This window comes from Streptomyces sp. NPDC003456 (genome assembly GCF_042878735.1).
In the GTDB taxonomy this organism is placed as follows: domain Bacteria; phylum Actinomycetota; class Actinomycetes; order Streptomycetales; family Streptomycetaceae; genus Streptomyces.
The window spans coordinates 856192-912492 of record NZ_JBIAOK010000003.1 but is presented as its reverse complement, the minus strand read 5'-3'; the positions used below and the strand labels follow the sequence as shown (position 1 = coordinate 912492).

Here is a 56301-nt window from a genome sequence, read left to right as displayed (position 1 = left end):
GAGCCGCCGTCCTCGGCGCCCGGGCCGCGCGAGGTGAAGGTGGACGGCTACCGGGCCGAGGGCGCGGAGCTGACGGTGAGCTTCACGGGCGGCGTGTGCGCCGACTACGACGTGAAGGCGGTGGAGAAGGGCGACGAGGTGACGGTCACGGTGACCTCCACCCCGTGGCAGGGCAAGGTCTGCATCATGATCGCCAAGCAGTTCCAGAAGACCGTGCAGCTTCAGGAGCCGCTGGGTGCCCGCGCGGTCGTGGACGCGGACGGCAAGGCGGTGCCGCTGGCCAAGGAGGGCGCGCGGCTGCCCGCCCCGCCCACGCGCTAGCCGGAGAACCGCGAAGGCGGCGGCCCCTCGCAGGGGCCGCCGCCTTCGTCGCGTCCGCGTGCCGCCGGGGCGGCCGGCCGGCTCAGCTGAAGGAGTCGCCGCAGGCGCAGGAACCCGTCGCGTTCGGGTTGTCGATCGTGAAGCCCTGCTTCTCGATGGTGTCCACGAAGTCGATCGTGGCACCACCCAGGTACGGGGCGCTCATGCGGTCGGTGACGACCTTCACACCGCCGAAGTCCTTCTCCACGTCGCCGTCGAGGGAGCGCTCGTCGAAGAAGAGCTGGTAGCGCAGGCCGGAGCAGCCGCCGGGCTGGACGGCGACGCGCAGCGCGAGGTCGTCGCGGCCTTCCTGGTCGAGCAGCGCCTTGACCTTGGACGCGGCGGCGTCGGTCAGGATGATGCCGTCGGTGACGGTGCTGGTCTCGTCCGATACGGACATCTACATCTCTCCCGGGTTGTACGGAGACTGCTTGCCGACGGTTGCAACCGGCGGGGCCTCGGATTCATTCCGGGGCCGGGCGCTCGATCTCGGCTCCTTGCCATGCTCGCACACCCGCCCGGGAGCGGAAAATGGCTCTTTCCGGGCTCTCCCGGGAATGAACGGCGGCCCGCCGGGATTCACGTCACACCGACGCTATGGCCATCGTCAAAGTGACGTGAAGCGGTTATGATAGATAGCGTCAAATCGACGAAAAGTCGCAGAAACAGAAAGGGTGCGTGTCGTGACCACCGCCCAGACCCAGGACCTCGACGTACAGCCGACGCCCCTCGCCCTGCTGCTCCTCGGCCGTGAGGCCGACCCGCGGAGCGAGCGCGGCGTGGAGTGTCCCGGTGACCTGCCCTCGCCGTCCGACCCGGACCTGGTGGAGCGCGCCCGCAAGGCGAAGGAGAAGCTCGGGGACAAGGTCTTCGTGCTCGGCCACCACTACCAGCGCGACGAGGTCATCCAGTTCGCCGACGTGACGGGTGACTCCTTCAAGCTGGCCCGGGACGCGGCGGCGCGTCCGGAGGCCGAGTACATCGTCTTCTGCGGTGTGCACTTCATGGCGGAGTCCGCGGACATCCTCACCTCCGACGACCAGAAGGTCGTGCTGCCCGACCTCGCCGCCGGCTGCTCGATGGCCGACATGGCGACGGCCGAGCAGGTCGCCGAGTGCTGGGACGTGCTGACCGAGGCCGGTGTCGCCGAGCAGGTCGTGCCCGTCTCGTACATGAACTCCTCGGCCGACATCAAGGCGTTCACCGGCAAGCACGGCGGCACGATCTGCACCTCGTCCAACGCCAAGCGGGCCCTGGACTGGGCGTTCGAGCAGGGCGAGAAGGTGCTCTTCCTGCCGGACCAGCACCTCGGCCGCAACACCGCGGTCCGCGACATGGGCATGTCCCTGGAGGACTGCGTCGTCTACAACCCGCACAAGCCGAACGGCGGTCTGACCGCCGAGGAGCTGCGCGGCGCGAAGATGATCCTGTGGCGCGGCCACTGCTCGGTGCACGGCCGCTTCAGCCTGGACTCGGTGAACGACGTGCGCGCGCGCATCCCGGGCGTGAACGTCCTGGTGCACCCCGAGTGCAGGCACGAGGTCGTGGCCGCGGCGGACTACGTCGGTTCGACCGAGTACATCATCAAGGCCCTGGAGGCGGCGCCGGCCGGGTCCAAGTGGGCCATCGGCACGGAGCTGAACCTGGTCCGCCGCCTGGCGAACCGTTTCGCTCCGGAGGGCAAGGAGATCGTCTTCCTCGACAAGACGGTCTGCTTCTGCTCGACCATGAACCGCATCGACCTCCCCCACCTGGTCTGGGCCCTGGAGTCGCTGGCCGAGGGCAACCTCGTCAACCGCATCGAGGTGGACAAGGAGACCGAGGCGTTCGCGAAGCTGGCCCTGGAGCGGATGCTGGCGCTGCCGTAGCCGCCGTCCGGCCCCGCCCTCACCCCGAGCGGGTCTGCGCACGGGGTGGGCGGGGCCGGGTCCGTCAACCGGACTGCGGCGTCCGCCCGGGGCGGGCGGGGTCGAGGCTGAACACGGTCCCGTCGGGCGTGGCGGCGACCAGGGCGCCGTCCAGGGTCCGCACCTCGGTCGCGCCCCAGTCGCTGTCGTCGCGCGCGGCCCTCGGCGGCGTCTCCCAGAGCAGGGTGCCCTTCTTCGCGTCGAGCGCCCCGACCCGGCCGGTCGCGCTGGCCAGGTAGACCGCCCGGGTCCGCGGGTCGTACGTCGCCTCGCTCGGCCGCTCCAGGCTGGTCGAGGTCTGCCACAGCGGCCTGCCCGTCCGGGCGGAGACCGCGGTGACCCGGCCGTTCGACGTGGCGAACCACAGGGTGCCGCCCGTCAGCGACACCTGCCCCTCGTACTCCTCGGCCAGCTCGGTGGTGCGCTGGGCGCCGGTGCGGGGGTCCACCGTCCGGATCGCCGCGTAGGGGGCGTCCTGGCCCAGGAGCAGGTTGCCGTCCTCGTCCTGGGTGAGGTCCAGGAAGAGGAGCCGGCCGTCGTAGGCGCCGACGAGCCCGGCCTTCGCCGGCACGGACAGCCGCCGGCCGGGGCCCTTGTCCCGGCCGGCTTCGACGATCAGGGTGGGGCCGTCCTCCTCGGGGCTGCACTCCAGGTACAGCTGCCCGCCGGGTTCCGCGGCGCCGCAGAAGTGCCGCGCGGGCAGCCGCTGCGCCCACTGCTCCTCACCGCCGCGGGGCGAGCGGGCGGTCACGGAGGTACCGTCGCCCTCGGGCAGCACGACGAGGCCGCCGGACAGCATCGGATCGATCCACTCGGCGTTCACGGCCCGCTGCCACAGCAGGTCACCGGTACCGGCGTCGTAGGCGAAGACCCGATTCGGCCCCTCGCCCTGCGGTTCCCGCTGCACCACCACCGCGCCGTCGCGGACGCCGAGGATCTTGAACCTGGAGAAGTCGTCCCCCGCGACGGACGCCGCCGAGCCGGCCCGCCAGACCGTCTCGCCCGTCCTCCCGTCCAGCCGGACGGGCAGGACGCCGTCGCCCGCGCAGAAGACGGCGCGCTCGTGGACGTGGCACTGCGGCCCGCCGCGCGTTCCGCCCGCCTGCCGCGCGGGCACCGTGCGCACGCCGTGCCCGGCCCTCTCGTACACCGTCGTCTGCCAGGGCCGCCACCCGGGCGGCGGCGCGGCCCAGCGGGACTGCGCCGACGGGGCCTCACCGGACCGGTCGCCGCCGAACGCCCAGCCGGGCCCCAGGGTCAGATAGGCCGTCAGACCGAGGACGACGGCGCCCACCACGCCCGTGGCGACCGGCAGCGGCCGGGCCCACCGGCGGAGGCGCCTGCTTCCCTGCGGGGCGCCTCCACCCGGGGGCAGGGCGCCCTGCGGGGAGTCGGCGACGGTCACCGGACGGGTGGCCTGCGCGGTGTCGGCCGCGGGGTCGGCCGCGGCCGTCAGGCCGGTGTCGGCGGTGGCCCGCCGGCCCGGCCGGAGGATCACGGTCGCCGCGGCTGCGTCCGCGGCGCCGGACGCGAGGGCCTCGAACCCGGCTGCCAGTTCGCCCAGTCCGGGCCGGTCCGCGGCGTCCTTGGCCAGGCAGCGCTCCAGCAGCGCGCGCAGCGCCGGTTCCACCCCGTCGAGCACGGGAGCGTCGTGGACCACCCGGTACGCCGTCAGATACGGGCTGTCCGCGTCGAAGGGGCCGCGTCCGGTGACGGCGTACACCAGCAGGGACCCGAGGGAGAAGACGTCCGAGGCGGGGCCGACCGCGCGGGCGTCGACGAGCTGCTCCGGGGACATGAAGGGCGGTGTGCCGATCATCTGGCCGGTCTCGGTGAGCGTCTGGTGGTTCTCCGCCGCGCGGGAGATGCCGAAGTCGATCACGCGCGGGCCGTCCTCGGCCAGCAGCACGTTGGCGGGCTTCAGGTCCCGGTGCACCACACCGGCCCGGTGGATGTCGCGCAACGCCTCCACCAGCCCCAGGGCCAGGCCGCGCAGTTCGGCGTCCGCGAGGGCGCCCCGCTCGCGGATGCGCCGCGCCAGCGAGGGCCCGGGGACGTACTGGGTCGCCATCCAGGGCCGGACCGCGTCCGGGTCGGCGTCCAGGACCGGGGCGGTGAAGGCGCCGCTGACCTTGCGGACGGCCGCGATCTCCTGCCGGAAGCGGGTGCGGAACACCCCGTCCGCGGCGTAGTGGGCGTGCACCACCTTCAGCGCCACCTCGCGGCCCGACCGCGCCCTGGCCCGGTAGACGACCCCCATGCCCCCGGCCCCGAGCCGGTCGAGCAGCGTGTGGCCGCCGACCGACTCCGGGTCGTCCCTGTGCAGCGGCACGCCCCGATCCCCTTCCCCCGTCGTGCGGTCCGAGGCCACAGGATACGGAAGGCCGCACGGCGGTGGCCGGGCACCGGACCTGAAGGGTCGGGTGCCCGGCCACCGCGGGAGCGGACCGTCAGGCGTTGGCGGGCTCGGGCTCCTCGGCGCTCCGGGTTCCGGAGTCCGCGTGGCCCTTCTTCGCCGCGCGCTTCTTCGCCCGGCGTTCCTTGCGGAGCTCGACCATCGCGTACAGCGTCGGGACGAGCAGCAGGGTGAGCAGCGTCGACGTCACCAGGCCGCCGATCACGACCACGGCCAGCGGCTGGGCGATGAAACCGCCCTCGCCGGTGATGCCGAGCGCCATGGGCAGCAGGGCGAAGATCGTCGCCAGGGCCGTCATGAGGATCGGGCGCAGCCGGTGCCGGCCGCCCTCGATCACGGCCTCGACGACACCGTGCCCCTGCTTGCGGTACTGGTTGATCAGGTCGATCAGCACGATCGCGTTGGTGACCACGATGCCGATCAGCATCAGCATGCCGATCATCGCCGGGACGCCCATCGGGGTGCCGGTGGCGACCAGCAGGCCGATCGCGCCGGTGGCCGCGAACGGGATGGAGACCAGCAGGATCAGCGGCTGGATCAGCGACCGGAAGGTGCCGACCAGCAGCATGAAGACGATCGCGATGGCCGCGAGCATCGCCAGGCCCAGGTTGGCGAACGCCTCGTCCTGGTCCTCGGAGACACCGCCGATGGAGGCGGTGGCGCCGTCGGGGAGCTTGAGCCCGTCGATCTCGGACTGGAGCTCGGCGCTGACCGCGCCGGTGTTGTCGCCGGTGGGCTTGGCGGTGATGGTGGCGGCGCGCTGGCCGTCGATGCGGGTCATGGAGACCGGCCCGTCGACCACCTTCACCGTCGCGACGTCACCGAGCTTCACCGAGGCGCCCAGCCGCAGGTCCTTCAGCTGCTGCAGGGTCCGCGCGGGCTCGGCCGAGCGGATGACGACGTCGCGCTCGGTGTCGTCCAGGACGGCCTTGGCGGCCGGGGTGCCGCGCACGGCCTGGGCGACGACGGCCCCGAGGCTCTGGTCGTCGAAGCCGGCCGCGGCCGCCTTGCCGTTGGCCTTCACGGAGATGCGCGGGACGCTCTGCGACAGGTCGCTGGTGACGTCCCTGACGTCGTCGAGCGAGGCGACCGCCTTGCGGACCTCCTCGGACGCCGTGCGCAGGACACCGGCGTCGGCGGCCTTGACGACCACGCTGAGGTCCTGGGCGCCGAAGCCGTCACCGGCGGAGACGGTGGTGGTGCCGATGCCCTTCAGCCCGGCCAGGCCCTTCTCGATGTCGTCCTGGACGTCCTCGGCGGACGCGGAGCCCTCCAGGCTCACCTGGTAGGACGCCTGGTTGCTGTCGGTGCCGCCGCCGAAGGCGGCCATGAAGCCGGACGAGCCGATGGTGACCTGGTAGTCCTTCACGCCGTCGGTGTCCGCGAGCAGCCGCTCGACCTTCCTGGCCTGGGCGTCGGTGGCGGCCAAGCTGGCGCCGGGCTTCAGCTCCTGCTTGACGGTGAGGACCTCGACCTCGCCCTGGTCGAAGAAGTTGGTCTTCAGCAGCGGCGCCATGCCGAAGGTGCCGACCAGGACCACGATCGCGATGGCCACGCTGGTGAGGCGGCGGCGGGTGGCGAAGCGCAGGACCGGCACGTAGAGGCGCTGCAGACGGCTCCTGGCCTCCTTCTCCTCGGCGAGCCGGCGGGCCTCGGCCGCGTCCTCGGGCGTGCCCTTGGGCGGGCGCAGGAACCAGTACGACAGGACCGGCACGACCGTCAGCGAGACGAGCAGGGAGGCCAGCAGGGCGGCCGTCACGGTGAGGCTGAACGAGCCGAACAGTTCGCCCACCATGCCGCCGACCAGGCCGATCGGCAGGAACACCGCGACCGTGGTGAGCGTCGAGGACGTCACCGCGCCCGCGACCTCGCGGACGGCGTTGAGGATGGCCGAATGACGCTCCTCGCCGTAGCCGAGGTGCCGCTTGATGTTCTCCAGGACCACGATCGAGTCGTCGACGACGCGGCCGATGGCGATGGTCAGGGCGCCCAGGGTCAGGACGTTGAGCGACAGGTCGCGCGTCCACAGCACGATCAGCGCCAGGACCACGGACAGCGGGATGGACACCGCGGTGACCAGGGTGGAGCGGACCGAGGCGAGGAAGACGAGGATCACCAGGACGGCGAAGAGCAGGCCGAGCGCGCCCTCGGTGGTCAGGCCCTCGATGGACTTGGACACGGCCGGGCCCTGGTCGCTGACGACCGTCAGGGTCGCGCCGGAGCCGAGGTCCTCGCGCAGGCCGGGCAGCTTGTCCTGGACGGCCTCGGAGATGGCGACCGCGCTGCCGTCGCGGTCCATGGTCACGGCGACGGCGAGGCTGGGCTTGCCGTCGGTGCGCGTGAGGGAGTCGGCCGGGGCCTCCTGCTGCTTCACCGCGGCCACGTCGCCCAGGCGCACCGGCTTGCCCTTGCCGGGTTCGCCCTTGACCATCAGGTCGCTGATCTGCCCGACGGAGGTGAAGCCGCCGCCGACCTGGACGGTGCGGTTGGCGCCGTCCTCGTCGAAGGAGCCGGCCGGGACGGTCGCGCCGCCCGCCCTCAGCGCCTCGCCGAGCGACGGGACGGTCAGACCGGCCTTCGCCAGCTTCGCGTCGTCGGGTGTGACGGTGACCTGGAGGTCCCGCACGCCGTCGACGGTGACCTGGCCGACGCCGTCGATGCCCTTCAGGGCCGGCACGACCGTCCGGTCGAGCTGGTCGGCCAGGGCCTGCTGGTCGCGGTCGGAGGTGACGGCCAGGACGACGGTCGGGATGTCGTCCGTGGAGCCGGCGACGACCTGCGGGTCGACGTCGTCCGGGAGCTGCACGCGGGCCCGGTTGACGGCCTGCTGGACGTCGGCGACGAGCTGCTCGGTGTCGTTGCCGTAGTCGAAGGACGCCATGATGACGGCGTTGCCCTCGCTGGCGGTGGAGGTGACGCCGCTGATGCCGTCGACGGCTTCGAGGTTGTCCTCGATGGGTTCGACGACCTGCTTCTCGACCACGTCCGGGGACGCGCCCTGATAGGGCGCCAGCACGGACACCACGGGCAGTTCGATGGTGGGCAGCAGCTGCTGCTTGAGCTGGGGTATCGCGATCGCCCCGAAGACGAGCGCGATGATCGACATCAGCCCGATCAAGGCCCGTTGCGCGAGGCTGAACCTGGACAGCCAGGACATGGGTGAGGATCTCTCTTCTGTTAACGGCAGAAGCGGCAGCGGGCGCGCAGACGAGCGCCCGTCCCTACACCCTGAGCCATCGGACACCGCCGTCCTGTAGCCCCCAGGTCCATTTCCTTATGCGGCGCCTACTCCGGCCGCAGTACGTCCGGGGGCGCTCAGTCCACCCTCGGGCGGACCAGACCGGACTCGTAGGCGATGACCACGAGCTGGGCGCGGTCGCGGGCGCCGAGCTTGGCCATGGCCCGGTTGACGTGGGTCTTCACGGTGAGCGGGCTCACCTCCAGCCGCTCGGCGATCTCGTCGTTGGAGTGGCCGCCGGCCACCTGCACCAGCACCTCGCGCTCGCGGACGGTGAGGGAGTCCAGGCGTTCGCCGCGGGCGGGGTCGCGGTCGCCGTCGGCCGGGCCCTCCTGGGCGAGGAAGCGGGAGATCAGGCCGGTGGTGGCCGCCGGGGAGAGCAGGGCCTGGCCGCCGGCGGCGATCCGGATGGCGTTGAGCAGCTCCTCGGGCTCGGAGCCCTTGCCGAGGAAGCCGGAGGCCCCGGCGCGCAGCGACTGCACGACGTAGTCGTCGACCTCGAACGTCGTCAGGATGACCACCCGGACACCGGCCAGCTCGGGGTCGGCGCTGATCAGGCGCGTCGCGGCGAGACCGTCGGTACCGGGCATCCGGATGTCCATGAGCACGACGTCCGGGCGGTGCTCCTCGGTCAGCCGCACCGCCTCCGCGCCGTCGGAGGCCTCTGCGACGACCTCCATGTCGGGCTCGGAGTCGACGAGCACGCGGAAGGCGCTGCGCAGCAGTGCCTGGTCGTCGGCGAGCAGGACGCGGACGGTCATGCGGGGCCCTCCCCGTCGGACGTGCGGTTCTTGACGGGCAGGATCGCATGGACGCGGAAACCGCCGCCGTAGCGGGGACCGGTGGTGAGGGTGCCGCGCAGGGCGGTGACGCGCTCGCGCATGCCGAGCAGCCCGTGGCCGCCGCCGCTGCCGGGGGTCTCGTTGTCGCCGGGGCCGTCGTCGAGGACGGTGATCTCGATGTTCGGCCCGACGCGGACCACGCTGACCTCGGCCTTGGCCCGTGTTCCGGCGTGCTTCTGCACGTTGGTCAGGGCCTCCTGGATGATCCGGTAGGCGGCGAGGTCGACGGCCGCGGGCAGGGCGGTGCCCTGGTCGGCGCGGGCGACCTCGACGTGCAGGCCCGCGTTGCGGAAGGTGCCGGCGAGCTCGTCGAGGCGGTCCAGGCCCGGGGCGGGCTCGGTGGGGGCCTCCGGATCCCCGGACTGGCGGAGCAGGCCGACGGTGGCGCGCAGCTCGTTGAGCGCGGAGCGGCTGGCCTCCCGGACGTGGGAGAGGGCCTCCTTGGCCTGGTCGGGGCGCTTGTCCATGACGTGGGCGGCGACCCCGGCCTGCACGTTGACCAGGGCGATGTGGTGGGCGACGACGTCGTGCAGGTCGCGGGCGATGCGCAGGCGTTCCTCGGCGACCCGGCGGCGGGCCTCCTCCTCCCGGGTGCGCTCGGCGCGTTCGGCGCGCTCCCGGATGGCCTGGACGAAGGCGCGGCGGCTGCGGACGGCGTCGCCGGCGGTCGCGCCGATGCCGGTCCAGGCGAAGATCGCGAAGTTCTCCTGGGCGTACCAGGGCAGGCTGCCGGCCGCCATGGCGGTGCCGGTCAGGACGGTCATGGTGAGCAGGCCGACCCGCCAGGTGGTGGGCCGGTCGGTGGTGGAGGCGACGGTGTACAGGGCGATGACGGCGGACATCGCGACGGGCGCGCGGGGGTCGGCCGTGACGGACTCGACGACGGAGGCAGCGCCGGTGACGGCGAGGACCCGCATCGGGGCGCGGCGGCGGAAGACCAGGGCGGCGGCGGCCAGGGTCATCAGCACCAGGCTGAGGGTGTCCGGGGTGCGCAGGACGCCCCAGCTGACGTCGTCGCGGTGCCGGGGCTCCACGAAGGACCCGGCGACCATGCAGACCAGGACGGCGGCGGCCAGGGCCGCGTCCACGGCCAGAGGGTGTGCCTTGGCCCGGCACCTGGCCCGCGCGAATGTGCTCACGAGCGCTCACGGTATCCGGGCCGGGGGCCGCGCCCCCAGCCCTCCGCCGGCCGGAGGGGGCGGGGTGGCGGCCGTCGTGCGGCCGGGTGGGCGGCCGGTGCCGGGTGCAGCGCTCAGCCCGGGATCAGGCCGTCGTCGCTGAGGAGCTCGCGGACGTCCTCCAGCGTGGCGTCCGGGGACGGCAGGATCAGCTCGGACGGCTCCAGGGAGTCGTCCGGCAGCGGCTCGCCGAGGTCGCGGACCCTGGCGAGCAGGGCGTGGAGGGTGCGGCGGAAGCCGGGGCCGTCGCCGTTCTCCATTTCCGCGAGCAGCTCGTCGTCCAGCTTGTTCAGCTCGGCGAGGTGGCCGTCGGCCAGGCGCACCTGGCCCTCCCCCATGATCCGTACGATCATGTCGCCCTCCTAGGCGTGGACCCCTACTGCTTGTCGAAGCGCGGGGTGTCCTGCGGCTGCTGCTGCGACTGCTGCCCGTTCGTGCCGCCCTCGATGGCCTGCTGCCCCGCGCTCGGGCCGCCGGCCAGCTCGGCCTTCATGCGCTGCAGTTCCAGCTCCACATCCGTACCACCGGAGAGCCGATCCAGCTCGGCCTGGATGTCGTCCTTGTGCATGCCGGAGGGGTCGTCGAGGGCGCCGGAGGCGAGCAGTTCGTCGATCGCGCCGGCGCGCGCCTGGAGCTGGGCCGTCTTGTCCTCGGCGCGCTGGATGGCCAGGCCCACGTCGCCCATCTCCTCGGAGATGCCGGAGAAGGCCTCGCCGATGCGGGTCTGCGCCTGGGCCGCGGTGTACGTCGCCTTGATCGTCTCCTTCTTCGTGCGGAAGGCGTCGACCTTGGCCTGGAGCCGCTGGGCCGCGAGGGTGAGCTTCTCCTCCTCGCCCTGGAGCGTCGCGTGCTGGGTCTCCAGGTCGGTCACCTGCTGCTGGAGCGCGGCCCGGCGGGAGAGCGCCTCGCGGGCGAGGTCCTCGCGGCCCAGCGCGAGGGCCTTGCGCCCCTGGTCCTCCAGCTTCCCCGACTGCGACTGAAGCTGGTTCAGCTGGAGCTCCAGGCGCTTGCGGCTGGTCGCCACGTCGGCGACACCGCGCCGCACCTTCTGGAGCAGCTCCAGCTGCTTCTGGTACGAGTAATCCAGGGTCTCGCGCGGGTCCTCGGCCCGGTCAAGGGCCTTGTTCGCCTTCGCGCGGAAGATCATCCCCATACGCTTCATGACACCGCTCATGGGCTTCGCGCGCCCCCTTCTGACCGACTCCGGCTCGAGCTCCTGCGACAGGACCCACAGTACGGGCCCTGCATCCATTACCGCACTGTTCGGGGACGGATGCGCTCATCCCCAAGGACGACTGCGCGCGCTGGCGATCCGGCGTAGGGAGTAGGTGGTCCCCGGGGTCACCGGAGGCGGACCTCCGGGGGAACGACCGGGTGCGTGCGCAACGTCCCGTCTGTCCCCTTACAGACGACTGGTGTTGCCGGATCGTTCCCCGTGGGACTGGGGTCCATGCCCGTCAAGCCCTTACCCTTGGGTTTTGTGTTCCGTAGCCGTGCCAAGGAAGAGAAGGCCCAGGCCGCCGACAAGGCGCCGGTGAACTTCTCCAAGCAGCCCCGCGACCCGCAGGCCCCCAAGGGCCGCCCCACGCCCAAGCGCAGCCAGGCCCAGAGCCAGCGCCGCAGCGTGGCCAACACGTCGATGACGCGCAAGGAGGCCGCCAAGCGCCAGCGCGAGGAGCGCCGGGCCGCGCTCGAGCGCCAGCGCCAGGCCCTGGCGAGCGGCGACGAGCGGTACCTGCCGGCGCGGGACAAGGGGCCGGTCCGCCGGTTCGCGCGCGACTTCATCGACTCGCGGTTCAACATCGCGGAGTTCTTCCTGCCGATGGCCGTGGTCATCCTCGTGCTGAGCATGGTGCGGGTGGCGTCGCTGCAGAACATCGCGCTGCTGCTGTGGCTCGTGGTGATCGTGCTGATCGTGCTCGACTCGTTCGTCACGGCCTTCCGCCTGAAGAAGCAGCTGAACGAGCGCTTCGCCGGCGAGAACAAGCGCGGCGCTGTCGCCTACGCCCTGATGCGCTCCCTGCAGATGCGTCGGCTCCGGCTGCCCAAGCCGCAGGTCAAGCGCGGAGAGCGGCCCTGACCACGACGCCGTTCTCCGGGGGCGCGGCGGACGCCTGGCTCGACAGGCTGGGCGGGCTGCGCGATGTCGTCCGCCAGGAGCTGGTGGCCCGCCAGCTGGACGAGCAGATCGTGGCGCGGTTCCCGGTCGGGCAGCGGCTGCGGGTGCTCGACGTCGGGATGGGGCAGGGCACGCAGGCGCTGCGGCTGGCCCGGGCCGGGCACCAGGTGACCGGCCTGGAGCAGGACGCGAAGATGATCTCCGTGGCGCGGGAGGCCCTCGCCGGGGAACCGGAGGGCATCCGGGCGCGGATGCGGATCGTCGAGGGCGACGGCCGGGAGACCGGCGTGCACTTCCTGCCGGGCAGCTTCGACGTGGTGCTCTGCCACGGCGTCCTGATGTACGTGGAGGAGCCCGACCCGCTGCTGGCGGGGCTGGCCCGGATGCTCGCGCCCGGCGGACTGCTGTCCCTGCTGGTGCGCAACGGCGACGCCCTGGCGCTGCGCCCGGGGCTGTCAGGCGACTGGGCGGGGGCGCTGGCCGCGTTCGACACGGTGGCCTACCGCAACCGCCTCGGGCTGGACGTGCGGGCGGACCGGCTGAAGGACCTGACGGCGACGCTCGCCGGGATCGGGGCGCCGCTGCGCGCCTGGTACGGCGTGCGGGTGTTCACGGACACGGCCGCGGACGACGCCTCGGTCCCCGCCGACGCGGAGACCCTGCTCGCGGTGGAGGAGAAGGCCGGGCGGACGGATCCGTACCGCGGGGTGGCGGCGCTGCTGCACCTGTGCGGCGTGCGGGGCTGACCCCGCACGCCGGCCCGCGCGCGGAGGGGCGGGGGCCCGGGCCCCCGCCCCCGGGATCACGCCTCGGCCGCGTGCAGGCTCATCGGCCCGTAGATCTCCGTGGCGTCCTCGAACAGCCGCACCTGGTCGGCGCCGCCCTCCTGGAGTTCCTTCCAGTGCTCCCCGATCCAGGACTCGGCGTCCCCCTGGGTCGTGAAGTCCTCCGGCGCCACCGCGGGCTGGACCTCCGTCCCGTCGGTCTTCTCGAACCGCCACGTCCATGCCGCCATGTACGCCTCCCATGTGTGTGAGCACATTGCACAGCGAGAAGCCGGAACAGGGTCCGGCTCCTGACCAGAGCCTATGCGCTCCGCCGGGTGGGGCGGGACAGGTTGCCGGGTGCGCGGGCGGGGGGCGCACGCGGGTGGCCGCGGGGTGCCGCGCGGCTGAGTGCGGGTCGCCGTCGGTCCGTCCGGTGGGGTGCCGGGGGTGGCCGGGCGGTGGGGCGGAGCCGGAGGCGAGGGAGCCCGCGCCCCCCGAGGGCGTCTCCGTCACGCGAGTCCCGGGCGGGCGGGTGAGAATCGGGGCGTGGAACTGACTCTGCTCGGCACCGGCGCCCCCGCGGGACTCCCCCGCCCCGACTGTCCCTGCGCGGCCTGTGCGGTCGCCCTCGGTCCCGACGCGCGGGCGGCGACCGCGCTGCTGCTGGACGGAGTGCTGCTGCTCGACCTGACGCCCGGGGCGGCGTTCGCGGCGGCCCGGGCGGGCCGTTCCCTGACCGGGGTGCGGCAGGTGCTGCTGTCCCACCCGCACGACGGTCCCGCGGTGGAGGTGCCGGCCGGACTCCCCCAGCCCGGACGGGTGCCGGACGGGCGGGAGTTGACACTGCTGACGGGGCATCGGGTGCGGGCGGTGGCGCTCGACGCGCCGGGCACGGGCTACGCGGTGACGGGGCCGGACGGGCAGCGGCTGCTGTACCTGCCGCCGGGCGGGGCGCCGGCCGGGATCGAGGGGCCGGCCGAGCCGTACGACATGGTCCTGGCGGACGTCGTGGGGCGGCCGGACGCGCTGGCGAAGCTGCGGGCGGTGGGGGCCGTGGGGCCGACGACCGACGTGGTCGCCGTCCATCTGGACCACGACGTGCCGCCGGGGCCGGAGCTGGGGCGGCGGCTCGCCGCGGCCGGGGCCCGGGCCGTGCCGGACGGGGCGACGCTGACGGTGGGGGTGTACGAGGACGTGCCGGACGTGCCGCGGCGGACGCTGGTGCTGGGCGGGGCCCGTTCGGGCAAGTCGGTGGAGGCCGAGCGGCGGCTGGAGGCCTTCCCCGACGTGCTGTACGTGGCCACGGGCGGGTCGCGCAACGGGGACACCGAGTGGTCCTCGCGGGTGGCCGCGCACCGGGACCGGCGGCCCGGGTCGTGGCAGACGGCGGAGACCTGCGACCTGGTGCCGCTGCTGGCCGGGGAGGGTCCGCCGCTGCTGATCGACTGCCTGTCGCTGTGGCTGACCGACGCGATGGACTCCGTCGGGGCGTGGGACGACGCGGTCTGGGCGGAGAGCGGCGAGAAGGCGCTGCGGGAGCGGGTGCGGGAGCTGACGGAGGCGGTGCGGGGCACCCGCCGGACGGTGGTGGCCGTGTCGAACGAGGTGGGGTCCGGGATCGTGCCGGCGACCGCGTCGGGGCGCCGGTACCGGGACGAACTGGGCCGCCTGAACGCGGGCTTCGCGGACGAGTGCGAGCACGTGCTGCTGGTGGTGGCGGGCCAGGCGCTGCCCCTGCGCGGCTGACGGGCCCCGCCTCCCCGGCCCGCGCCTGCCGCCTCGCGGCCCGCGCCTGCCCTGCCCGGCCCTGCCGGGACGGTCGGTGAGGCGCGGGGCCGGGTGCCCGCGGCGGGGGCGGTCTAGGGGGTCTTGCGGGCGATCACGCGGTAGGTGTTGGCGAAGCGGGTGCGCCGGGCCACCGGGGCGACGAGGTGGTCCGCGGCCGCCGCCAGTGCCACCAGCGGCATGCCCGCCCGCAGCAGCGCCGTGCGGGTGTGCCGGTGCAGCGGCGGCGGCGGGACGGCCCGCCAGGGGGTGTCCGGGGCCGGGAGGCTGTGCGAGAGGGCCAGGGCCACCGCGCCGGACAGGTCGTGCGGGATGTGCACCGGGCGGTGGTCGAGGGTGAGGATCTCGCAGCCGGCGGATTCCAGTTCGGCGCGGAGGTTGCGCGGGGGCAGCAGGTGCAGGTGGCGGGGCTGGTCGTAGGGGAGCCACCAGCGGCCCAGCAGCGCGGCGAAGACGCTGCGGGGGCTGAGGGTCTCGACGATCAGGTGGCCGCCGGGACGCAGGACGCCGAGGGCCGCCCGGAGTTCGGCGCGGGGGTCGGGCGTGCCCTCCAGGTGGTGGAGCATGCTGACCACGTCGTAGCGGCCGCGCAGCTCGGCGGCGATGCGGGGGTCCGTCAGCCGGCCGACGTGCGCCTCCTCCACGCGGTCGGCGGAGCGGGCGCGGACCACCCGGGGCGTGGGGTCGAGGCCGTCGAAGGCGGTGTAGGGGAAGTACCGCCGGGCCGTCGCGGGGAAGCGCGCGTGGCCGGTGCCGACGTCCAGCCAGCTCTCGGGCTCCCCCGTCCGCAGCATCGCCCGCGCGGCCGAGCGGTGGCGGCGGGGGCTGGCGCGCAGGGCGAGCAGGCCGTCGCTCGCCGGGTCCCGGGGCGCCCCGCGCACGCTGCGGTGGTACAGGGCGAGACCCTCGGCCGTGAGGCGGGGGTTCTGGAAGGTGTGGCCGCACGCGCGGCACTCGTCGACGGTGAAGACACCCGGCTTGTACTCCCGCAGATCGCCGGTGCGCAGCCGGTTGCGCAGCCGCGCGGAGCCGCACCAGGGGCAGTCCTCCCGGCGCGGTTCGTGGACCGGGGCGCTGGTGCGGGGTGCGGGGGGTGCGGAGGGGGCGGGACGGGCGGGCATGGGCGGCTCCCGGGCACGACGGCGTACGGCAGGACGGCGGGGATGTCCGGGGGACGAACATGTAGGACAATCCGCGCGAAACGGAAGGTATGGGATGCCGATGCCGGGTGCAACGATGCCGTCCCGGCGGAGTCGTGACGTGGCGCCGTGGCGTTCGGCCACGGCCGGTACTGTTCGGCGAATGAGCTCGCTTAATCTCGACGACTTCTCCGATCTGATCGAGCGTCCGGACGGCGGGATCCGCCGTGACGCCGAGGCGCGCCGGGAGCGACAGGTCGTGCCGCCCGGGGCGCTGGGCCGGCTGGACGACCTGGGTGAGTGGCTGGCCGCGGCGCAGTGCGCCGTGCCGGTGCGGCCGGTGGAACGGCCGCGGGTGGTGCTCTTCGCCGGGGACCACGGCGTCGCCTCGCTGGGCGTCTCGGCCCGGCCGGCGGGCACCGCCGGGGAGTTGGTGCGCGAGGTGCTGGAGGGCGGCCGGCCGGTGTCGGTGCTGGCCCGCCGGCTGGGCGTGCCGGTGCGCGTCGTCGACATGGCCCTGGACTGCGACCCGCAGACCCTGCCCCAGGACGTCGTACGCCACCGGGTGCGGCGCGGCAGCGGGCGGATCGACGTCGAGGACGCGCTGAGCCTCGACGAGGCCGAGGCGGCCTTCCGGGCCGGGACGGCGGTGGCCGACGAGGAGGCCGACTCGGGCACGGACCTCGTGGTGCTCGGCGACGTGAGCGTCGGCGGCACCACGGCGGCGGGTGTGCTGGTCGCCGCGCTGTGCGGGGTCGACGCGTCGGTGGTCACCGGGCGTGGCGGGCTGGCCATCGACGACCTGGCGTGGATGCGCAAGTGTGCCGCCGTGCGGGACGCGCTGCGCCGGGCCCGGCCGGTGCTCGGGGACCAGCTGCAGCTGCTGGCGACGGTGGGCGGCGCCGACCTCGCGGCGATGACGGGCTTCCTGCTCCAGTGCGCGGTGCGCAAGCTGCCCGTGGTGCTCGACGGGGTGGTGACGGCCGCGTGCGCGCTGGTCGGGCAGCGGATCGCGTTCCGGGCGCCGGACTGGTGGCTGGCCGCGCACGACAGCGGCGAGCCCGGGCAGGCGAAGGCGCTGGACCGGATGGCTCTGGAGCCGCTGCTCGGCCACGGCGTGAGTGTCGGGGAGGGCACCGGCGGGCTGCTGGCCCTGCCGCTGGTCCAGGCGGCGGCCGCGCTGGCCGCGGAACTGCCCGAGCGTCCGGCGGAGTCGGAACAGGCACAGGAGGCGCAGGAGGCCGACGCCTCGAAGGCCCCGGAGGTTCCCGCCGAGTCCTAGGCCGTGTCCGCAAAGTCCCTCCGTCCGCCCGGAGGGCGGGCGGACACGGCCTGGTCGCGCCGGAGATCCAGGTCACGCACGCCTGGCGCAACGTCGTGGCGTTCGGGTCGGTCCTGCACCACGGTGTCGGTTTGACTGAGTCGCGGACACCCGCACCGACGCACCGACGCACCGACGAGGACGCCCCGATGAGCACGCTCGCCCGCTGGGCCCGCGCCGAATGGGGGCCGCTGGCGGCCGCGGTGCGCGGGCCGCTGGTACGGCGGCGGTGGCGGGCGGTGCCGCTGGCGGTGACGGCCGTGTGCCTGACGGCCGCGCTGCACTTCGCGGACGGGCGGACGTGGGGCCACCGGTTCGTGCAGGGCGCCGGGGGCGTGCGGGCCGAGGATCCGCTGTGGGCGGCGCTGCTGCGCACGCCGCTGTCGCTGTTCGTGCCCGCGCTGGACCTGCCGGTGTGGGGCGCGCTCGTGCAGCTGCTGGTGGTCTTCGGGATCGCGGAGCTGTGCCTGGGCCGCCTGCGGACGCTGGCGATCGCCTACCTCGCCACGCTCGCGGGCACCCTCTACGCCCGCCTGGGCATCTGGCTGGGGCCGGACTCCCCGCTCGGCCTGCCCGCCTCGGACGCGCGGGTCGTGGACACCGGGCCGTCGGCGGCGGTGGTGGGCCTGGCCGTGTTCGTCGCCTGGCGCTTTCGCGCGTACGTCACCGCCGGGCTGGTGATCGCGGCGATGGTGGCCGAGGTCGCGCTGAAGGAGAACCTGGCGGGCAAGGAGCACCTGGCCGCGATCGCGGCCGTGCTGGTGCTGTGCGCGGCCGGCGAGGTGCGTCAGCGGCGTTCCAGGGCGCGGGCGGGCTCGGGGTCCGGGGCGCCGCCGATCCAGTCCTGAACGGCCCGCCGGGGGCCCACCCAGCGGCGGTCGTGGTGGTAGGCGCGCAGGCCGGACCTGGCCCGGGCGCGGGGGCGGTTGCGGTAGAACCGCTTGGCCCACGGGGAGGCCGGGCGGGCCAGCCGCACGGCGGCCACCAGCGCCACGAGCGGGATGATCACGCCCAGGACGGCCATCCGGACCTTCCCCTTGAACAGGGCGATCAGGGCGAAGCCGAAGTTCACCAGGACGTTGGCGAGGACGACCGCGCGGTTCTGCTGCTGGTCCTCGCTGAGGTCGTTCACCCCGAGGGGCGAGAAGCCGATCAGGAGCAGCCCGACGAGGGCGGCGGTGAGCACCACCATCTCGACGCTCTTGCGGCCGTCCGGCGTCCAGTAGACGTCGGCGAGGTGCAGCACCAGGGCGAACTCGTCCAGCACGAGGCCCGCGCCGATGCCGAACAGCACCGCGGCCAGGCACGAGCCGAAGCCGTGCTGCCCGCCCGCGACCGCGCCGAAGCCGCCGACGAGGGTCAGGATGATGCCGGGCACCACGTGGTGGACGTGGACGCCGCCGCTGCTGATGTTGCCGAAGGGGCCCTTGCCCGCGCGGATGAGGCGGGTGATGACCCGGGTGATGACGAAGGTCAGCACGAAGGCGATCAGGGCGAGGAGCAGGGGCAGTTTGCCGGGTTCGATGATGTTTCGCTCCAGCCATCCCATAACGGAACTTTATCCTCGCCTGCCGTCACCGCTCTCGTGACCGGCGGGTAGCCTGCGCCGGTGCCCAGTACCTCGCCCCTCGACGGCCTCCGCTTCGCCTTCGGCACCCTCACGGCGTTCCCGGTCCGGGTGACCCGGTGGGACCGGGAAGCGGCTCGCGGCGGCATGCTGTGCGCCCCGCTCGCCGGGCTGGCCGTGGGGGCGGCGGCGGCCTGCCTCGGGCTGGTCCTGCTGGCCCTCGGCGCGAGCGCGCCGCTCGCCGCGGTGGCGACCGTCGCCGTGCCGGCGGCGCTCACCCGGGGCCTGCACCTCGACGGGCTCGCGGACACCGCCGACGGGCTGGGCAGCGGAAAACCGGCCGAGGACGCCCTGCGCATCATGAAGCAGTCGGACATCGGGCCGTTCGGCGTCATCACCCTCGTCCTGGTCCTGCTCGCCCAGGCCGCCGCGCTCGCCCAGGCCTACGACGCCTCCTGGGCCCGGGGTGCCTGTGCCGCGCTCCTGTCGGCGACAGTGGCCCGGCTGGCCCTGACCCTGGCGGCGCGCACCGGGGTCCCCGCGGCCCGGCCGGAGGGCCTCGGCGCGGCGGTGGCGGGCGTGGTGCCGGTGCGGCCGGCCGCTGCCGCCGCGCTCCTGGTGGCGCTGGCGGCCGCGGCGGCGGGCGGTGCCTGGGGGCCGTACGGCGCGGTCCGGGCCGTCCTCGCGGTGGTCCTCGCCCTGGCCGCCGCCGAGGCGCTGCTGCGGCACTGCACCCGGCGCTTCGGCGGGATCACCGGGGACGTGTTCGGCGGGCTGGCGGAGACCTCCGCGACCGCGGCGCTCGTCGTCGTGTCACTGGGCTGAAACGATCCCCCCGCCGCCCTCCTCCCCCGGCGCTCCCGCGGCTAGCGTCGTGCCCTGAACTCACAAGCGATCGGGGGACGTCGATGCCGAAGCTGCGCCGCGCCGCGGCCTGGTCCGTGGACTTCGCACTGGTGGTGGCGCTGGCGTCGGCGCTCGCGGTGCTCACCTTCCACCGGGTCTCGGCGCTGGTCACCGACGTGCCGGAGCTGGCCGCCCGGGGCGGCTGGGACCTGCTGACCTCGCGCGGCGACGTGGTCGACGCCTCCGCCGGCCTGGGGCTGTCGCTGTGGGACAGGTCGGTGCTCTACGTGGAGCAGGCCTTCGGGCTGCTGGTGCTGGCGGTGTTCCTCTACCAGTGGGCGTGCCTGGCGCTGGCCGGGCGCACGGTGGGCAAGGCCCTGACCGGGCTGAAGGTCACCGGCGGCGGGCCGGGCCGGGTCCGGGCCGCGCGGCGGGCCGCCGTCACCACGGTGGTGGACGTCGCCGTGTACGCCGCGGCCTGCGTGCTGCTGGTCGAGGGGCAGCTCGTGCTGTCGGTGCTGGTGTGGGCGGTCGCCGTGGTGCTGTTCCTGCTGAACGCGCTGCCGGTGCTCTCCCCCGGCCGCAGGTCGCTCGCGGACCGGCTGGCCGGCACCACGGTCACCGGCATCCGCCTCAGCACGCCCGTCGCCACGGCCCCAGTTCGTACTTCTTGAGCAGCGAACTCAGCTTCAGGCGGCGGGAGTCGGGGCAGAAGCGGCCGGTGGGCAGCTCGTACTCGACGTGGAAGACGGCCTTGTCCGCGTCGACGAACGGCTTCAGGGCGGCGCACTCGCCGTACTGGGCGCACTGCTCGTTGACGGCGAAGTCGAAGTCGCCGACGAGCTGCGGGATCTGGTCCAGGTCGTTCTTCAGCCCGACGGCCAGGCCGCGGTCGTGGGCCAGGCGGGCGATCAGACGGTTGTAGCGGAGCTGGTCGGCGGCGGTGAGGGGGAAGCCGGTGTCGTTCCTGTAGCCGTCCATGTTGTCGGGCTCCACGGCGTCGAAGCCCTTGTCGCGGCACATGTCGATACGGGCCGCCATCAGCGGTTCGAGGACGTCGGTGCGGCGGATGTCGAGCCAGCGCTCGCCCTTCCAGCCGTTGCCGCGGCCGAGCACGGACGCGGGGAACCGCTTCGCGTCCGGCCGGAACTCCTCCCAGGCGCCGGTGGAGAGGTAGCAGATGACCTTGCGGCCGTCGTCGTGCAGCCGGGACACCGTGTCCGCGGAGTGGTCGTGGCCGTCGATGTCGTAGACCGGCACGTCGACGGAGGTGTCCAGGCGTCCGCTGAGCTGCCACTGCCAGCCGGTGCCCGGGCGGGGCTGCCAGCGCGGGCCGGGCTCGTCGTCCGGGGGCTGCGAGCAGCCCGCGAGCAGCAGGGCGAGCAGGACCAGGAGCAGGGACGGGCGTCTCACGAGGCGTTCTCCGCGGCGGGTCGGGGGCGGGTTCGGGGCGGGACGGGCATGGCCCCGCCGATCATCCCCCGCCCGGCCGGGCGGGGTTCACCCTTCCCGGGTGCGGGAGATGACCGAGGGGCCACCGGCGGGTGAACGCCCGTGGGCATGAGCCGGGCGGGCCACGCGCGTAGTCTCGTCGTCGAGTGTTCGCCGTACCGGGGAAGGCCCCGTGGACAGCTGGCTCCGAGGTCGGCATAGGGTCGGCTGTCGGGCCCGGTCGACCCACACCGTTCGACCACCGCAACTTCACATCGGAAGCGAGATTTCACCACCGTGACTGCTCTCACTCTCAGCACCGCCGCGGCGCCCGGTCTGCGGGCCGACGCCATCGTGATCGGTGTGGCCAAGGGTGCCAAGGGACCGGTCGTCGCGCCGGGCGCCGAGGCCGTGGACAAGGCGTACGACGGCAGGCTCGCCGGCGTCCTGGAGACTCTCGGCGCCTCCGGTGCCGAGGGCGAGCTGACGAAGCTGCCGGCGCCGTCCGGCTTCAAGGCGCCGCTCGTGCTGGCGGTGGGCCTGGGCGCGGTGCCCGAGAAGGACGCCGGCTACGGCGCCGAGGCCCTGCGCAAGGCCGCCGGTGTCGCCGCCCGCGCCCTGGCCGGCGCCAAGAAGGCCGCCTTCGCCCTGCCGCTGACCGACGCCGCCGACATCGAGGCGATCGGCGAGGGCGCGCTGCTCGGCGCGTACTCGTTCGACGCGTACAAGGAGAACGGCAAGGACGCCAGGAACGGCAAGGCCCCGCTCGGCGAGGCCGCGCTGCTCGGCGGCAAGTCCCGCGACAGGGCGCACAAGGCGGCCGTCGAGCGTGCCGTCGCCGTGTCCGAGGAGCTGAACCGCGCCCGCGACCTGATCAACACCCCGCCGAACGACCTCAATCCCGAGGCGTTCGCCGCGATCGCCCAGGCCGCGGCCAAGGAGCACGGCATCAAGGTGCAGGTGCTCGACGAGAAGGCCCTCGTCAGGGGCGGCTACGGCGGCATCCTCGGCGTCGGGGCGGGCTCGGCGTCCGGTCCGCGCATGGTCAAGCTGTCCTACACCTCGTCCAAGGCCAAGAAGCACCTCGCCTTCGTCGGCAAGGGCATCACCTACGACTCGGGCGGCATCTCGCTGAAGCCGGCCGGCCACAACGAGACGATGAAGTGCGACATGAGCGGCGCGGCCGCGGTGTTCGCCGCGGTCGTCGCCGCCGCGCGCCTCGGCCTGGAGGTCAACGTCACGGGCTGGCTGGCCCTCGCCGAGAACATGCCCTCCGGGTCGGCGACCCGTCCGGGTGACGTGCTGCGCATGTACAGCGGCAAGACCGTCGAGGTCCTCAACACGGACGCGGAGGGCCGCCTGGTGCTGGCCGACGCGCTGTGGGCCGCGTCGCAGGAGAAGCCGGACGCGATCGTCGACGTGGCGACGCTGACCGGGGCGATGGTGCTGGCGCTGGGCAACCGGACCTTCGGGATCATGGCCAACGACGACGCGTTCCGCTCGGCGCTGCACGAGGCCGCGGAGGAGGTCGGCGAGCCGGCGTGGCCGATGCCGCTGCCGGAGCACCTGCGCAAGGGCATGGACTCGCCCACGGCCGACATCGCGAACATGGGCGAGCGGATGGGCGGCGGCCTGGTCGCCGGTCTGTTCCTGCGCGAGTTCGTGGGCGAGGGCATCACCTGGGCCCACCTCGACATCGCGGGCCCGGCGTTCAACGAGGGCGGCCCGTTCGGGTACACGCCGAAGGGCGGCACGGGCAGCGGCGTGCGGACGCTGGTGCGGCTGGCGGAGCTGACGGCCGCGGGCGATCTGGGCTGAGTCCCGCCCGCGAGCCCGATCTCGCGGGTTCTGCGGCGAATGCGGGGCGTGGGGGCTGTGTGCGCAGTTCCCCGCGCCCCTCGCGGGCCGAGAGCCCGCCGACCCGCGCGGGAGCCGGTCGCGCCCACGCGGCGGAGCCGCGGATCGGGCACAGCCCCGCGCCCCCGGGCGCGGCTCACCTGAACGTGGGGTGTCTCACACCGCAGCCCGGCGTCTCCTTGTGTGCCGACAAGTGCGAAGATGGGGCTCGGCAGGACAGGGCCCCACCGAAGGGCCGAAGAACGAGCGGCCGGACACCAGCCGCCTGCCGGTCGTCGCGACCGGCTCACGGCGCACATGCATGGAGGACGTGACGTGGCGAACGACGCCAGCACCGTTTTCGACCTAGTGATCCTCGGCGGTGGCAGCGGTGGTTACGCCGCGGCCCTGCGCGGGGCGCAGCTGGGCCTGGACGTCGCCCTGATCGAGAAGGACAAGGTCGGCGGCACCTGCCTGCACCGGGGATGCATCCCCACCAAGGCCCTGCTGCACGCGGGCGAGATCGCCGACCAGGCCCGCGAGAGCGAGCAGTTCGGCGTGAAGGCCTCCTTCGAGGGCATCGACATCGCGGGCGTCCACAAGTACAAGGACGGCGTGATCGCCGGCCTGTACAAGGGCCTGCAGGGACTGGTCGCCTCCCGCAAGGTGACCTACATCGAGGGCGAGGGCCGGCTGTCCTCCCCCACCTCCGTCGACGTCAACGGCCGCCGCGTGGAGGGCCGCCACGTCCTGCTCGCGACCGGCTCCGTGCCGAAGTCGCTGCCGGGCCTGGAGATCGACGGCAACCGGATCATCTCCTCCGACCACGCCCTCGTCCTGGACCGCGTGCCGAAGTCCGCGATCATCCTGGGCGGCGGCGTCATCGGCGTCGAGTTCGCCTCCGCCTGGAAGTCCTTCGGCACCGAGGTCACGATCGTCGAGGGCCTGAAGCACCTCGTCCCGGTCGAGGACGAGAACTCCTCCAAGCTGCTGGAGCGCGCCTTCCGCAAGCGCGGCATCAAGTTCAACCTGGGCACCTTCTTCGAGAAGGCCGAGTACACCCAGGACGGCGTCAGGGTCACCCTGGCCGACGGCAAGCAGTTCGAGGCCGAGATCCTGCTGGTCGCCATCGGCCGCGGCCCGGTCTCGCAGGGCCTGGGCTACGAGGAGCAGGGCGTCGCGATGGACCGCGGCTACGTCCTGGTCGACGAGTACATGCGCACGAACGTGCCGACCATCTCCGCCGTCGGTGACCTGGTCCCGACCCTCCAGCTCGCGCACGTCGGCTTCGCCGAGGGCATCCTGGTGGCGGAGCGCCTGGCCGGTCTGAAGACCGTCCCGATCGACTACGACGGCGTCCCGCGGGTGACGTACTGCCACCCCGAGGTCGCCTCCGTCGGCATCACCGAGGCCAAGGCCAAGGAGATCTACGGTGCGGACAAGGTCGTCGCTCTGAAGTACAACCTCGCGGGCAACGGCAAGAGCAAGATCCTGAACACCGCGGGCGAGATCAAGCTCGTCCAGGTCAAGGACGGTGCCGTCGTCGGCGTTCACATGGTCGGCGACCGCATGGGCGAGCAGGTCGGCGAAGCCCAGCTGATCTACAACTGGGAGGCGCTGCCCGCCGAGGTCGCGCAGCTCATCCACGCCCACCCGACGCAGAACGAGGCGCTCGGCGAGGCCCACCTGGCCCTGGCCGGCAAGCCCCTCCACGCGCACGACTGACCCTCGGTCGACGAACGCGACGACACAGACTTCCGCACTTTCCGTAAGGAGCAACCGAAACCATGGCGGTTTCCGTAACCCTTCCGGCGCTCGGCGAGAGCGTCACCGAGGGCACCGTCACCCGCTGGCTGAAGGCCGAGGGTGAGCGCGTCGAGGCCGACGAGCCGCTGCTCGAGGTCTCCACCGACAAGGTCGACACCGAGATCCCCTCGCCCGCCTCCGGCGTGCTGTCCTCCATCAAGGTCGCCGAGGACGAGACCGTCGAGGTCGGCGCCGAGCTGGCGCTGATCGACGACGGCTCGGGCGCCCCCGCGGCCCAGGAGGCCCCGGCCGCCGAGCAGGCCCCGCAGGCCGAGCAGGTCGCCGAGCCCGCCCCGGAGCCGGCCGCGGCCGCCCCCTCCACCGAGCAGGCCGCCCCGGCGCCCGCCCCGACCGCCGACACCGCGGCCGGCGGCGGCTCCGCCCAGGGCACGGACGTCGTCCTGCCCGCGCTCGGCGAGTCCGTCACCGAGGGCACCGTCACCCGCTGGCTGAAGTCGGTCGGCGACACGGTCGAGGCCGACGAGCCGCTGCTGGAGGTGTCGACGGACAAGGTCGACACCGAGATCCCCGCCCCGGCCTCCGGCACGCTGCTGGAGATCGTCGTGGGCGAGGACGAGACCGCCGAGGTCGGCGCCAAGCTCGCCGTCATCGGCGAGGCGGGTGCCGCTCCGGCCGCCGCCCCCGCGCAGGAGGCCCCGGCCGCCCCGGCCCAGCCCGAGCCCGCCCCGGCCCCGGCGCAGCCCGCCCCGGCCCAGCAGGCCCCCGCCCCGCAGGCTCCGGCCCAGCCGGCTCCGGCTCCGCAGGCCCCCTCGGCGCCGGCCCCGCAGCAGCAGACCACCCCGGCTCCCGAGCCGGTCCCGTCCGCTCCCGCGCCCGCCCCGGCTCCGGCCCAGGCCCCGGCCGCCGCCAAGCCGGCCGACGACGGCGCCTACGTCACCCCGCTGGTGCGCAAGCTCGCCGCCGAGCAGGGCGTCGACCTGGCGACCGTCAAGGGCACCGGCGTCGGCGGCCGCATCCGCAAGCAGGACGTCGTCGCCGCCGCCGAGGCCGCGAAGAGCGCCGCCACCGCCCCGGCCCCCGCCGCTGCCGCCCCGTCGGCCGCGAAGAAGGCCCCGGCGCTGGAGGCCTCCCCGCTGCGCGGCCAGACCGTCAAGATGCCGCGCATCCGCAAGGTCATCGGCGACAACATGGTCAAGGCCCTGCACGAGCAGGCCCAGCTGTCCTCGGTCGTCGAGGTCGACGTCACCCGCCTGATGAAGCTGCGCGCCCGCGCCAAGGACGCGTTCGCGGCCCGCGAGGGCGTCAAGCTCTCCCCGATGCCGTTCTTCGTCAAGGCCGCCGCCCAGGCGCTGAAGGCGCACGCGCCGATCAACGCCCGGATCAACGAGGCCGAGGGGACCATCACCTACTTCGACACCGAGAACATCGGTATCGCGGTGGACTCCGAGAAGGGCCTGATGACCCCGGTCATCAAGAACGCCGGTGACCTCAACCTCGCCGGTATCGCCAAGGCCACGGCCGACCTGGCGGGCAAGGTCCGCGCCAGCAAGATCACCCCGGACGAGCTGTCCGGCGCGACCTTCACCATCTCCAACACCGGTTCGCGCGGCGCGCTCTTCGACACGATCATCGTGCCGCCGGGCCAGGTCGCGATCCTCGGCATCGGTGCCACGGTCAAGCGCCCCGCCGTGATCGACACCGAGGACGGCCCGGTCATCGGCGTCCGGGACATGACGTACCTGACGCTGTCCTACGACCACCGCCTGGTGGACGGTGCCGACGCCGCCCGCTACCTGACGGCGGTCAAGGCCATCCTGGAGGCCGGCGAGTTCGAGGTCGAGCTCGGCCTCTGACCTTCGGTTCCACGGCTGTACGGTGCCCCGTCCGGATCTTCCGGACGGGGCACCGTGCTGCCCGAGGGGCGCGGGGAGCCGCGAACGGCCCTCAGCCGCCCCCCGACCGCCGGCCCGGCCTCACACGCGCCGCACACCCCGTGTGCGCCTCGTCTCACCTGCACCAGGACACCCCCGCCTGCCCCACCCGCGGAGCGAACCGGCCGTATTGTCTAAGCGTCGATCCCGACCGAGGAGCCCTCATGACCGCGCCCGTCGTCCACTCGCTGCGCGAACAGATCCGCGAGCACATCCTGGAAGGGATCATCAGCGGGCGCTGGCAGCCGGGCGAGCGGATCGTCGAGCGGCGGATCGCCACGGAGCTGGAGGTCAGCCAGACCCCGGTCCGCGAGGCCCTGCGCGAGCTGGAGTCGCTGCGCCTGATCGAGTCCGCCCCGAACAAGGGCGTGCGCGTGCGCAACCTGACGGCCGCCGACCTGGAGGAGAGCTACCCGGTGCGCGCCGGCCTGGAGGCGATCGCCGCCGAGCTCGCCGCCCCGGGCCTCGCGGAGGACTGCTCGGCGCTGGAGCCGCACGTCAGCGCCCTGTACGACGCCGACCGCAGGTCCGACGGCACGGCCCAGGTCCGCCACACCGTCGCCTTCCACCGCGAGCTGGTCCGCGCCGCCGGCAACTCGGTCCTGCTGCACACCTGGGAGGGCCTGGGCATCGAGGTGTTCACGGCCCTGTCGATCCGCTGGCTGGGCACCCGCCAGCAGTCGTACGCCGAGGAGCACGAGGAGCTGGTCGCCGCCTTCAAGCGGCGGGACCCCCGGATCGCGGAGCTGGTCAAGGCCCACGTCCTCGGCTGCGCACCCCGGGCCTGACACCCGAGCGCACCCCCGCTCATACGCCCGCGACCTGCGAAAACCAGGCCGGAAGCCGTCACCGCGTGCCACAGTCGAAGGCACCGCGTGCCTACTTTCTCGTGATCAAGAGGTTTTGGCCCTCAACCCTTTGATCGATCATCGATCAGGGAGTTACAGTCGCCGACGGGCCCACGCGGCCGAGCCGCACGGTGCTACCGCACCCGAGCCCCACCCGCCCTGTCCTGCCAAAGACCAAGGGCACCCCCGATCCCCCTTACGTGAGGGAACCCCCTTCGACTGAGGAAGGCGGCGACATGACCGACCCCAACGCCATCCAGCCGAGCGAGCTCGACCAGCTCCCCGACCGGGACCCGGAGGAGACCGCCGAATGGCAGGCCTCCCTGGACGCGGTCGCCAAGGCAGCCGGGCCGCACCGTGCCGCGTACCTGATGCGCCGCACGCTGGAGCGCGCCGAGGGCGCCGGCATCGCGCTGCCGAAGCTCCTCGAGACCGACTACGTCAACTCCATCCCCACCTCCGCCGAGCCGGACGTGCCCGGTGACGAGGCGATGGAGCAGCGGATCACCGCGTGGAACCGCTGGAACGCGGCCGCGATGGTGACCCGCGGCAGCAAGTACGGCGTCGGCGGCCACATCGCCACCTTCGCCTCCGCGGCCTGGCTCTACGAGACCGGCTTCAACCACTTCTTCAAGGGCAAAGAGGCCGACGGCTCCGGCGACCAGCTCTACATCCAGGGCCACGCCTCCCCCGGCATCTATGCCCGCGCGTTCCTCGACGGCCGGCTGAGCGAGCAGCAGCTCGACAACTTCCGCCGCGAGTCGGGCGGCGACGGCCTGCCCTCCTACCCGCACCCGCGCCGCCTGCCCTGGCTGTGGGAGTTCCCGACGGTCTCCATGGGCCTCGGCCCGCTGTCGGCCATCTACCAGGCGCGCTTCAACCGCTACCTGGCCAACCGCGGCATCAAGGACACCTCCGCCTCGCACGTGTGGGCGTTCCTCGGCGACGGCGAGATGGACGAGCCCGAGTCGACGGCGGCCCTGGCGCTCGCGGCCCGTGAGGAGCTGGACAACCTCACCTTCGTCATCAACTGCAACCTGCAGCGCCTGGACGGCCCGGTCCGCGCCAACTTCAAGATCGTGCAGGAGCTGGAGGCCCAGTTCCGCGGCGCCGGCTGGAACGTCGTCAAGACGCTGTGGGGCACCGCCTGGGACGAGCTGTTCCAGCTCGACACCACCGGCGCGCTCGTACGCCGCCTGCGCCAGGTACCGGACGCGCAGATCCAGACGTACCAGACGCGCGACGCGGCCTACATCCGCCAGGACTTCTTCGGCGCCGACCCGGCTCTGGCGGAGATGGCGAAGCTGCTGAGCGACGACAAGATCCTCGAGTGCTTCCACCTCTCGCGCGGCGGTCACGAGTCCCGCAAGGTCTTCGCCGCCTACAAGGCCGCCGTCGAGCACAAGGGCGCGCCGACCGTGATCCTGGCCCAGACGGTCAAGGGCCACACCCTCGGCGAGGGCTTCGCGTCGAAGAACGCCAACCACCAGATGAAGAAGCTCTCGGTGGACGAGTTCAAGAACATGCGCGACCTGCTGGGCCTGCCGATCAAGGACAGCGACTTCGTCGACGGCGTCGTCCCCTACGGCCACCCCGGCGCCGACTCCCCCGAGGTCCGCTACCTCCAGGAGCGGCGCGCCGCCCTCGGCGGTCCGGCCCCGGCCCGGCGCGTGCACCCGGTCGCGCCGCTGCCCGCCCCCGCGGAGAAGGCGTTCGCCTCCTTCGACAAGGGCTCCGGCTCGCAGAACGTGGCCACCACCATGGCGTTCGTCCGCCTGGTCAAGGACCTGGTCCGCGACAAGGAGACCGGCAGGCGCTGGGTGCCGATCGTCCCCGACGAGGCGCGCACCTTCGGCATGGAGTCGCTCTTCCCCTCGCTCGGCATCTACTCGCCCAAGGGCCAGACGTACGAGCCGGTCGACCGCGACCAGCTGATGTACTACAAGGAGGCCAAGAACGGCCAGATCCTCAACGAGGGGATCACCGAGGCCGGTTCGATGGCCGACTTCATCGCCGCTTCGACGTCGTACGCGACGCACGGCGAGGCGATGATCCCGTTCTACATCTTCTACTCGATGTTCGGCTGGCAGCGCACGGCCGACCAGATGTGGCAGCTCGGCGACCAGCTCGGCCGCGGCTTCCTCGTCGGCGCCACGGCCGGCCGCACCACGCTCACCGGTGAGGGCCTGCAGCACGCCGACGGCCACTCCCCCGTCATCGCCGCGACCAACCCGGCGGCCCTGACGTACGACCCGGCGTTCGCCTACGAGGTCGCGGCCATCGTCAAGGAGGGTCTGCGCCGGATGTACGGCGAGGCCGCCCCGGGCGAGGACCAGGACGTCTTCTACTACCTGACCGTCTACAACGAGCCGCTGCCGCAGCCGGCGAAGCCGTCCGTCGCCGGCATCGACGAGGGCATCGTCAAGGGCCTGTACCGCTTCAACACGGCGGAGTCGGCGGGTGTGACCGTGCCGGCGAACGCCCCGCGGATCCAGCTGCTCGGCTCCGGCACGGCCATCCACTGGGCGCTCAAGGCGCAGCGGCTGCTGGCCGACGAGTGGGGCGTGGCGGCCGACGTGTGGTCGGCGACGTCCTGGAGCGAGCTGCGCCGGGACGCCCTGGAGGCGGACGAGGCGCTGCTGCGCGGCGAGGAGCGGGTGCCGTTCGTGCGGCGGGCGCTGCAGGGTGCCGAGGGCCCGGTGCTGGCGGTCTCCGACTACATGCGCCAGGTCCCGGACCAGATCGCGCAGTGGGTGGAGCAGGACTGGTCCTCGCTGGGCGCCGACGGCTTCGGCCTGTCGGACACCCGCGAGGCGGCCCGCCGCCACTTCGGCGTCGACGCCGAGTCGATCGTCGTGGCGGCCCTGGCCCAGCTGGCCCGGCGCGGCGAGGTCAAGGCGACGGCCGTGAAGGAAGCGCGCGACACGTACGGTCTGTGAGGACCGTCACCGTCGACGGCAGGCCCCCGCTGCGGCGGGGGCCTGCTGCATGATGTGGGCATGCGTGCTGCCCGGCTGATCAAGATGGTGCTGCTGCTCCAGTCACGGCCCTCGATGACGGCCGCCGAGCTCGCCCGGGAGCTGGAGGTCTCGGAGCGGACGGTGACCCGCGACGCGCAGGCGCTGTCGGAGGCGGGCGTGCCGGTCTACGCGGACCGCGGCCGGGCCGGCGGCTACCGGCTGGTCGGCGGGTACCGGACGCGACTGACCGGGTTGCACCGCGGCGAGGCGGAGGCCCTGTTCCTGTCCGGGGTGCCGGGGGCGCTGCGCGAGATGGGCCTGGAGGACGCGGCCTCGGCGGCCCGGCTGAAGGTGTCGGCCGCCCTGCTGCCGTCCCTGCGGGACGCCTCCCGGACGGCGGCGCAGCGCTTCCACCTGGACGCGCCGAACTGGTTCAAGGAGCCGAGGACCCCCGCGCTGCTGCCGGCGGTCGCGGACGCCGTCTGGGACGACCGGCGGATCACCGCCCAGTACCGGCGCGGCGAGGACGAGGTGGTCCGGGAGCTGGAGCCGTACGGGCTCGTGCTGAAGGCGGGCGTGTGGTACCTGTGCGCGCGGGTGGCCGGGGGCGCCTCCTTCCGGGTGTACCGGATCGACCGGTTCACGGCGGTGGCGGCGGGTGAGGAGCGCTTCGAGCGGGAGCCGGAGTTCGACCTGCCGGGGTTCTGGGAGGAGCGGGCCGAGCAGTTCGCGCGGTCGATCCTGCGGGCGCGGGTGGTGGTCCGGCTGTCCCCGGACGGTGTCCGGGCCCTGCCGTACGCCCTCGATCCGGTCCTCGCCCGGGAGGCCCTGGCCGGGGCGGGCGCGGCGGACGGTGAGGGCTGGGTGCGGGTGGAGCTGCCGGTGGAGTCCGAGGAGGTGGCGCACGCCCAGCTCGCGTCGCTGGGGCCCGAGGTGGAGGTGCTGGAACCGGTGGGGCTGCGCGAGCGGTTCGCCGCGGACGCGGCGCGGCTGGCGCGCCTGTACGGGCGGACCGGCGGCGCATAACGATCCCGCCCACTCCGGGTGCGCCCCTGTCCCCCAGGGCCGATGCTTGACCCGTGATGGACGAGACGGAGTTCTGGGAGCTGGTGGACGACGCCCGGGAGGCCGCCGAGGGCGACCCGGAGGAGCAGGCGGACCTGCTCGTGGAGCGCCTCGCCCGGCTGGACCCGGACTCGGTCCTGGACTTCGCCCGTCACTTCGAGTCCCGCTACAACCGTGCCTACCGCTGGGACCTGTGGGGCGCGGCCTGGGTGCTGCTGGACGGGGCCAGCGACGACGCCTTCGACTTCTTCCGCTGCTGGCTGATCGGCCAGGGCCGGGAGGTGTTCGAGGGCGCGCTGCACGACCCGGACGCGCTCGCCGACCTGCTGGACGACTTCGACGAGGAGATCGACGGCGACGGGGAGGACCTCGGCTACGCGGCGGACGAGGCGTACGAGCAGCTCACCGGCGCGGTGGCCCCCGATCTGGAGATCGCCCCGCCGCCCCCGGAGCCGGAGGGCACGCCCCTGGACTTCGAGAACGAGCGGCTGCTGGCCGAGCGCTACCCCCGGCTTTGGGAGCGGTTCCGGGACTGACCGGCGCCCGACATCGGGTTGTGGGCGGCGGGCCGGGGGGCTCAGGACGCCGCGCGGCGGCTGCGGCCTTCCTGCGTCGCGGCCGGCCTGCCCTGCATCCGGGCCGCCATGTCGCGGATCTGCGGAAGGCGGGCGTGCAGTGCGGCGCCGGGGCAGCTGGTCATGTAGCCGTCGTTGTGGCCGGCCAGGGCGGGCAGGGTGGCGGTGGTGCCGGCGGCGTACCGGCTCAGGCCGTTGCTGGAGACCAGGCGGACCCGGGAGCGCGGGTCGGTGCCGGTCAGGCCGAGCTTCCAGGCGGCCACCGCGGCGATGGACCTGATCATCGGCTCCGGCACGGGCATGCCCTCGGTGAAGGTGCCGAGGGCGGCGACGCCGGAGGTGCGGTGGTTGAAGCCCTGGGTGTGGGCGCCGGTGACGGCCCGTTCGACGCCCCCGGCGCGGCCCTCGTAGATGGTGCCGCAGCGGTCGACGACGAAGTTGTAGCCGATGTCGTCCCAGTCGCGGGTGCCGCGCTGGCCGGTGTAGACGTCGCGGATGATGCGGGGCGCGTCGGCGCAGTCGTAGCCGTTGGGCGAGTCGGTGTGGTGGACGAAGACGGCCGCGACCCGGTCGTCGTAGCGGGGGCGCGGCTGCTTGGGGGCGGACCCGTCCAGCCACCGCGAGCGCGGCACGATGGACGGGCGCGGGGCGGCCCAGGGGGCGGCGGCGGGCCGCTGCGCGGCCGCGCGGGCGTCCTCCTCGGCGGCGTTCTCGACACCGTGCGCGCACAGCACCAGGGCCACGACGGCGGCGGTGCCCGGAAGGCAGCCGAGCAGCACCCGGGCCGCGCGCGGCATCCCCGCCCCGCCGGGCGTCCCGGCGGCGCGGTGCCGGCGCGTCCCTGGCCGGGCTCGGAAGGCACGCATGGTCCCACTGTCGGGCTGTTCCGCCCGGTCCGCGATGTGTGATGTGCCACCTGGTGGAACCATCGTCACGGTCCGCGACGTTTTTCCTGGTGCACCGCGCGGCGCCGGTCCCGGCCGTCCCGCTCGTGCGACTGATCAACGGGGCGTTCCCGCACGTACCAGTGGTTCCCGGAGAGAGGCGGCGTTGCGTGGACCTGCTCGACATCCTGCTGTTGCTGGTCGTCCTGGCCTATGCGGCGTCGGGGTACCGGCGCGGCCTGGTGGCCGGCTGCGTGTCCCTGGCGGGGTTCGTCGGCGGCGCGGTCGTCGGCGTGTGGATCCTGCCGTGGGTGATGGACCTGGTCGAGCCGGGCACGACCCGGGCGACGCTGACGGCGGTGCTCACGGTGCTGCTGCCGGCGGTGCTGGTGCACGAGCTGGCGGGCCGGCTGGCGCTGCGGCTCCGTCGGGAGCTGGAGCGCGGGCCGCTCAGGGTGGCGGACGGGGTGGGCGGGGCCGTGGCCAACGCGGTGGCGGTGCTGATCGTGGCGTGGGTGGCCGCGAGCGTCCTGGGCGCCTCCTCCTCGCCGACGGTCACCTCGGCGATCCGCGACTCGCGGCTGCTGGGCGCCGTGCAGCGGACGATGCCGGACACGACCCCGGCCTGGTTCTCGGAGGCCACCTCCGCCCTGACCCAGGCGGGCTTCCCGCAGGTGTTCAACCCGTTCGAGAGCGAGTCGGCGGCGGAGGTCGCCGAGCCCACCGGCGACAGCGTGACACGGGCCGCCACGCGTGCCGCCCAGCGCAGCACGGTGAAGGTGGAGGGCGTGGCGGGCACCCAGGGGCGCGAGGGCAGCGGGTTCGTGTACGCGCCCCGGCGTGTGATGACCAACGCCCATGTGGTGGCCGGCATCGACGAGCCGACCGTGCAGATCGGCGGCGTCGGGCGCACGTACGGGGCCCGGGTGGTGCTCTTCGACCCGGAGAAGGACGTGGCCGTGCTGTACGTGCCGGAGCTGCGGGCGCCGGTGCTGCGCTTCGACGACGACGCCCGGCGCGGTGACGCCGCGGTCGTGGCGGGCTATCCGCAGGACGGCGACCTGGACCTCCAGGCGGCCACGGTCGCGAACCGGGTGCGGGCGACGGGCCAGGACATCTACAACGAGCGGACGGCCGTGCGCGAGATCTACTCGATCCGCTCCACGGTCCGCCCGGGCAACTCCGGCGGGCCGCTGCTCACCACGGACGGCCGGGTGTTCGGCGTGGTCTTCGCCCGTTCCACCTCGGACGCCGAGACGGGGTACGTGCTGACGGCCGGCGAGGTCGCCCCGGACGCCGAACGCGCGGCGCGGGCGACGGCGCCGGTGGACACCGGGGAGCCCACCGCGTCGTGAGCCCGCCGGGTGCGCTTCACAGGAAGCGCCCCATGAGGACGTCGTCGACGTACCGGCCGTCGATGAGGAACTCCTCGGGCAGGACGCCCTCCACCGCGAAGCCCTCGGACTCGTAGAGCTTGCGCGCCGGCGTGTTGTGGCCGAGGACCCGCAGGGTCAGGCGCCGGGCACCGCGCCGCCGGGCCTCCTCGACGGCGGCCCGGAGCAGGGCCCGGCCGGCCCCGCGGCCGCGTGACTCCTCCGCCACGGCGAGGCCCTGGATCTGGAGCACGTGCCGGTTGGCCAGGACGGGCGTGGGAGAGCCGAGGTGCGTGTAGCCGGCCAGGCGGCCGCCGTCCTCGGCGACGAGGCAGTCCTGCGGGGGATGCCGGTCGCTGAAGAACGGCGGGTGGGGCGGCTGCGGCCGCGGCGTCACGGCGTGCAGGGGCGACCAGGCGCGCCGGTCCAGCAGGGCCAGTTCCGCCTCGTCCTCGGGGACGGCGACGCGGACGCGCACGTCGGGATGGTTGGGCATGGGCGTCACCCTAGGCGGCGGTGCCCGTGGTCCGACAGTGAATTCGCGGGGGCTGCGGGCAGGATGGGGGCATGGAACGCTCACGTATCGCAGTGGCCGGCGCGTCCGGTCTCATCGGCGGCGCCCTGGTGCGGTCGCTGGCCTCGGACGGGCACGAGGTGGTGCGCCTGGTGCGCCGGGAGCCGCGGGGCGCGGACGAGGTCCGCTGGGACCCGGAGGGCGGGCGCGTGGACGAAGCGGGGCTCGCCGGGTGCGACGCGGTGGTCAACCTGGCGGGCGCCGGGGTCGGCGACCGGCGCTGGACGGACGCCTACAAGCAGCGGATCCGCGACAGCAGGGTCAACGGCACGGCCGCGCTCGCGCGGGCGGTGGCCTCGCTGGACGACGCGGACCGGCCGCGGGTCTTCGTGAACGGCAGCGCCATCGGCTACTACGGCGAGACCGGGGACCGGGCCGTCGACGAGAGCGCGCCGGCGGGCTCGGGCTTCCTGCCCGAGGTGTGCGTGGAGTGGGAGGGGGCCGCCGCGCCCGCCCAGGAGGCCGGTGTCCGCACCGCGTTCACCCGGACCGGGCTCGTCGTCTCCCGCGAAGGGGGCGCGTGGGGGCGGTTGTTCCCGCTGTTCCGGGCCGGGCTGGGCGGGCGCATGGGCGACGGCCGGCAGTACTGGTCGTTCGTCGCGCTGCACGACGAGGTCGCGGCGATCCGGCACATCCTCGACACCGACGGCCTGTCCGGTCCGTTCAACCTCACCGCCCCGAACCCCCTGACGAACAGTGAGATCACCGAGGCGATGGGGCGGGTGCTGCGCCGGCCGACGGTGTTCGCCGTGCCCGCGCCCGTCCTGCGGTCGGTGCTCGGCGAGATGGCCGGGGACGTCCTCGGCAGCGCCCGCGTCGTGCCGGCGCGCCTGCTGGAGTCGGGCTTCCGCTTCGCGTTCCCGGACATCGAGGGAGCGATCCGCGCGGCGCTGTGAGCCCTTGAGGTCCGCCCCCTCGCCCGCCGTTCACCGGCCCCACGGACCCACGCCCCGCACCGCACGCCGGCCGCGGGGCCCTTCTCCGCGGAACGCAGCCGCCCCGGCGGGCCCCTCCCCCACGCACACCGGTCCCACGGACCACGGACCACGCCCCGCGCCGCACGCCGGCGGCGCGGGGTGCCTCGGCCGCACGCCGCGCCCGAACCGCGGGCGCCCCTGTCCGCCTCGCGCACCGGTCCCTCCCGGACGCGTCTCCCTGGCCGCACACCAGTCCCCCGCGGCCCCTTCATGCCCACACGGTGTCCGTATGCGACCGCTGTGCGACCGTGCCCTGTCGATGCGCGACTCCCTCTGACCGATCACAGCCCTACGCTCGACCGGAACTCGCGTATCCCTGGGGCCTGTTGAGGGCATGACGTCTCCAGCGCCCGCGCAACCTCGAGGAGGGGCACGTGCTTGAGCCCGCGTACCAGGCGGACGTGGTCGTCGTGGGGGCCGGGGTCGCCGGCCTCTCGGCCGCGCATCGGCTGACCAGCGCAGGAGTGACCACCATGGTCCTGGAGGCCGCCCATCAGGTCGGCGGCCGGATGGCGACGGAGAAGGTCGACGGATTCCGGCTCGACCGGGTCGGCCAGTTGCTGTCCACGGCGTATCCCGAACTACACCGGACCCCGGGGCTGGGCGGGCTCGTGCTGCGCCCCTTCGCCCCGGGCGTCCTGCTGCACGGCGACGGACGCCATCACCGCGCGGGCGTCCAGCCCGGCGCAGGGGGTGCACGAGGCGCACTGCACGCGGTCCGTGCGCTGGCGAGTGCGCCCCGGTCGCCGTCCGCCCCCCGGGTCTCCCGCAGGCCCGTGGCCGTGCCCGGGCGGCAGGTCTCGGTGCCCCGCAGCCGGTCCGGCGCCCCGCTCGGCACGGCGGTCGACCAGGCCCGCCTCGGCGCGGCCCTGACCCGGCTGGCCGGTACCCCCGCCGAACGGCTGCTGGCCCGCCCGGAGTTGCCCGCCGGCCAGGCCCTCGCCGCCCGGGGGCTGCCCTCGCGGACCATCGACGGCTTCCTGCGCCCGCTGCTCGCGGCCCTGCTGTGCGACCCGGACCTGACGACGTCGAGCCGGTGTGCCGACCTCGCGCTGCGCGCCTTCGCCGGCGGCCGGCTGTGCGTGCCGGAGGGCGGGTCGGAGGCCCTTCCGGAGCTGCTGGCGCGGACCCTGCCGGCGGGGTCGGTGCGCACCGGCGTGCGCGTCACCTCCGTCTCCACGACCGCGGTGACCACCGCCGAGCACGGGGTGATCCGCTGCCGGGCGGTGCTGGTGGCGACGGACGCCCGGGCCGCCGCCGTACTGCTGCCCGGGTTGCGGGTGCCGGAGTTCCACCCGGTGACGGTGGTGCACCACACCACCGACGAGCCGCCCGGGACGGGGGCGTCCCTGCTGCTCGACGCGGACCTCGGCGGCCCGGTGGCCCACACGGCGGTCCTCAGCCAGGTCGATCCGTCCCGCGCTCCGGCGGGGCGGGCCCTGGTGTCGTCGACGGTGCTGGGCCGGCCGCCGGGCGACGTCGACACGGCCGTGCGCATGCACCTGGCGCGGCTGTACGGGACGTCGACGGCCCGGTGGGAGACGCTGGCGGTGCACCAGACGGCCGAGGCGGTGCCCGCGATGCGGCCGCCGCACGATCTGCGGCGGCCGGTGCGGCTGCTGGCGGGGCTGTACGTGTGCGGGGACCACCGGGACACCAGCACCGTCCAGGGCGCTCTGCACTCCGGGCACCGGGCGTCCGCGGCGATTCTGGCGGACCTGGGGGCGGGGCGGTCGATGCACGCCGCCGATCCGCTGCCGACCGTTCCGCGGGCGGCCTGAACCGCTCGCCGGGTAAGAGGGATGCGGGGGCCGGTCGCGCGGTTCCCCGCGTCCCCGGGCCGCGTCAGCCGAGGGCGGCCACCTTGTCACGGTAGGTCCGCACCGGGGCCGCGTCCTTGTAGGGCTCCAGCCGCCGCTCGAAGTCGCGTACGTACTCCACCGCCCGCACCGAGCGCATCTCGGCGGCCTGGCCTGCGGCCTCCGCGGCCAGCTGGCACGCCTGGTCGAGCTCGCCCAGGCCCAGGCGGGCGGTGGCCAGGACGACCCGGCAGAACAGCCGGCTGCGGGCGTAGGACGGGGCCCGCAGCTGCAGCGAGCGCTCCGCGTGCTGGGCGGCGGCGCGGAACTGCTGCAGGTCGCGGTGGCAGTGCCCGAACTCGTCGGCGAGCTGGGCCTCGTCGAAGAACCTCGCCCAGTGCGGCACGTCGTCCCCCGGCCGGGCCGTCTCCAGGGCCCGCTCGGCGCGGACCAGGGCCGCGGTGCAGGCCCGGACCTCGCCGAGCACCCCGTGCCCGCGCGCCTCGGAGGCGTGCAGCAGGGCCTGCACGACGGGCGGCCCGGAGGTGCCCACGCCCTGCTGGGCCACCCGCGCGAGCTGCACCGCCTCCCGCCCGTGCCCCAGGTAGACGGCCTGGCGGCTCATGGTGACCAGCACGTACGCGCCGAACGCCCGGTCCCCGGCCGCCTGGGAGAGCCGCAGCGCCTGCACGAAGTAGCGCTGGGCGAGCCCGTGCGCGGCGATGTCGTACGAGGTCCAGCCGGCGAGCCGGGTCAGGTCGGCGGCGGCGGCGAACAGGCGGCGGCCGGTCTGCTCGCCGTAGGTGCCGCGCAGCATGGGCTCGCACTCGTGCTCCAGGTAGCGCACGAGGGCCTGGCGGGCGTGGCCGCCGCCGTAGGCGTCGTCGAGGGTGCGGAAGAGCTCGCCGACCGAGCGCAGGGCGGCGATGTCCCCGGCGGTGACCCTCTGGCCGGGTCCGCGGTCGGCCCCGCCGCGCTGGCGGGGCAGGGACGGCACGCCCTGCTCGGCGGGGAGCCGCAGGGCGGGACGGCCCTGCGCGGGGATGCGGGCCCCGTGGGGTTCCCCCCGGGCCACCTTCTCGTCGGCGCGGCCGATCAGCCAGTCGCGGCTGGGCACGACGAGCCCGGCCGGGGTGAAGGCGATCTTGCGCAGCTCGGCGTGGCTGCCGGAGTCCTTGCGCCACAGCCCGCTGACGATGTCGACGGCCTCCTCGGGGGTGGCGGCGAACTCCAGCCCCGCGTAGACCGGGGCGCAGGCGTCCAGGCCCAGGTCCTGGGCGGTGAGGCGGCGGCCCAGACGGCGGGTGAACACCTCGGCGATCAGGGCGGGTGTGGTCCCCCGGGGCTGCTGGCCGCGCAGCCACCGGGTGACGGAGGTCTTGTCGTATCTCAGGTCGAGCCCGTGTTCCAGACCGAGCTGGTCCACGCGACGGGCGAGTCCCGCGTTGGAGAACCCCGCTTCTGCGATGAGCGCGGCGAGCTGTCGGTTGGGGGTGCGCTGCGCGGGTCGTTCCGTCATCTGCGGTGCGGTCTCCTGCCTTACGGCCTTCGTGATGTGCGCGGACTGCCTGTGAGCTGGCCTGACGCCTTGCTGGACGGCGCGAATGTAGCGGAGAGTAAGCAACCCATCACACATTTTCCCGGACATTCATCCGATCGTGTGAGGATTGACCCCGGGACTGACGTGTCCGGGCCGGACGTACAGTGGCTTGGGCGCGTTACGTGCCTGACACACCCGTCCGAGGGAGGCGCTTGCCGTGAGTGAGTTGCGGTTCGTCCGCATGGGGTTCGGTGACGAGGCCGTCGAGTACCAGGAAGCCTGGGACGAGCAGCGCCGGGTGCACGCGGCGCGCTTCGCCGACGAGGTCCCCGACACCGTACTGCTCCTGGAGCACCCGCCGGTCTACACGGCCGGGCGGCGCACGGCGGACAACGAGCGGCCCCTGGACGGGACGCCGGTCGTCGACGTGGACCGCGGCGGCAAGATCACCTGGCACGGCCCCGGACAGCTGGTCGGCTACCCCATCCAGAAGCTCCCCCGCCCCGTGGACGTGGTCGCCCATGTGCGGCGCCTGGAGGAGGCCCTGATCCGCACCTGCGCCGACTTCGGGCTCACGACCACCCGGATCGAGGGCCGCAGCGGCGTGTGGGTGCTGGGCGACCCGGTCGAGCAGCGGCCCGCGCTCGGCGGGCTGTCGCTGGACTTCGACCCGCGGCTGCACGACGAGGAGTTCGACCCGCGCCTGAACGGCCCGGAGTACGCCCCGTCCAACGCGGGCCAGCGCCGCGAGGACCGCAAGATCGCCGCCATCGGCATCCGCGTCGCCAAGGGCGTCACCATGCACGGCTTCGCGCTGAACGTGAACCCCGACAACAAGTGGTTCGACCGGATCATCCCCTGCGGCATCCGCGACGCGGGCGTGGCCTCCCTCGCCGCCGAGCTGGGCCGCGACGTGACGATCGAGGAGGTCCTGCCCGTGGTGGAGCGCCACCTGCGGGACGTCCTGGAGAACGCCGACCTCAAGCCCCGGGAGATCGAGAGGACACCGGCGGCATAAAGGCCCGCGGGAAGGGGCTGACACCACACACAGGCATTCAAATCCACGGGCGTACCCTTGAGGGCGCCGAAGAATCAACGCTAGGGAGCCGGTCGTGTCCGCAGTCGCACCCGACGGACGCAAGATGCTGCGCCTGGAGGTCCGCAACAGCCAGACCCCCATCGAGCGCAAGCCCGAGTGGATCAAGACCCGGGCGAAAATGGGCCCCGAGTACACCAAGATGCAGAACCTCGTGAAGAGCGAGGGCCTGCACACGGTCTGCCAGGAAGCCGGCTGCCCGAACATCTACGAGTGCTGGGAGGACCGCGAGGCCACCTTCCTCATCGGCGGCGACCAGTGCACCCGGCGCTGCGACTTCTGCCAGATCGACACCGGCAAGCCCGAGGCGCTCGACCGCGACGAGCCGCGCCGCGTGGGCGAGTCCGTGGTCACGATGGACCTGAACTACGCCACCATCACCGGCGTCGCCCGCGACGACCTGGACGACGGCGGCGCCTGGCTGTACGCCGAGACGGTCCGCCAGATCCACCGGCAGACCGCCGACCGCGAGGGCGGCCACACCAAGGTCGAGCTGCTGGCCCCCGACTTCAACGCGATCCCCGAGCAGCTCGAGGAGGTCTTCTCCTCGCGCCCCGAGGTCTTCGCGCACAACGTCGAGACCGTCCCGCGGATCTTCAAGCGCATCCGCCCCGGCTTCCGCTACGAGCGCTCCCTGAAGGTGATCACCGAGGCCCGCGACTACGGCCTGGTCACCAAGTCGAACCTGATCCTCGGCATGGGCGAGACCCGCGAGGAGGTCAGCGACGCGCTGAAGCAACTGCACGAGGCGGGCTGCGAGCTGGTCACCATCACGCAGTACCTGCGCCCCTCCGTGCGCCACCACCCGGTGGAGCGCTGGGTCAAGCCGCACGAGTTCGTGGAGCTGCAGCAGGAGGCCGAGCAGATCGGCTTCTCCGGTGTGATGTCCGGCCCGCTCGTGCGCTCCTCGTACCGGGCCGGGCGGCTGTACCGCATGGCCATGGAGCAGCGGGACGCGCGCGTCGCGGCCCAGGCCGTCTGACGGAGCGTCACCGCCCTCCCCCGGACAGGGCGAGACAATCGTGTGAATTCGCGCACGTGAGACTACTGACCGGTAGCGACCGATTCGACGCGGTCCTGACCGTCCTCGCAGATGAGGGCGTACGTCAGGACCGCGTCGTCGTTCCCCCTCCCCGCATCCCGGATTCACGGGTGTTTGACCGGTGAGTCACGCCCTGGTAACACCAGTCAGTGACGCTGAACTCACAGCACGTACACCCTGACCGAGGGGGGACCTCACCCATGCAGGCCGCGCCCGTCCGCGCCACCGCGATCCCGTCGTTCACGACCGCCCTGCGTGCGGTCGAGGCACTGCTGATGAGCAGCGGCCAGCGCACCGCCCGGCGCAACGCCTGGACGTCCGTGCTGGAGGACCGCCGCCGCGCCAAGGACCGGATCGAGGCGCAGCACGTGCTGGAGCAGTCCCTCTCCCGCTCCCTGTCCGCCCGTCCCTGACGTCCGGCCCCCGCCCCGCGGGCCCCGGACGGCACTGCCGTCGTCGGCGCTTGTGCGGACACGTAGACTTCGTGGCATGGCGAGGAAGGAACCTGCAGCGGACGCTGCGAACCCCGGGCGACTGAAGCAGATCGCCCTGACCTACAAGATGACCCGCAGGGCCGACAAGAAGATCGGTCTTGTACTCGCGGCTGTCGGAATCGTCACCTTCGGTGTCTTCCTCGCGATCGGTTTCTTGATCGGTCACCCCATCTATCTCGGCATCCTGGGCTTCCTGCTCGCCTTCCTCGCGACGGCGATCGTGTTCGGGCGCCGGGCCGAGCGGGCCGCCTTCGGGCAGATGGAGGGCCAGCCCGGTGCCGCGGCGGCGGTGCTCGACAACATCGGCCGGGGGTGGACGACGACCCCCGCGGTGGCGATGAACCGCAACCAGGACGTGGTGCACCGCGCGGTCGGCAAGGCCGGCATCGTGCTGGTGGCCGAGGGCAACCCGAACCGGGTGAAGACCCTGCTCGCCGCCGAGAAGCGCAAGATGAACCGGATCGTCGCCGACGTGCCCGTGCACGACCTGGTGGTGGGCACCGGCGAGGGCCAGGTCGAGCTGAAGAAGCTGCGCACGACCATGCTGAAGCTGCCCCGCGTGCTGACCGGCCCGCAGGTCACCGCGACCAACGACCGGCTGCGCGCGCTCGGCGACCTGATGAGCAACATGCCGCTGCCGAAGGGCCCGATGCCCAAGGGCATGCGCCTGCCGAAGGGCGGGCCGAAGGCCCGCTGACCCGTACCCGTACGACGAAGGGGCGCCCGGACCACTCCGGGCGCCCCTTCGTCGTACGGGCTTGCCCTGCGGGGGGGCGCCGGCCCGTCGGTGCCGGCTAGAACCTGTCCGGCCGATCATGTGTGGCGCGGGATGACCGCGATCGCTGCGGTGGCGGTATCGAGGAACGCTTGGCCGTCTGCCATAACGGGCGTCGGTCCGGGCGCGGAGCCGAGCACCGCCCTGCCCCATGTGCTGATCGGCGGAGACGGCATGATGGGGATCATGAAGTCTCTCGCCGCAGCCGGTCTGCGCATCGTGGAGGGCTGGACCGCGCCCGACGGGATCCTTCCGCCCACCGTCACCAGCCAGGCACCGAGCGTCCCATCTGAAGACGGGCGCGTCGAGGCCATGCTGGACTTCCTCGATCCGCAGCTGCACGAGAAGGCGAACGCCGACTGGTACCGGCTGTCGATCGAAGGAGGACTCTTCTCCGAGACCGACCGCAGGTTCCTGATCGCGCTCCACCCCGGCCAGGACCGCCTCGCACGATGGCACTGCGTCGAGCTGCAGAGCGAGTGGGACATCATGGGCAAGGGTGCTGACGGGCTGCTCGGCAGTGCCCCCTACCGCCCCGAGTTCAGCATGCTTTCCCTCGACGGGAACGTGCTGTGCTTCGCCACGACGTGGGAGCACGCGATCAGCACCTCCGTGCTGAAAGCGCCGCATCGTTCGCAGGTCCTCCGCGAGTGGGCCAAGGATCTGACGGACGGCACCATGGACGACATGGGCGATCCGGACGAGCCGCCACTGAGCACCACGGCACGACGCTGGCTCAACAGCCACTAGAAATTTGTCCGACTGATCACGTTCGGAGCCAGATAACGAGGGCTGCTGCTGTGGCGGTTCCTAGATAGATGTATCCGCGCTTGTCGTAGCGAGTGGCGACTGCCCGGGACTGTTTCAGGCGGTTGATCGTCCGCTCGACAGTGTTGCGCTTTTTGTAGCGGTCCTCATCGAAGCCAATGGGCCGTCCGCCGCGTGAGCCCTTGCGCAGGCGGGCGGCCTGGCTGTCGCTCTTCTCCGGGATCGTGTGCCGGATGCCCCGACGCCGCAGATACTCGCGGATACGGCCATTGCTGTAGGCCTTGTCGGCAGCGAGACTGTCCGGCCTCACCCGTGGCCTTCCCGGGCCACCTCTGGGGACACGGATCCTTTCCAGCACGGCGATGAACTGGGTGCAGTCTGCCCTCTGACCTGGAGTGACGATAAGGGACAGCGGGCGACAGAATCCGTCCGCGCTCAGGTGGAGCTTGCTGGTGAACCCGCCGCGCGAGCGGCCCAGGCCCTCACCTCCAGCACCACCGCCACCAGGCGGGCGACGAGGCTCTGCCACGGCGTCTCGCCCTGGTGTTCCCCCTCGTCGGCCCCCCTTGAGGAAGGTGTCAGCGGCGGGTTGGTGCGGGCGCCAGCCGCATGCTGATGCGCGCGGACGATGGAGTCCACCGAGATCTCCCAGTCGATCTCACCCACCGCGTCGGCCGCGGCCTGGACCTGCTGGAGCAGACGTTCCCAGGTGCCGTCGCCCGACCACAGCCGATGACGCTCGTACACGGTTTTCCACGGACCGAACCGCTCGGGCAGATCACGCCACTGCACCCCGGTCCGCACCCGGTGCAGAATCCCGTTGATTACCTGCCGGTGATCCCGCCATCGGCCGCAGCGACCGTTGCTGACCGGCAGGAACGGCCGCAGCCGTTCCCACTCGACATCCGTCAGGTCACCCCGCCCCATGTCCACATCAACGACTAGGACAGGCCGTAGTCACATGATCGGCCGGACAAGTCCTAGATGCGGACCTCGACCGTGCCGGCCAGCCGGTCGTGCAGGCCGCGGCCGTCGCGGTCCCAGATCAGGGCGGGGATCGCGAGGAACAGCAGGACCGTGCGCAGGACGGCCCGCCAGGGGCTGACGCGGCCGGTGGCCAGGGCGAGCACCCGGAGGCCGAACAGGCGCTTGCCCGGGGTGAAGCCCACCGTGCCCACCGTGAGCACCATCAGCGCGAACATGATCAGCGGGGCCCAGATCTGCGCCGCCTCGTTGTAGCTGTCGGCGACCAGGCCGTAGGCGATGAGCAGGCTCAGCCCCCAGTCGACGGCCAGGGCGCCGAGCCGGCGGCCCGGGCGGGCGATCGAGCCGGGGCCCTCCTCGGGCAGACCGAGCTGCTCGCCCCGGTATCCGAAGTCGACCCCGGCCTCTTCCGCGGCCGCGCGGGGTCCGGAGAGCCACGATCCGAGTGCTTGCCTGTTGTCCACCCGTCCACGGTACTGCGCCCCCATATGACCGGGGCACGGCGGGGTGCGTCGGGGCTACGGTGGGAGGTGGGCCGGTTAACTTGTGCGAAACAATCGGGTCACGCCCGAGAAATCACCCGTCCCTAGGGTCGAGGACAGCGTGTGCCACCCGCACTGGCCGCACGAACGAACTACCACCCCGGCGGGACGGTCGGGAGTAGGAGGAGCTGGATGTTCCAGAACGCCGACGAGGCCAAGAAGTTCATCGCGGACGAGGACGTCAAGTTCATCGACGTCCGCTTCTGCGACCTCCCGGGCGTGATGCAGCACTTCACGGTGCCTGCGGAGGCGTTCGACGCCGACGAGGAGCTGGCCTTCGACGGCTCCTCGATCCGGGGTTTCCAGGCCATTCACGAGTCCGACATGGCCCTGCGCGCGGACCTGTCGACCGCCCGGGTCGACCCGTTCCGCCGTGACAAGACGCTGAACATCAACTTCTTCATCCACGACCCGATCACGGGCGAGCAGTACTCCCGCGACCCGCGCAACGTGGCCAAGAAGGCCGAGGCCTACCTCGCCTCCACCGGCATCGCCGACACGGCGTACTTCGGTCCCGAGGCCGAGTTCTACGTCTTCGACTCCGTCCGCTTCGCGACCAGCGCGAACGAGTCCTTCTACCACATCGACTCCGAGGCCGGCGCCTGGAACACCGGTGCGCTGGAGGACAACCGCGGCTACAAGGTGCGCTACAAGGGCGGCTACTTCCCGGTCCCGCCGGTCGACCACTTCGCCGACCTGCGCGCCGAGATCTCCCTGGAGCTGGAGCGGGCCGGCCTGAAGGTCGAGCGCCAGCACCACGAGGTGGGCACCGCCGGCCAGGCCGAGATCAACTACAAGTTCAACACGCTGCTCGCCGCCGCCGACGACCTCCAGCTCTTCAAGTACATCGTGAAGAACGTGGCCTGGAAGAACGGCAAGACGGCCACCTTCATGCCGAAGCCGATCTTCGGTGACAACGGCTCGGGCATGCACGTCCACCAGTCGCTGTGGACCGGCGGCCAGCCGCTGTTCTACGACGAGGCCGGTTACGCGGGCCTGTCGGACACCGCCCGCTACTACATCGGCGGCATCCTCAAGCACGCCCCGTCGCTGCTGGCGTTCACCAACCCGACGGTGAACTCCTACCACCGCCTGGTGCCGGGCTTCGAGGCGCCGGTGAACCTGGTGTACTCGCAGCGCAACCGCTCCGCGGCCATGCGCATCCCGATCACGGGCTCGAACCCGAAGGCCAAGCGCGTCGAGTTCCGCGCCCCGGACGCCTCCGGCAACCCGTACCTGGCGTTCTCGGCGCTGCTGCTCGCCGGTCTGGACGGCATCAAGAACAAGATCGAGCCGGCCGAGCCGATCGACAAGGACCTGTACGAGCTGGCTCCCGAGGAGCACGCGAACGTCGCCCAGGTCCCGACCTCCCTCGGCGCGGTCCTGGACCGCCTGGAGGCCGACCACGAGTTCCTGCTCCAGGGCGACGTGTTCACCCCGGACCTGATCGAGACGTGGATCGACTTCAAGCGCGCCAACGAGATCGCGCCGCTGCAGCTGCGTCCGCACCCGCACGAGTTCGAGCTGTACTTCGACGTGTGATCGACGCCCCTGTCGCCCGTACGGTGCCCCCGTCTCCCGCTGTGGAGGCGGGGGCACCGTCGTGTACCGGCCGCGCCTTCACAGGCGGGCGCGGAAGGGGGATCATCGGGGAGGGGACGCTTGTGCGAGAAGAGGTGCGGGGATGCCGGAGCGGGACGACGAGGAGCGCGAGTTCGACATCCGGTGGGCTGACGGGGCCGAGCACAAGGAGCCGTCCGCGCGGGCCCGCATGCTCGCCGCACGCTGGAAGCACGACCCGCCCGGGCCGGTGCCGTTCCGCCCCGAACCCGGGCATGTGGGCGGCGGGCGCCGCCGGTCCCCCTGGGTGTCGACGGCCGTGGTCCTCGGCTGCGTCGCCGCCGTGATCGTCCTGCTCGGGTACGCCGGCTTCCGTCCCCCGTTCTAGCCGGCCGTCCTGCGACCCTCCTGTTAGCGTCCGGCCCGTGGACGACAGCGTGTACACGGGCAATGCCGGCGAGGACGCCGCGCTGGACCGGGGGTGGATCCTCGGGCACTTCAAGGCCGCCGGGGACCCTCGGCACAGCGAGGACGTCGAGATCAAGTGGGGGGTGCACCCCCCGGGCGACGAACGGGCCGAGTGGGTGCGCGGCGAGCAGCGGACCGCGCTGCTGGTGCTGATCAGCGGGCGGTTCCGCGTCGAGCTGCCCGGGCGGAGCGTGCTGCTGCGCCGCCAGGGCGACTACGTGGTGTGGGGGCGGGGCGTCGACCACTCCTGGCGCGCGGAGGAGGAGTCGGTGGTGCTGACCGTGCGGTGGCCGTCCGTGCCCGGGTACGCGGTGGGATCCGGGACCTGACGGCCACGCCGGGGTCGGCGGCGCGGCCGGCGGCTTCACCCGGCTCCGGCGGCTGACGGCCGTGCGCGGGTCCGGCGGCCGGAGGCGTTGGGCCTGGCACTGGGTCACCTCTGCAAACGGGGGCAGGACCTGGGTGGCTGGTTCGCGGTGCGGGGGGCGCCGGGTCTGTGATCCTCTCCGCGCCGGCCGGGGGCCGCGTGAATGAATGGCCGGATGAGTGAGCTGATCCCTTTCACGCATCCGGCCGACGGCGAGCGGCTCGCGGGACTGCGCCGCGGTGCGGACGGGCCCGGCGGGGCGACCGCCGTGCTGCTGCACGGCGCGGGCAACGGCAGCGCTGACCGGCTGGTGCCGCTGCTGGAGGAGTTCGCCGCGCACGGCTGCCGCGCTCTCGCCTTCGACTTCTCCGGCCACGGCCGCAGCACCGGCCTGCTGCGGGAGCTGAGCCTGCGCCGCCGTTTCGAGCAGGCCGTGTCCGTGATCGACGCACTCGTGCCCGCTGACGGGCCGCTGCTGCTGGTCGGGTTCAGCATGAGCGGGCAGACGGTGGCGGATCTCGCCCGGCACTACGGAGGCCGGGTGGCGGCGGTGGGGCTGTGTGCCCCGGCGGTGTACGCGGCCGGGGCGTGGGACGTGCCGTTCGGCTCGGGTGACGGACGGTTCAGCGAGATCATCCGGACGGAAGGGAGCTGGCGCGGCTCACCCGCGCTCGACGTGCTGCGCGCGTACGAGGGGCGGGCCGTGCTCGCGGTGCCCGCACGGGACGAGGTCATCCCGGCGGCCGTGACCGAGGCCGTCTCCGAGGCGCTCGCGCGGCGTTCGCAGTTCACGCACCAGGAGATCCCCGGGGCGACGCACCGGCTGGGTCTGTGGTTCCGCGACCACGCCGGGTACCGGCGCGCGTTCGTCACGGCCGTGCTGGCCGGGCTCGGCGAGGGCGGCGGCTGGACGGCCACGCGCGCGTGGGTGGCCGGGCAGCTGCCCGAGGGCCGCACGGTCACCGGCTCGGCCTTCCTGAACGGAGGGTGGAGCGCGCAGATGCGGCGGCTCACCCTCGACGACGGCTCCGCCCTGGTCCTGCGCTCCTTCGTGCAGCCCTTCTTCCGCCGGCACGCCGGCGGGCTGCTGGGCCGCGAGGCGGAGATCCTCACGCTGCTGGCGGACGAGGAGGGCGTGCCGGCCCCCGGGCTGGTGGGGGTGGACGCGGCGGCCGAGCAGTGCGACCACCCGTCCCTGCTGATGACGGTCCTGCCGGGCCGGGTCCGGGTCGACGAGGAGGAACTCGCCCCCCGGGTGGGGCTGCTGGCGGACCGGCTGGCCCGGATCCACCGGGTCGTCCCGGCCGCGCGGCCGCGGACCTACCAGGCCTGGACGTCCCCGGAGCGGGTGACCGCGCCGGCGGGTGCGGTGTGGGAGCGTGCCGTGGACGTCATCCGCCGGGAGCCGCCGCCGTACGAGGGGTGCTTCCTGCACCGCGACTTCCACCCCGGGAACGTGCTGTTCACCGGGTCCGGAGCCGGGCTGCGGATCAGCGGCGTGGTCGACTGGGTGGAGACCTCCTGGGGTCCGGCCGACCTGGACGTGGCGCACTGCTCCACGGCGCTCGCCCTGCTCCACGGAGCGGAGCAGGGACTCGCGTTCCGCGCCGCGTACGAGGAGCGGGGCGGCCGGCGCCTGGCCGACGGGCCCGCCCATCTGTACTGGCGGCTGCTCGACGCGCTGGCCTACGTCCCGGACGCGGCGAAACTGGCGGGACCGTGGCGTGAGCTGGGCCGGACGGATCTGACGCCGCGGGTGCTGGCCGAGCGGCTGGAAGCGTACGTGGCGGGGCTGCTGGAGCGGTACGGCTGAGGGGCGGCGGCAGGCCGCGGGCGCGCTGCCGGCGGGGCCGCGCTGGCGCGGGGCGGGCGGGGCGCGCTGTCAGGGGCCGGCGCGATGATGAGTGCCGGGCGGCGTGCGCCGCCGTCGGCGGGCGCGGTGACGTGCCGGTGGCGGCGGGCGCGATGGCGTGCCCATGGTGGCGGGCGCGGTGACGTGCCCGTGGTGGCAGGCGCGGTGGCGGGGCCGCCGACGGTGCGCGCTGGACGCCGCCCGGGCAGGCTGCGGGGAGACGGGGAGGCCGGTATGGAGGCACGGCGGTACATCGGCGGGGCGGAGCGGCGGGCCCGCCTCGCGCTGCGGCAGCGGCTGGCCGCCGGGTCCAGGGCTGCCGTGCCCGAGCAGGTGGCCGAGTCCCTGGTCGCGCTGCACGGCACGGACCCGGCGACGGTGTACCTGGCGGTGGGCGCGCGCCTGGCGGACCCGGCGAAGACGGTGCCGGAGACGGAGCGCGCGCTGTACGAGGACCGGGCCCTGGTGCGGATGCACGGCATGCGGCACACGGTGTTCGTGTTCCCCGCGGCGCTGACCCCGGTCGTGCACGCCTCGACGGGGCTGGCGGTCGCCGCCCGGGAGAGGTCCGCGCTGCTCACGCACATGGCGGCGGCCGGGGCGCCGGACGCGGCCTGGCTGCGGGAGGTCGAGGAGTCGACGCTGGCGGCGCTCGCCCGGCGCGGGCAGGCGACGGCCGCCGAACTGGCCCGGGACGAGCCGCGGCTGCGCGAGCAGTTCGTATACGGGGCCGGGAAGAGCTACGAGGGCCTGCACACGGTCTCGACCCGGCTGCTGAAGGTGCTCGGTGCGGAGGGCAAGGTGGTGCGCGGCCGGCCGCTCGGGTCCTGGACGTCCAGCCGGTTCCGCTGGGCCCTCGCGCCCGAGCACGAGGAGCTGGACACGGCCGCGGCGCAGGCGGAGCTGCTCGGACGGTGGCTCACGGCATGCGGTCCCGCCACGGAGGCGGACCTGAAGTGGTGGACGGGCTGGCGGGTGACGGAGGTCCGCCGCGCGTTGTCGGCGATCGGGGCGGAGACGGTGGAGCTGGACGAGGGCACCGGTTTCGTGGCCCGGGGGGACGCGGAGCCGGCGCCCGGACCCGGCGGTCCCCGGGCCGCGCTGCTGCCCGCTCTGGACCCGACCGCCATGGGGTGGCAGCACCGCGACTGGTACCTCGCGCCGGAGCTGCGGCCGCAGCTGTTCGACCGCAGCGGCAACGTCGGCCCGACGGTGTGGTGGGAGGGCCGGGTGATCGGCGGTTGGGCCCAGCGGCCGGACGGCGAGATCGTCTGGCGGCTCCTGGACGTGGACGGCGTCGGCCGGGAGGCCCGCGCGGCCGTGGAGGAGGAGGCGGGCCGCCTGCGCGGCTGGCTCGGGACGGCCAGGATCACCCCGCGCTTCCGCACACCTCTGGAGAAGGAGCTGGTGGCGTGAGCGGCGCGAGGTGACCCGGACGGGTCAGGAGCGGACGAACACCCCGGCCCGGGCCGCCGCGGCCGCCGCCTCGGCCGCGCGGAGGGCCGTCGCCTCGTCCAGCGGGGCTCCGCTGATCAGCAGGTGGTAGTAGAGCGGGGCGGACACCGCGCGGATCACCTCCTGCGGATCGGTGCCCTCGGGCACCTCGCCCCGCTCGGCGGCCTGCCGGACGCAGGGAGCCCACTCCCGGACGCGGATGTCGTAGAAGCGGTGCAGCGCGGCGGCCGTCCTCGGGTCACCGGCGGCCGCGGCGATCAGCGCCGTGAACAGGGGGCCCTGCCGGGGATCGGTCAGGGTGCGCTGCACGAGCCGGGCGTTCGCCGTGAGGTCGCCGAGCAGGGTCCCGGTCTCGGTGCGCGGTGCCGACTGCTCGGCCATGTCGGCCAGCAGATCCGCCACCAGCCCGGTCACCGTGCCCCAGCGGCGGTAGACGGTCGTCTTGCCGACGCCGGCGCGGCGGGCGATGTCGGCGAGGTCCAGCCCGGTGAAGCCCTGTTCGGTGAGGGCGTCCTCCGCCGCCCGCAGCACCGCTTCCCGGACCCGGGCGGTGCGCCCCCCGGGCCGTACGGTCCCCGGCTCTCCCCCGTCAGCCATAACGGCACTCCTGTTCCATTAGCCAGTTCTCCCTGCTACCTTAATGAACCTACTAACGGAACACTGGAACCGTTAAGCGGGTTCCGTGGGAGAGGGGCCGACATGGAACACAGGCGGCTGGGCGCGTCCGGACTCATGGTCCCGGCGCTGAGCTTCGGGGCGGGCACCTTCGGCGGCAGCGGACCGCTGTTCGGGGCGTGGGGCTCGACCGACGTGCGGGAGGCGCGCCGGATGGTGGGCATCTGCCTGGAGGCGGGCATCACGATGTTCGACACCGCCGACGTCTACTCCGCCGGGGCCTCCGAGGAAGTGCTCGGGGCGGCGCTGGAGGGCCGCCGGGACGAGGTGATCATCTCCACCAAGACGAGCCTGCCGATGGGTGACGGGCCGGGCGACGCGGGCTCCTCGCGCTCCCGGCTGATCCGCGCCTGCGAGGACGCGCTGCGCAGGCTCGGCACCGACCGCATCGACCTGTTCCAGTTGCACGCCTTCGACGCCGGGACGCCGGTCGAGGAGGTGATGGACGCGCTCGCCTCGCTGGTACGGGCGGGCAAGGTGCGCTACACCGGCGTCTCCAACTTCTCGGGCTGGCAGGTGATGAAGTCCCTCGCCGTCGCGGACCGGCACGGGCACCCGCGCCATGTGGCCCACCAGGTCTACTACTCCCTGATCGGCCGCGACTACGAGTGGGAGCTGATGCCGCTCGCCCTGGACCAGGGCCTCGGCGCGCTCGTCTGGAGCCCGCTGGGCTGGGGCCGCCTCACCGGGCGCATCCGGCGCGGCAGCCCGCTGCCGCCGGGCAGCCGGCTGCACCGCACCGCCGACTTCGGCCCGCCGGTCCACGAGGAGCACCTCTACGACGTGGTCGACGTACTGGAGGAGATCGCCGCGGAGACGGGGAAGGCGGTCCCGCAGATCGCCCTCAACTGGCTGCTGCGCAGGCCGACGGTGTCCTCCGTCATCATCGGCGCCCGCGACGAGCGGCAGCTGCGGCAGAACCTCGGCGCCGTCGGCTGGAGCCTCGCACCCGAGCAGGTGGCACGGCTGGACGCGGTGAGCCACCGGCCGGCCCCCTACCCCTACTTCCCCTACGAGCGCCAGGAGGGGTTCGCCCGGCTCAACCCGCCGGTGGTCGCGGCACCGGCCCGGGCCGCCTGAGCGGACTGCGGCACCCGCGGCCGGGTGCGCGAGCAGGCGGTGGGATCGCGGGCCGCGACACCGCATCCCGGGCCACGGGACGCACGAACAGGCGCCGGGCACCCCTCGACTCGGGGTGCCCGGCGCCGGGTGGCCGGAGGCCGTGTGCCCGGCGTCCCGGCGGGCGGTGGTTCAGCGGGCGTAGCGCATGAGCGCGCGCACCATGTGGCACGTCGTGTCCGACGGCGGGTGGACGCCGATCAGTTCCGCCGTGTCGCGGATCGTCTCGTTGCGCGCCTGGTTCGGCACGTAGACGCCGGAGTCGAGCAGCGCGACGGCCAGCCGCAGGGCCTTGAGACGGCGGTTGTGCGTGACGTACCACTCGCGCGGACGGCCGGGCGGCAGCGGCCGCTTCTCCACGGGCGAGTACGGCAGGTCGAGCAGGACGGGGCGCTTGGCGGTGGACTGGGTGGGCAGCGGCTTCGGCTTCAGAGCGGCAGCGGGCACAGGCATCCTCCTGTCGCGGTCGGGTGGCGCCGGGGACTTCGCCCGTCCCCGGCGCCACCCTCGAACACTGCTTACAGTCTACCGCCGGGCACTGACAACGGGGAGTCCGCACGGACGAGCAAATGCCCAGGTGAGCACGGAGATTGGCGCTGTGTCACGGCAGCTCCAGGAGTAGTTCCTGAGCCACTGGAAAATCGAACAGAGGCCGGTGCGCGTACGGTTCCTCCCATGGAGATCTGGATCAATCCGGCCTGCTCGAAGTGCCGCAGCGCCGTGCGGCTGCTCGACGCCGAGGGTGCCGACTACACCGTCCGCCGCTACCTGGAGGACGTGCCGAGCGAGGACGAGATCCGCCAGGTGCTCACGCGCCTCGGGCTCGACCCGTGGGACATCACCCGCACCCAGGAGGCGGCGGCCGAGGACCTCGGACTCGAGGACTGGCCCCGGGAGGCCGGTTCGCGCGACCGGTGGATCACGGCGCTCGCCGAGCACCCCGAGCTGATCCAGCGCCCGATCATCACCGCGGACGACGGCACGGCGGTGGTGGCCCGGACCGACGAGGCCGTACGGGACGCGCTGTCGCGCTGACCCGCCCACCGCGTGTGGCACAGGTCACTGCCCTGACTGCTGTGACCGCTGAGTAACCCCGTTCGGCATCTCGTACATAGCGGCGTACGCTCCCCTAGCTCTTCAGGAGGCGCGCATGTCGCGCAGGAGAACTCTCGGCACGAAGAAGAAGATCGCGCTGCTGGTCAGCGCGGCGACGGTGGCGGGAGGCGGGGCCTTCGTCATGGCGAGCACGTCGAACGCCGCGCAGACCCCCAAGTCCGCGTCGGAGTCGACGGTCTGCCTGGGCCTCGCCACCGCCCTGGGCAACAACCAGAAGTTCATCGCGGACCAGCGGGCCAACCCGGACGCCCAGTCCGAGGCGCGGATCGCCAACCGCGAGGCGGTCGTCGCGGAGATCAAGCGGAAGCAGGAGGCGTCGGGTTGCACGGTCGGGGAGTCGGCTCAGGACTCCCAAACCGCGCAGCCCTCGCAGCCCGCTCAGGGCGGCCAGCAGGGCGGCAACGGCCAGCAGGCCGGCGGCGGTCAGCAGGCCGGGGGCGCGCAGCCCTCGCAGCCGGCCGCCTCCGCACCCGCGGCGAACCCCGGCGGCGGTGCCGCCGCCGGGCAGCAGGTGTGCAACGGCTCCACGGTCACGCTCTCCGGCGAGGGCGGTGCGCCCGCCGCGTCCAGCAACCAGTTCCCGGCCGGCACGAAGCTGAAGGTCACCAACCTGGACAACAACAAGTCCACGACGGTGGAGGTCACCTCGGTCTCCGGCAGCTGCGTCCTGCTGAACAACGCGGCGTTCGAACAGGTCCGTGAGCCCGGCAAGTTCCTCATCCGCCGGGCCGTGATCGAGAAGGTGGGGTGAGGCCGGACGACCCGACGAGTCCGTGAGGCGGCGGCCCACCCCTCGGCCGCCCCTCGTACGTGTCACCGGTCCTGCCGCCCCCGGCCAGGGGTGGCAGGACCGGCGCGCGTACGGACCGTGCGGCGCCGTGCACCGGCTCGACGGAGGGGAGCCGGTGCACGGCGCCACCGGGTAACACGGGGTTCACACACGGGCAACGACCGGGTAATCGCCTGTTGCCAGGCTGCCGGGCAGCACCTCGCGGCGCCTCAGTGCGGCAGCGCCGCAGCACCCGCGATACGCGCCAGACACACCCCGAAGGATGTGGCCCGTGACCTTCAAGGCTGAGTACATCTGGATCGACGGCACCGAGCCGACGGCCAAACTGCGTTCCAAGACCAAGATCATCGCGGGTTCGCCCGCCGGTCTGGACGCGCTGCCGGTCTGGGGCTTCGACGGGTCCTCCACCAACCAGGCCGAGGGCCACTCCTCGGACTGCGTGCTGAAGCCGGTGTTCACGTGTCCCGACCCGATCCGCGGCGGTGACGACGTACTGGTCCTGTGCGAGGTGCTGAACACCGACCTCACCCCGCACGCCACCAACACGCGGGCCGCGCTGGCCGAGGTGGCCGAGCGGTTCGCGGCGCAGGAGCCGATCTTCGGCATCGAGCAGGAGTACACGTTCTTCAAGGACGGCTACCCGCTCGGCTTCCCCAAGGGCGGCTTCCCGGCCCCGCAGGGCGGTTACTACTGCGGCGTCGGCGCGGACGAGATCTTCGGCCGCGACGTCGTCGAGGCCCACCTCGACAACTGCCTGAAGGCCGGCCTCGGCCTGTCCGGCATCAACGCCGAGGTCATGCCGGGCCAGTGGGAGTTCCAGGTCGGCCCGCTGGCGCCGCTGGAGGTCTCCGACCAGCTGTGGGTGGCGCGCTGGCTGCTCTACCGCACGGCCGAGGACTTCGACGTCGCCGCCACCCTCGACCCCAAGCCGGTCAAGGGCGACTGGAACGGCGCCGGCGCGCACACCAACTTCTCCACCAGGGCGATGCGCGAGTCCTACGACGCGATCATCACCGCCTGCGAGTCGCTCGGCGAGGGCTCCAAGCCCCTGGACCACGTCAAGAACTACGGCGCCGGCATCGACGACCGCCTGACGGGCCTGCACGAGACCGCCCCCTGGGACAAGTTCTCCTACGGCGTCTCGGACCGCGGCGCCTCGGTGCGCATCCCGTGGCAGGTCGAGCAGGACGGCAAGGGCTACATCGAGGACCGCCGCCCCAACGCCAACGTCGACCCGTACGTGGTGACACGCCTGCTGGTCGACACGTGCTGCTCCGCGCTGGAGAAGGCCGGCCAGGTCTGACCCGCCCGGCACCCGGCTCCCGAGGGGGCGTCCACCCACGCGGTGGACGCCCCCTCGGCCGTCCGCCGGGGTGTCCGAGGAGTGAGAGGAGGGTCCCTGCACCCCGCTCCCGTCTGCTTCAATGGGGCCATGGCCAGCTACCGGAAGAACGCCGCGACGGGTCGCCACGACCTCGAGCCCTTCTGGCCGTCCCGCCAGGACCACGACTTCGACCGGGTGTGTTGCCGCGCGACGAACGCGCAGGCCCGCTGAAGCCGTCCACCCCCGGCCTCCGGCCAGCGCGAACCGCGTACGTCCCTCGGCGAGCCCGACCACGAACTCGCGGCCGTCGACCTCCCCGACGAACTCCTCGCGCGAAAGAGCTGACCTCTCATGGCGACCACTCGTTCCCTGTCCCCCGCCGCCCCCTTCACCGCCCCCTCGGGCCACGGCCCCCGGCACCGGCTGCGCGCCGTCGACCGGGACGAGGTGGTGACCGTGGCGGACCTGCTGCCGCCGGGTGCCACCTGGCTGCCGGCGCCGCAGCACACCCTGCCCGCCCTGCCGGGGCAGCCGCCGATGGTCGGCTACCTGGTGCTCGTCCCCGCCGACCAGCAGCCGCCCTTCCCCGTGGCCGTACCGGACCGGCCCGTCGCGGCGGAGCCCGGAGCGGCCCAGGAGCCGGGCGGTGACGCGCTGATCCGCGTCGACACCGTGCAGCGCACCGCCCAGGTGGCCGGACGGCCGCTGGACCTCACCTACCTGGAGTTCGAACTGCTGGCCCATCTCGTCGCCCACCCGGGCCGGGTGCACACCCGCGACCAGCTGGTCGGCACGGTGTGGGGCTACGGGCACGTGGGCGACGGCCGCA

The 56301-nt window shown here is 73.4% G+C and carries 53 protein-coding genes (2 of these 53 cut by a window edge); 35 read left to right on the top strand and 18 right to left on the bottom strand.

Annotation, left to right across the window (positions count from 1 at the left end):
- On the top strand, positions 1–321 hold the 3' end of the coding sequence (locus ACFYWG_RS15025) for a hypothetical protein (RefSeq protein WP_389201573.1). The gene continues 1083 nt to the left of window position 1, outside the view; 321 of the gene's 1404 nt are visible here — the last part of the coding sequence; the start codon falls outside the window, past its left edge; the stop codon is at positions 319–321.
- An 82-nt stretch (positions 322–403) separates the two neighbouring features.
- Here the strand turns inward: ACFYWG_RS15025 and ACFYWG_RS15020 are convergent, their stop codons facing one another.
- Positions 404–760: an iron-sulfur cluster assembly accessory protein gene (locus ACFYWG_RS15020; RefSeq protein WP_010037217.1), complete on the bottom strand. Its 357-nt coding sequence runs from the start codon at positions 758–760 to the stop codon at positions 404–406.
- A 283-nt stretch (positions 761–1043) separates the two neighbouring features.
- On the opposite strand from ACFYWG_RS15020, the gene nadA reads away from it, so the two are divergent.
- Positions 1044–2228 carry a quinolinate synthase NadA gene (gene nadA, locus ACFYWG_RS15015; protein WP_376323624.1) on the top strand — a complete coding sequence of 395 codons (1185 nt, stop codon included), beginning with the start codon at positions 1044–1046 and terminating at the stop codon, positions 2226–2228.
- A 64-nt stretch (positions 2229–2292) separates the two neighbouring features.
- Here nadA and ACFYWG_RS15010 read toward each other — a convergent pair whose 3' ends face one another.
- From ACFYWG_RS15010 to ACFYWG_RS14985, 6 genes are all read right to left on the bottom strand, one after another.
- On the bottom strand, positions 2293–4599 hold the full coding sequence (locus tag ACFYWG_RS15010; RefSeq protein WP_389201570.1) for a protein kinase: 2307 nt from the start codon (positions 4597–4599) through the stop codon (positions 2293–2295).
- Positions 4600–4717: 118 nt separating this feature from the next.
- Positions 4718–7840 (bottom strand): efflux RND transporter permease subunit, encoded by a 3123-nt coding sequence (locus ACFYWG_RS15005; RefSeq protein WP_389201568.1) that lies wholly within the window; start codon positions 7838–7840, stop codon positions 4718–4720.
- Positions 7841–7998: 158 nt separating this feature from the next.
- Positions 7999–8682: a response regulator gene (locus tag ACFYWG_RS15000; RefSeq protein ID WP_385412889.1), complete on the bottom strand. Its 684-nt coding sequence runs from the start codon at positions 8680–8682 to the stop codon at positions 7999–8001.
- The gene (locus ACFYWG_RS14995; protein WP_383505185.1) at positions 8679–9902 is read right to left on the bottom strand and encodes a sensor histidine kinase; all 1224 of its coding nucleotides are present in this window, start codon (positions 9900–9902) and stop codon (positions 8679–8681) included. The genes ACFYWG_RS15000 and ACFYWG_RS14995 overlap by 4 nt, the downstream gene beginning before the upstream one ends.
- A gap of 113 nt (positions 9903–10015) precedes the next feature.
- Positions 10016–10294 carry a hypothetical protein gene (locus ACFYWG_RS14990; protein WP_376323615.1) on the bottom strand — a complete coding sequence of 93 codons (279 nt, stop codon included), beginning with the start codon at positions 10292–10294 and terminating at the stop codon, positions 10016–10018.
- 23 nt (positions 10295–10317) lie between these two features.
- Positions 10318–11103 (bottom strand): PspA/IM30 family protein, encoded by a 786-nt coding sequence (locus tag ACFYWG_RS14985; RefSeq protein ID WP_376323614.1) that lies wholly within the window; start codon positions 11101–11103, stop codon positions 10318–10320.
- Positions 11104–11421: 318 nt separating this feature from the next.
- Between ACFYWG_RS14985 and ACFYWG_RS14980 the strand changes: the two genes are divergently transcribed.
- Both ACFYWG_RS14980 and ACFYWG_RS14975 read left to right on the top strand, forming a co-directional pair.
- Positions 11422–12021 (top strand): DUF3043 domain-containing protein, encoded by a 600-nt coding sequence (locus tag ACFYWG_RS14980; RefSeq protein ID WP_376323612.1) that lies wholly within the window; start codon positions 11422–11424, stop codon positions 12019–12021.
- Positions 12022–12104: 83 nt separating this feature from the next.
- Entirely contained in the window at positions 12105–12806 is a 702-nt protein-coding gene (locus tag ACFYWG_RS14975; protein WP_376323610.1) for a class I SAM-dependent methyltransferase, read from the top strand.
- A gap of 56 nt (positions 12807–12862) precedes the next feature.
- Here ACFYWG_RS14975 and ACFYWG_RS14970 read toward each other — a convergent pair whose 3' ends face one another.
- Positions 12863–13075, bottom strand: coding sequence for a hypothetical protein (locus ACFYWG_RS14970; RefSeq protein WP_376323609.1), 213 nt, complete (start codon positions 13073–13075; stop codon positions 12863–12865).
- Positions 13076–13373: 298 nt separating this feature from the next.
- Between ACFYWG_RS14970 and ACFYWG_RS14965 the strand changes: the two genes are divergently transcribed.
- A complete protein-coding gene (locus tag ACFYWG_RS14965; RefSeq protein WP_376323607.1) occupies positions 13374–14573 on the top strand; it encodes a bifunctional adenosylcobinamide kinase/adenosylcobinamide-phosphate guanylyltransferase in 1200 nt (399 codons plus the stop codon).
- A gap of 113 nt (positions 14574–14686) precedes the next feature.
- Here the strand turns inward: ACFYWG_RS14965 and ACFYWG_RS14960 are convergent, their stop codons facing one another.
- Positions 14687–15733: a class I SAM-dependent methyltransferase gene (locus tag ACFYWG_RS14960; RefSeq protein WP_389201563.1), complete on the bottom strand. Its 1047-nt coding sequence runs from the start codon at positions 15731–15733 to the stop codon at positions 14687–14689.
- 181 nt (positions 15734–15914) lie between these two features.
- Here ACFYWG_RS14960 and cobT point away from each other — a divergent pair, with 181 nt between their 5' ends.
- Both cobT and ACFYWG_RS14950 read left to right on the top strand, forming a co-directional pair.
- Complete coding sequence (cobT, locus tag ACFYWG_RS14955) at positions 15915–17033, top strand: nicotinate-nucleotide--dimethylbenzimidazole phosphoribosyltransferase (protein ID WP_383505195.1); 1119 nt, start codon at positions 15915–15917, stop codon at positions 17031–17033.
- A gap of 188 nt (positions 17034–17221) precedes the next feature.
- The gene (locus ACFYWG_RS14950; RefSeq protein WP_376323602.1) at positions 17222–17920 is read left to right on the top strand and encodes a hypothetical protein; all 699 of its coding nucleotides are present in this window, start codon (positions 17222–17224) and stop codon (positions 17918–17920) included.
- Here ACFYWG_RS14950 and ACFYWG_RS14945 read toward each other — a convergent pair.
- Positions 17860–18621 carry a hypothetical protein gene (locus ACFYWG_RS14945; RefSeq protein WP_383505199.1) on the bottom strand — a complete coding sequence of 254 codons (762 nt, stop codon included), beginning with the start codon at positions 18619–18621 and terminating at the stop codon, positions 17860–17862. The two genes, ACFYWG_RS14950 and ACFYWG_RS14945, sit on opposite strands and share 61 nt — an antisense overlap.
- Positions 18622–18681: 60 nt before the next feature.
- On the opposite strand from ACFYWG_RS14945, the gene ACFYWG_RS14940 reads away from it, so the two are divergent.
- On the top strand, positions 18682–19464 hold the full coding sequence (locus ACFYWG_RS14940; protein ID WP_383505202.1) for an adenosylcobinamide-GDP ribazoletransferase: 783 nt from the start codon (positions 18682–18684) through the stop codon (positions 19462–19464).
- Between the two features lie 83 nt (positions 19465–19547).
- Positions 19548–20159: an RDD family protein gene (locus tag ACFYWG_RS14935; protein WP_376323597.1), complete on the top strand. Its 612-nt coding sequence runs from the start codon at positions 19548–19550 to the stop codon at positions 20157–20159.
- On the opposite strand, the gene ACFYWG_RS14930 is transcribed toward ACFYWG_RS14935, so the two are convergent.
- Positions 20119–20898, bottom strand: a complete 780-nt coding sequence (locus ACFYWG_RS14930) for an endo alpha-1,4 polygalactosaminidase (RefSeq protein WP_376323595.1) — start codon at positions 20896–20898, stop codon at positions 20119–20121. The genes ACFYWG_RS14935 and ACFYWG_RS14930 overlap by 41 nt on opposite strands.
- Before the next feature lie 315 nt (positions 20899–21213).
- Here ACFYWG_RS14930 and ACFYWG_RS14925 point away from each other — a divergent pair, with 315 nt between their 5' ends.
- From ACFYWG_RS14925 to ACFYWG_RS14895, 7 genes are all read left to right on the top strand, one after another.
- Complete coding sequence (locus ACFYWG_RS14925; RefSeq protein WP_389201559.1) at positions 21214–22734, top strand: leucyl aminopeptidase; 1521 nt, start codon at positions 21214–21216, stop codon at positions 22732–22734.
- Positions 22735–23088: 354 nt separating this feature from the next.
- Positions 23089–24477 (top strand): dihydrolipoyl dehydrogenase, encoded by a 1389-nt coding sequence (gene lpdA, locus ACFYWG_RS14920; protein WP_385412907.1) that lies wholly within the window; start codon positions 23089–23091, stop codon positions 24475–24477.
- 62 nt (positions 24478–24539) lie between these two features.
- Positions 24540–26372, top strand: a complete 1833-nt coding sequence (gene sucB, locus ACFYWG_RS14915; protein WP_385412909.1) for a 2-oxoglutarate dehydrogenase, E2 component, dihydrolipoamide succinyltransferase — start codon at positions 24540–24542, stop codon at positions 26370–26372.
- Positions 26373–26614: 242 nt separating this feature from the next.
- Positions 26615–27238: a GntR family transcriptional regulator gene (locus tag ACFYWG_RS14910; RefSeq protein WP_376323587.1), complete on the top strand. Its 624-nt coding sequence runs from the start codon at positions 26615–26617 to the stop codon at positions 27236–27238.
- A gap of 296 nt (positions 27239–27534) precedes the next feature.
- Positions 27535–30237, top strand: coding sequence for a pyruvate dehydrogenase (acetyl-transferring), homodimeric type (aceE, locus tag ACFYWG_RS14905; RefSeq protein WP_389201556.1), 2703 nt, complete (start codon positions 27535–27537; stop codon positions 30235–30237).
- 60 nt (positions 30238–30297) lie between these two features.
- Complete coding sequence (locus ACFYWG_RS14900) at positions 30298–31284, top strand: helix-turn-helix transcriptional regulator (RefSeq protein ID WP_389201554.1); 987 nt, start codon at positions 30298–30300, stop codon at positions 31282–31284.
- A gap of 56 nt (positions 31285–31340) precedes the next feature.
- Positions 31341–31859, top strand: coding sequence for a DUF4240 domain-containing protein (locus ACFYWG_RS14895; RefSeq protein ID WP_376323915.1), 519 nt, complete (start codon positions 31341–31343; stop codon positions 31857–31859).
- A 41-nt stretch (positions 31860–31900) separates the two neighbouring features.
- Here ACFYWG_RS14895 and ACFYWG_RS14890 read toward each other — a convergent pair whose 3' ends face one another.
- A complete protein-coding gene (locus ACFYWG_RS14890) occupies positions 31901–32695 on the bottom strand; it encodes a peptidoglycan recognition protein (RefSeq protein ID WP_385413475.1) in 795 nt (264 codons plus the stop codon).
- Positions 32696–32952: 257 nt separating this feature from the next.
- Here ACFYWG_RS14890 and ACFYWG_RS14885 point away from each other — a divergent pair, with 257 nt between their 5' ends.
- On the top strand, positions 32953–34137 hold the full coding sequence (locus ACFYWG_RS14885; protein ID WP_383505219.1) for a MarP family serine protease: 1185 nt from the start codon (positions 32953–32955) through the stop codon (positions 34135–34137).
- Positions 34138–34153: 16 nt separating this feature from the next.
- On the opposite strand, the gene ACFYWG_RS14880 is transcribed toward ACFYWG_RS14885, so the two are convergent.
- Positions 34154–34651 carry a GNAT family N-acetyltransferase gene (locus tag ACFYWG_RS14880; RefSeq protein WP_383505222.1) on the bottom strand — a complete coding sequence of 166 codons (498 nt, stop codon included), beginning with the start codon at positions 34649–34651 and terminating at the stop codon, positions 34154–34156.
- Between the two features lie 71 nt (positions 34652–34722).
- Here ACFYWG_RS14880 and ACFYWG_RS14875 point away from each other — a divergent pair, with 71 nt between their 5' ends.
- Positions 34723–35625, top strand: a complete 903-nt coding sequence (locus tag ACFYWG_RS14875; RefSeq protein ID WP_389201551.1) for a TIGR01777 family oxidoreductase — start codon at positions 34723–34725, stop codon at positions 35623–35625.
- Positions 35626–36080: 455 nt separating this feature from the next.
- Positions 36081–37487 (top strand): NAD(P)/FAD-dependent oxidoreductase, encoded by a 1407-nt coding sequence (locus ACFYWG_RS14870; protein ID WP_383505226.1) that lies wholly within the window; start codon positions 36081–36083, stop codon positions 37485–37487.
- Between the two features lie 64 nt (positions 37488–37551).
- On the opposite strand, the gene ACFYWG_RS14865 is transcribed toward ACFYWG_RS14870, so the two are convergent.
- Positions 37552–39024 carry a regulator gene (locus ACFYWG_RS14865; RefSeq protein ID WP_376323574.1) on the bottom strand — a complete coding sequence of 491 codons (1473 nt, stop codon included), beginning with the start codon at positions 39022–39024 and terminating at the stop codon, positions 37552–37554.
- 238 nt (positions 39025–39262) lie between these two features.
- Here ACFYWG_RS14865 and lipB point away from each other — a divergent pair, with 238 nt between their 5' ends.
- The 5 genes from lipB to ACFYWG_RS14840 all read left to right on the top strand — a co-directional run bounded on the left by lipB (position 39263) and on the right by ACFYWG_RS14840 (position 43202).
- The gene (gene lipB / locus ACFYWG_RS14860) at positions 39263–40063 is read left to right on the top strand and encodes a lipoyl(octanoyl) transferase LipB (RefSeq protein ID WP_376323572.1); all 801 of its coding nucleotides are present in this window, start codon (positions 39263–39265) and stop codon (positions 40061–40063) included.
- A gap of 94 nt (positions 40064–40157) precedes the next feature.
- A complete protein-coding gene (gene lipA, locus ACFYWG_RS14855) occupies positions 40158–41123 on the top strand; it encodes a lipoyl synthase (RefSeq protein ID WP_389201548.1) in 966 nt (321 codons plus the stop codon).
- Positions 41124–41383: 260 nt separating this feature from the next.
- On the top strand, positions 41384–41596 hold the full coding sequence (locus ACFYWG_RS14850) for a hypothetical protein (protein WP_376323568.1): 213 nt from the start codon (positions 41384–41386) through the stop codon (positions 41594–41596).
- Positions 41597–41672: 76 nt separating this feature from the next.
- Complete coding sequence (locus ACFYWG_RS14845; RefSeq protein ID WP_333931045.1) at positions 41673–42374, top strand: DUF4191 domain-containing protein; 702 nt, start codon at positions 41673–41675, stop codon at positions 42372–42374.
- A gap of 264 nt (positions 42375–42638) precedes the next feature.
- Complete coding sequence (locus ACFYWG_RS14840; RefSeq protein ID WP_389201545.1) at positions 42639–43202, top strand: hypothetical protein; 564 nt, start codon at positions 42639–42641, stop codon at positions 43200–43202.
- A gap of 16 nt (positions 43203–43218) precedes the next feature.
- On the opposite strand, the gene ACFYWG_RS14835 is transcribed toward ACFYWG_RS14840, so the two are convergent.
- A protein-coding gene (locus tag ACFYWG_RS14835; protein WP_389201543.1) for an IS5 family transposase occupies positions 43219–44147 on the bottom strand; the annotation gives its coding sequence in 2 pieces (ribosomal slippage) (positions 43219–43817 and positions 43817–44147; 930 coding nt in all).
- Between the two features lie 53 nt (positions 44148–44200).
- Positions 44201–44668, bottom strand: coding sequence for an RDD family protein (locus tag ACFYWG_RS14830; RefSeq protein ID WP_383511024.1), 468 nt, complete (start codon positions 44666–44668; stop codon positions 44201–44203).
- A 210-nt stretch (positions 44669–44878) separates the two neighbouring features.
- Here ACFYWG_RS14830 and glnA point away from each other — a divergent pair, with 210 nt between their 5' ends.
- From glnA to ACFYWG_RS14805, 5 genes are all read left to right on the top strand, one after another.
- Complete coding sequence (gene glnA / locus ACFYWG_RS14825) at positions 44879–46288, top strand: type I glutamate--ammonia ligase (protein ID WP_311687300.1); 1410 nt, start codon at positions 44879–44881, stop codon at positions 46286–46288.
- A gap of 142 nt (positions 46289–46430) precedes the next feature.
- A complete protein-coding gene (locus ACFYWG_RS14820) occupies positions 46431–46694 on the top strand; it encodes a hypothetical protein (RefSeq protein WP_385412927.1) in 264 nt (87 codons plus the stop codon).
- Between the two features lie 37 nt (positions 46695–46731).
- On the top strand, positions 46732–47103 hold the full coding sequence (locus tag ACFYWG_RS14815) for a signal peptidase I (RefSeq protein ID WP_383511020.1): 372 nt from the start codon (positions 46732–46734) through the stop codon (positions 47101–47103).
- Positions 47104–47316: 213 nt separating this feature from the next.
- Entirely contained in the window at positions 47317–48954 is a 1638-nt protein-coding gene (locus tag ACFYWG_RS14810) for an alpha/beta fold hydrolase (RefSeq protein ID WP_389201539.1), read from the top strand.
- Positions 48955–49227: 273 nt separating this feature from the next.
- Positions 49228–50409 (top strand): winged helix DNA-binding domain-containing protein, encoded by a 1182-nt coding sequence (locus ACFYWG_RS14805; RefSeq protein WP_389201537.1) that lies wholly within the window; start codon positions 49228–49230, stop codon positions 50407–50409.
- A gap of 24 nt (positions 50410–50433) precedes the next feature.
- Here ACFYWG_RS14805 and ACFYWG_RS14800 read toward each other — a convergent pair whose 3' ends face one another.
- Positions 50434–51045 carry a TetR/AcrR family transcriptional regulator gene (locus ACFYWG_RS14800; protein WP_383511014.1) on the bottom strand — a complete coding sequence of 204 codons (612 nt, stop codon included), beginning with the start codon at positions 51043–51045 and terminating at the stop codon, positions 50434–50436.
- A gap of 102 nt (positions 51046–51147) precedes the next feature.
- Between ACFYWG_RS14800 and ACFYWG_RS14795 the strand changes: the two genes are divergently transcribed.
- The gene (locus tag ACFYWG_RS14795; RefSeq protein ID WP_389201534.1) at positions 51148–52203 is read left to right on the top strand and encodes an aldo/keto reductase; all 1056 of its coding nucleotides are present in this window, start codon (positions 51148–51150) and stop codon (positions 52201–52203) included.
- 171 nt (positions 52204–52374) lie between these two features.
- Here ACFYWG_RS14795 and ACFYWG_RS14790 read toward each other — a convergent pair whose 3' ends face one another.
- On the bottom strand, positions 52375–52689 hold the full coding sequence (locus ACFYWG_RS14790; protein WP_389201532.1) for a hypothetical protein: 315 nt from the start codon (positions 52687–52689) through the stop codon (positions 52375–52377).
- 228 nt (positions 52690–52917) lie between these two features.
- Between ACFYWG_RS14790 and ACFYWG_RS14785 the strand changes: the two genes are divergently transcribed.
- The 5 genes from ACFYWG_RS14785 to ACFYWG_RS14765 all read left to right on the top strand — a co-directional run.
- Positions 52918–53277 carry an arsenate reductase family protein gene (locus ACFYWG_RS14785; RefSeq protein ID WP_383511008.1) on the top strand — a complete coding sequence of 120 codons (360 nt, stop codon included), beginning with the start codon at positions 52918–52920 and terminating at the stop codon, positions 53275–53277.
- Between the two features lie 115 nt (positions 53278–53392).
- Positions 53393–54109: a hypothetical protein gene (locus tag ACFYWG_RS14780; protein ID WP_376323550.1), complete on the top strand. Its 717-nt coding sequence runs from the start codon at positions 53393–53395 to the stop codon at positions 54107–54109.
- Between the two features lie 310 nt (positions 54110–54419).
- Positions 54420–55451 carry a glutamine synthetase gene (gene glnII, locus ACFYWG_RS14775; RefSeq protein ID WP_385412941.1) on the top strand — a complete coding sequence of 344 codons (1032 nt, stop codon included), beginning with the start codon at positions 54420–54422 and terminating at the stop codon, positions 55449–55451.
- Positions 55452–55580: 129 nt separating this feature from the next.
- Positions 55581–55703 carry a hypothetical protein gene (locus tag ACFYWG_RS14770; RefSeq protein ID WP_383511713.1) on the top strand — a complete coding sequence of 41 codons (123 nt, stop codon included), beginning with the start codon at positions 55581–55583 and terminating at the stop codon, positions 55701–55703.
- Positions 55704–55823: 120 nt separating this feature from the next.
- On the top strand, positions 55824–56301 hold the 5' portion of the coding sequence (locus ACFYWG_RS14765; protein ID WP_389201529.1) for a winged helix-turn-helix domain-containing protein. The gene runs 113 nt beyond the window's last position; the window shows 478 of its 591 coding nt (coding positions 1–478); the start codon lies at positions 55824–55826; its stop codon lies beyond the right edge, outside the window.

Excerpts from the sequence above, each read along its gene's own strand:
- ACFYWG_RS14795 (WP_389201534.1), top strand. The coding sequence starts at position 51,148 with ATGGAACACAGGCGGCTGGGCGCGTCCGGACTCATGGTCCCGGCGCTG.
- ACFYWG_RS14865 (WP_376323574.1), bottom strand. The coding sequence starts at position 39,024 with ATGACGGAACGACCCGCGCAGCGCACCCCCAACCGACAGCTCGCCGCG.
- ACFYWG_RS14770 (WP_383511713.1), top strand. The coding sequence starts at position 55,581 with ATGGCCAGCTACCGGAAGAACGCCGCGACGGGTCGCCACGACCTCGAG.
- ACFYWG_RS14845 (WP_333931045.1), top strand. The coding sequence starts at position 41,673 with ATGGCGAGGAAGGAACCTGCAGCGGACGCTGCGAACCCCGGGCGACTG.
- ACFYWG_RS15020 (WP_010037217.1), bottom strand. The coding sequence starts at position 760 with ATGTCCGTATCGGACGAGACCAGCACCGTCACCGACGGCATCATCCTG.
- ACFYWG_RS14810 (WP_389201539.1), top strand. The coding sequence starts at position 47,317 with ATGAGTGAGCTGATCCCTTTCACGCATCCGGCCGACGGCGAGCGGCTC.
- aceE (WP_389201556.1), top strand. The coding sequence starts at position 27,535 with ATGACCGACCCCAACGCCATCCAGCCGAGCGAGCTCGACCAGCTCCCC.
- ACFYWG_RS14785 (WP_383511008.1), top strand. The coding sequence starts at position 52,918 with ATGGAGATCTGGATCAATCCGGCCTGCTCGAAGTGCCGCAGCGCCGTG.
- ACFYWG_RS14840 (WP_389201545.1), top strand. The coding sequence starts at position 42,639 with ATGAAGTCTCTCGCCGCAGCCGGTCTGCGCATCGTGGAGGGCTGGACC.
- ACFYWG_RS15000 (WP_385412889.1), bottom strand. The coding sequence starts at position 8,682 with ATGACCGTCCGCGTCCTGCTCGCCGACGACCAGGCACTGCTGCGCAGC.
- ACFYWG_RS14820 (WP_385412927.1), top strand. The coding sequence starts at position 46,431 with ATGCCGGAGCGGGACGACGAGGAGCGCGAGTTCGACATCCGGTGGGCT.
- ACFYWG_RS14985 (WP_376323614.1), bottom strand. The coding sequence starts at position 11,103 with ATGAAGCGTATGGGGATGATCTTCCGCGCGAAGGCGAACAAGGCCCTT.
- ACFYWG_RS14890 (WP_385413475.1), bottom strand. The coding sequence starts at position 32,695 with ATGCCGCGCGCGGCCCGGGTGCTGCTCGGCTGCCTTCCGGGCACCGCC.
- glnA (WP_311687300.1), top strand. The coding sequence starts at position 44,879 with ATGTTCCAGAACGCCGACGAGGCCAAGAAGTTCATCGCGGACGAGGAC.
- ACFYWG_RS14970 (WP_376323609.1), bottom strand. The coding sequence starts at position 13,075 with ATGGCGGCATGGACGTGGCGGTTCGAGAAGACCGACGGGACGGAGGTC.
- ACFYWG_RS14945 (WP_383505199.1), bottom strand. The coding sequence starts at position 18,621 with ATGGGATGGCTGGAGCGAAACATCATCGAACCCGGCAAACTGCCCCTG.
- cobT (WP_383505195.1), top strand. The coding sequence starts at position 15,915 with ATGAGCTCGCTTAATCTCGACGACTTCTCCGATCTGATCGAGCGTCCG.
- sucB (WP_385412909.1), top strand. The coding sequence starts at position 24,540 with ATGGCGGTTTCCGTAACCCTTCCGGCGCTCGGCGAGAGCGTCACCGAG.
- ACFYWG_RS14850 (WP_376323568.1), top strand. The coding sequence starts at position 41,384 with ATGCAGGCCGCGCCCGTCCGCGCCACCGCGATCCCGTCGTTCACGACC.
- ACFYWG_RS14895 (WP_376323915.1), top strand. The coding sequence starts at position 31,341 with ATGGACGAGACGGAGTTCTGGGAGCTGGTGGACGACGCCCGGGAGGCC.
- ACFYWG_RS14880 (WP_383505222.1), bottom strand. The coding sequence starts at position 34,651 with ATGCCCAACCATCCCGACGTGCGCGTCCGCGTCGCCGTCCCCGAGGAC.
- ACFYWG_RS14780 (WP_376323550.1), top strand. The coding sequence starts at position 53,393 with ATGTCGCGCAGGAGAACTCTCGGCACGAAGAAGAAGATCGCGCTGCTG.
- ACFYWG_RS14900 (WP_389201554.1), top strand. The coding sequence starts at position 30,298 with ATGCGTGCTGCCCGGCTGATCAAGATGGTGCTGCTGCTCCAGTCACGG.
- ACFYWG_RS14990 (WP_376323615.1), bottom strand. The coding sequence starts at position 10,294 with ATGATCGTACGGATCATGGGGGAGGGCCAGGTGCGCCTGGCCGACGGC.
- ACFYWG_RS14805 (WP_389201537.1), top strand. The coding sequence starts at position 49,228 with ATGGAGGCACGGCGGTACATCGGCGGGGCGGAGCGGCGGGCCCGCCTC.
- ACFYWG_RS14875 (WP_389201551.1), top strand. The coding sequence starts at position 34,723 with ATGGAACGCTCACGTATCGCAGTGGCCGGCGCGTCCGGTCTCATCGGC.
- ACFYWG_RS14910 (WP_376323587.1), top strand. The coding sequence starts at position 26,615 with ATGACCGCGCCCGTCGTCCACTCGCTGCGCGAACAGATCCGCGAGCAC.
- ACFYWG_RS15005 (WP_389201568.1), bottom strand. The coding sequence starts at position 7,840 with ATGTCCTGGCTGTCCAGGTTCAGCCTCGCGCAACGGGCCTTGATCGGG.
- ACFYWG_RS14960 (WP_389201563.1), bottom strand. The coding sequence starts at position 15,733 with ATGCCCGCCCGTCCCGCCCCCTCCGCACCCCCCGCACCCCGCACCAGC.
- ACFYWG_RS14800 (WP_383511014.1), bottom strand. The coding sequence starts at position 51,045 with ATGGCTGACGGGGGAGAGCCGGGGACCGTACGGCCCGGGGGGCGCACC.
- ACFYWG_RS14935 (WP_376323597.1), top strand. The coding sequence starts at position 19,548 with ATGCCGAAGCTGCGCCGCGCCGCGGCCTGGTCCGTGGACTTCGCACTG.
- ACFYWG_RS14950 (WP_376323602.1), top strand. The coding sequence starts at position 17,222 with ATGAGCACGCTCGCCCGCTGGGCCCGCGCCGAATGGGGGCCGCTGGCG.